Here is a 57318-nt window from a genome sequence, read left to right on the forward strand (position 1 = left end):
TCGTACTGGGACAGTCCCGTCACCTCGGTCACCGTCACCGAACTCGACCTCAGGCCGACGACCCTCCCCGAGGACACCGCCCCCTGCTCCGTGCTCACCTACACGGCCCTCGGCTATGCGGGCGGCATGTACATCGAGTGCGCCGACTCGGTGGCCACGGAGGCCGCCGGCATCAACGTGTACCGCTGGGACCGCGCGACAAGCACCTACGTCCGGGTGACGGACATCCCGCTGGCACCCACCGCCACCAGCTACACGGACCGCACCATGCCCGCCGGCACAACCGTGTACTACCTGCTCTCGGTCGTCGCTCCCGACGGCTCGGAGACCTTCAGCAACGTGGACTCCAGCGTGTCCCTGCCGAGCGGAGCGTGACCTCCCGATGAAGACCACTCTGGAGGCAGTGACCGTGGTGCTGGCCATCACGGCCGGTGTCCTCACCACCGTCGCCGCTCCCGCCGCCTCGGCTGCGGGGACCTGCAACTCTCCTTCCTTCAAGCGCCAGTTCTTCGCCAACACCGCCTTCTCCGGCACCCCGAAGAGGACGGACTGCGATGCCGCCGTCGCCGAGAACTGGGGAGCCAAGTCCCCCGCCCCCGGCCTCCCGAAGGACAACTTCTCCGTCCGCTGGACCGTGACCCGGGATTTCGGCTCCGGCGGGCCGTTCGCCCTCCCCGTCGCCGCGCAGGACGGGGTACGCGTCTACCTCGACGGCAAGCGCAAGGTCGACGTGTGGAAGAACGTCTCGGCAACCGTGCGGAAGACCGTCAACCTCACCATCCCGTCCGGCAAGCACACCCTGCGCATCGACTACGTGGCCTGGACGGGCAACGCGAACGTCAACTTCGCGTACGCGCCCAGGACTTCGGCGAGCGTCGACAAGGTCAAGCCGCTCATCCCCGCGGCGCCCTCCGTCGCGTACGACAAGACGACGGGCAAGGCGAAGCTCACCTGGGCGAAGAACAAGGAGATGGACCTCGCGGGGTACAAGGTCTACCGCCGCCTGAACGGCGCGTCGTTCGGCAGCACGCCCCTCACGACGACCACCGCCACCACCTACACGGACTCCTCGATCCCGAACACCGGTGAGACGTACGCCTACGAGGTCCGCGCCCACGACAAGACCGGCAACCAGTCCGCCGGCACCGCCGATCTGACCGTGGCGACGGTCGACAAGACCCCCTTGGCCACGCCCAAGGGCCTGATCGTCACCTCGATGTACAAGGGGCTACAGCTCGACTGGAACGGGGTCCCGGGAGCGACGTCCTACCACGTGTACCGGGCGGCGAGCGAGAACGGCACGTACACCCAGGTGGGCAGCACGGACCAGCTCCTCTACCTGGACACCTCGGCCGCCGACCGCGTCACCTACTACTACCGGGTGACGAGTCTCGACGCGGCGGGCAACGAGTCCGCCCGTTCCACAGCCACCTCCGGCGAGCGCGAGGACCTCACCCCGCCGCCCGCTGTCACCGGCCTCAAGGCCACCCCGACCGAGTACGGCTTCCACTTGAGCTGGGACGCGAACCCGGCCCCCGACCTCTACCGGTACGTCGTCTACGCCGGGGAACTCCTGGGCGACGAGGAGGAGCAGGTCTGCTACGTCCACGAGGTGGAGTGGCTGGGCCCCGACACCACATCGTACGCGTACACCACCGGCCCGGACGGCGAGGAGCGGTGCCTCTTCGTCGATGCCGTCGATACGAGCTGGAACTCCCACTACAAGTGGACGCGTTCGCCCAACATCGTGATCGCCACCGAGCTGGACACCACACCGAACGTGCCGACCCCCGAGGGCTCGCCGCTGAGCCTCTCGGTACGGAAGGAGGCGGGTGTCGAGGGAATCGAGCTGACGTGGGGCGGCCTGGACGGTAACTCCCCGCTGCATGCGGGCGGTTACCGCATCTACCGCTGGAACCCGGCCACGGCCGCGTACGAGAAGATCTCCGACCTGCAAGCTGAAGCCCGCCAGTACCTCGACACGAGCACCAAGCCCGGCACCGCGTCCTACTACTGGGTGACCGCCGTGGCAGCGGACGGCACCGAGTCCCTCCCGGCGGGCGACTGGACGGTCACCGCACCCGTGAACTGACGGCGCACGAGACACCGAAAGAGCAGACGAAGAAGCGTATGAAGATCGCCAGACGCACGACCACGTCGGCCGCGACGGCCGTTGTCCTCGCCACCGCCGGAGGCCTCCTCACCGCGGTCGCAGCCACGCCCGCCTCAGCGGCAACGGTGACGTGCAACTCCCCTACCTACAAGCGCCAGTTCTTCACGAACACGGCCTTCTCGGGCACCCCGAAGAAGACCGACTGTGACGGGACGATCAGCGAGAGCTGGGGAGCGAAGGCCCCCGCCCCCGGCCTTCCGAAGGACAACTTCGGCGTCCGCTGGACGGTGACCCGCGACTTCGGCTCGGGCGGCCCCTTCGCCCTGACCGCCGCCGCCCAGGACGGCATCCGCGTCTACGTCGACGGCAAGGCCAAGGTCAACCTCTGGAAGAACGTCACGGCGACCCGCACCAAGACGGTCAACGTGACGATCCCGTCCGGCAGACACACCGTGCGCGTGGACTATGCCAACTTCGCGGGCAACGCGAACGTCAACTTCGCCTACACGCCCCGCACTTCGGCAACGGTCGACAAGGTCAAGCCGCTGGTCCCGACGGGCACCGCGGTGGCGTACGACAAGTCGTCCGGCGAGGCCAAGCTCACCTGGGCGAAGAACAAGGAGCTGGACCTCGCCGGCTACCGCATCTACCGCCGCCTGAACGGGAGTTCGTTCGGCGGCACCCCACTGGCGACGACCGCCTCCACCTCGTACACGGACACCACCCTCCCGGTCACGGGCGCGGGTTACTTCTACGAGGTCCGCGCGTACGACAAGGCGGGCAACGAGTCGGCCGGTACGGCGGACAAGGGCGTCGTCACCGTCGACCGCGTCGCTCCGGCCGCGCCCCAGGCGCCGACGATCGTCAACGAGTCGGCGGCGAACGGGCTGCGGGTCAGCTGGAGCGCGGTCGAGGGCGCGGCGTCGTACCGCGTGTACCGGGCGATCGGGGCGCAGGGCCGGTTCTTCGAGATGGGCCGTACGGACAAGGTCTCCTACCTGGACACCTCGGTCATCGAGGACATCGCCTACCGCTACCGCGTCTCGGCGGTCGACGCGGCGGGCAACGAGTCCGGGGCTTCGCCCGTCGTCAACAGCACGTACGACGACGACACCGCACCGCCCGCCGTGACCGGCCTGAAGGTCACTCCGACCGAGTACGGCTTCCAGCTGAACTGGGACGCGAACCCGGCCGCGGACCTCGCGCGATACGCGGTCTACGTGGGCGAGTCGGTCGAGGACAAGGCGACCGGCGAGAAGGTGTGCTCGGCGGCCGGCCCGGTGAAGTACGTGAAGGCCGACACCACCTCGTACTCCTACCTGACCCGCCCGAACGGCGAGCAGGCGTGCCTCTTCGTCGACGCCCTCGACGGCGCCTGGAACTCCGTGTACACGGAGACCGGCACCGCCCCGACGGTCGTGGCCACGGAGCTGAACACCACTCCGGGCGTGGCGACTCCGCCGGGCTCCCCCCTCCACCTGACGGCGGACTCGACCGAGGGCGCCGGTGCCAACCAGCTCTTCTGGAGCGGCCTGGACACCAACTCCCCGCAGGCGGCGGGCGGTTACCGCGTCTACCGCTGGAACGCGGCGGCTTCGGCGTACGAGAGCATCGCCACCGTGGCCAACACGGCTTCCGCGTACGTCGACGCGGGCGCGAAGCCCGGCACGACGTCCTACTACTGGGTGACGGCGGTGGCGGCGGACGGCACGGAGTCGGTTCCGGCGGGCGACTGGGCGGTCAACGCTCCCGTGAACTGACGGCACGCGTAACGCAGAAGCAGAAAGAGCAGCGCAGAACCGTATGAGCATCACCAGACGCACGACGGCCGCGAGCGCGGTGGCGCTCGCCACCGCCGGTGGCCTCCTCACCGTGGTCCCAGCCCCGACCGCCTCGGCGGCCACGGTGACGTGCAACTCCCCCGTCTACAAGCGCCAGTTCTTCGCGAACACCACCTTCTCCGGCACGCCGAAGAAGACCGACTGCGACGCGGCCATCGCCGAGAACTGGGGCGCGAAGGCCCCGGCCACCGGCCTCCCGAAGGACAACTTCGGCATCCGCTGGACCGTCACCCGCGACTTCGGCTCGGGCGGGCCCTTCGCGCTCACCGTCGCCGTGCAGGACGGCATCCGCGTGAACCTGGACGGCAGGGTCAAGGTCAACGTCTGGAAGAACGTCCCGACGACCCAGAAGAAGACCGTCAACCTCACCATCCCGTCCGGCAAGCACACCCTGCGCATCGACTACGTCAACTGGACCGGTTCCGCCGACGTCAAGTTCGGTTACACACCCCGGACTTCGGCCACCGTCGACAAGGTGAAGCCCCTCACTCCGACGGCGCCCTCCGTCGCGTACGACAAGACGACGGGCAAGGCCAGGCTCACCTGGGCGAAGAACAAGGAGATGGACCTCGCGAGTTACCGCGTCTACCGGCGTCTGAAAGACACTTCCTTCGGCAGCACACCCCTCGCGACGGCCACCTCCACGACGTACACCGACACCACGCTCCCGAAGACGGGCGCGACGTACTACTACGAGGTCCGTGCCCGCGACAAGGCCGGCAATGAGTCGACCGGTACCACCGACCTGCCCGTCACCACTGTGGACAAGACTCCGCCCGCCGCACCGTCCGTGTACTGGGACGGGTGCCCGGACAGCCAGCCCTATGCGGCCCCCCAACTCGTCACCACCGAAGCGAACAGGGCCGACATCGCCTGGTACGAGTTGCAGCGGCTCGACACCGGCACCTGGAACACCGTCTACTCCGGTCCCAAGGGCGCGATCTGCGACACCGGGTACCCCGCCGACGGCAGCGAGGTCACCTACCGGGGCCGGGCCCGTGACAAGGACGGGAACTGGTCCGTCTACTCGGCCGCCACCACATTGACCACCCCCGACCTGACGCCCCCGGCGCCGGTCACGGACGCCCGTGTCGAGTACCGGTCGGGGGTTCCGCACCTGGTCTGGTCACCCGTCGATGGGGCCTCCTCGTATCAGGTCGTCCAGTACGACCCGGCCACCGGCGGCTGGCTCAACGCGTCGCCCGGCGGTGGCTCCGTCAAGGAATCCGACGTCGTGCCACGCCAGTTGGCCGCGACCGCCGACACGTACCGGTACGCGGTCCGCTCGATGGACGCCAGGGGCAACGCCGCCACTTCGGCGGAGATCACGCTGACGATGGCCGACCGGCCCGAGGCGATCCCCCCGTACGAGACCACCGCGAACCGGTCCGGCCCCGGGGTGTCCGTCTCGTGGAGCAGCGCCGACCCGTGGACCTACGACGATGGCCCCCTGCTGACCTACCGGATCGTGCGGACCGACCCGGCGACCGGCGAGAGCGTCGTCGTGGACAAGTGCAAGCCGAACAGCGCGTTCGACGAGCCGCTGACGGACCCCTCTGTCGACTGGTGGTGGGCCGGTGACGACGCCCCGGCGTACGCCGGCCGCAAGGTGATCCGCGGCCGCTGCTGGGATGTCTCCGGGGCCTCCAGGACGACGTACGAGTACCGGGTCGTCACCGTCGACCGGTACGGACACGCCTCGCAGCCCGGCCCGGCGGCCATGGAGACCACGCCGGACACCGAACGCCCGGCCCCGGTACGGAACCTGACCGCCGAGGAGATTCCGCTCGGCGTACGCCTGACCTGGACGCCGCCCGCCGACGACGACGTCGCCGCGTACTACGTGTGGCAGGGCATCACCGACCCGGGCACCGGCGACACCGTCTGGAAGAAGAACTGCTGGACGGGGGACTCGCTCGCCGAGACCGAGATCCTCTGCCCGACCGTGCCGGACGGCGCCACCCACGTCTACCGGGTGGCCGCCACGGACGACTGGGCCTACCTCGACGAGGGCCCGGACTTCTTCCACACGGCCGACATCTCGGTCGCCCTGTCCGACACCCGGCCCCCGGGCTGGACCGGTACCGGGGTCCGCGAGGGCCAGCTCCCGACGCTGGAGGTCGGCTGCGAGGAGACAGACGGTCTGGGTGACTGCTCCCTGCTGACCGACTATCGCGTGGACCGCTGGGACCCGGTCTCGGGCTCCTACACCACCCTCACCACCGCCAAGGTCGGCCGCCCGACCCTCTACGTGGACCGCACCGTGCACGAGGACCTGCTGAACCTGTACTACTACCGAGTGGTGTTCACCGATGCCTCAGGCATCGAACTCGCCACGCGGCAGACGGCGTACGGCATCTGGAACAACTGGCTGTGACCACGTGGAAAGGGGCCCGGAGAAATCCTCCGGGCCCCTTTTCACATGCCTGTGCGGCCAAGTCAGTCCTGCTGCCGCTTGGGCCGCCAGACCACCAACGCACTGGTCTGCTGAACCTCCTGATAAGGCACCAGATCCCGCCGATAAGAAGCATGCACCGCCGCCTCCCGCTGCTGCATAGCCGCAGCGGCGCCATCCAGCGCAGCCTCCATCTCCGCCACCCGTGACTGCAACGCGGCCACCTGGTTCTCCAGTTCGATGATCCGCTTGATGCCGGCCAGGTTGATGCCCTCGTCCTGCGACAACGCCTGCACCGCGCGGAGCAGTTCGATGTCGCGGGCCGAGTAGCGGCGGCCCCGGCCGGCGGTGCGGTCGGGGGAGACCAGGCCCAGGCGGTCGTACTGGCGCAGGGTCTGGGGGTGCAGGCCCGAGAGCTGGGCCGCCACCGAGATGACGTAGACCGGGGTTTCCTCGGTCAGTTCATACGGGTTGCGTCGACGGCCGTCCATCTCCGATCAAGCTCCCTTCGCTGCCTCGAACAGCTCTGCCCGCGGATCCTCGTCCGCGGTCGCCTCGCGATACGCCTCCAGTGCGTCACGAGCCTTCCCCGTCAGCTCCGTCGGGACACTCACCTCGACGGTGACCAGCAGATCGCCCCGGGTGCCGTCCTTGCGGACCGCGCCCTTGCCCCGCGCGCGCATAGTGCGCCCGTTGGGCGTGCCCGGCGGCAGCTTCAGGGTGACCGGCGGGCCGCCCAGGGTCGGAACCCTGACCTCGCCGCCGAGTGCCGCCTCGACGAACGTCACCGGCACCGTCACCGTCAGGTTGTCTTCCTTGCGGCCGAACACCGGGTGGGCGTCGACATGGACGGTGACGTACAGGTCGCCCGCCGGGCCACCGCGCTCGCCCGGTGCTCCCTTGCCGCGCAGGCGGATGCGCTGGCCGTCGGCCACGCCCGCCGGGATGCGCACCTGCATCGTCCGGGACGACTTCGCCCGGCCGCTGCCGTTGCACACCAGGCACGCGTGTTCCGCGATCAGGCCCCGGCCCTTGCAGTCCGGGCAGGGGTCCGTCAGCGAGAAACCGCCGCCCGAGCCTCGGGCTACCTGGCCCGTCCCCACGCATGTCGGGCATACGCGCGGTGTGCCGTTCTTGTCGCCCGTCCCGGAACACGCCTTGCACGGGGACTGGGACGTCATGCGCAGCGGGACCGTCGCGCCGTCCACCGCCTCCGTGAAGCTCAGCGTGACCTCGGTGTCGATGTCCTGGCCGCGCCTGGGCTGCGTACGGGTGGTCCCGCCGCCGCCCCGGTTGAACAGGCCGCCGAAGACGTCCCCGATGCCACCGCCGAAGCCGCCCGGACCGGAGCCCGAGCCGGCCCCGCCCTGGGGGCCGCCCCCGAAGAGGTCGCCCAGGTCGAAGTTGAAGGAGCCGCCGCCCGCGCCCGGCCCCGGGCGGAAGCCGCCGTTGCCGAAGAGGGCGCGGGCCTCGTCGTACTCCTTGCGCTTCTTGGGGTCGCCGAGGACGTCGTTCGCCTCGGAGATCTCCTTGAAGCGCTCCTCGGCCTTGGCGTTGCCCTTGTTGGCGTCCGGGTGGAACTCGCGGGCGAGTTTCCGGTACGCCTTCTTGATCTCGGCCTCGGTGGCGTCCTTGGGGACGCCGAGGACCTTGTAGAAGTCCTTCTCGATGAAGTCCTTGGTGCTCATCCCCGACGTCCCTCCTCTCCGGAGTCCCCCACCTCAGTGCTCACGTCAGCCCTCTTCCGGGCCACCGTTCTCCTTGCCGTCCGCCGACTCCGTGGAGTCGCCCTTGTCGGCCTGCGTCGCCCCGGGCTGGGGCTCGGCCACCGCGACCCGCGCGGGACGCAGGTTGCGCTCCCCGAACCGGTAGCCCGGCTGAAGGATCGCCACGCAGGTCGTCTCCGTGACGTCCGGCGCGTACGAGTGCATCAGGGCCTCGTGGATCATCGGGTCGAAGGGCTCGCCCTCCTTGCCGAACTGCTGGAGGCCCATCTTGGCGGCGACGGTCTCCAGCGACTCGGCGACGGACTTGAACCCGCCGACCAGTTCGCCGTGTTCCCTCGCGCGGCCGATGTCGTCGAGCACGGGCAGGAGCTCGCTCAGGAGGCTCGCGATGGCGATCTCCTTGACCGTGATCCGGTCCCGCTCGACCCGGCGGCGGTAGTTCTGATACTCGGCCTGGAGCCGCTGGAGGTCCGCCGTGCGCTCACCGAGCGCCGTACGTACCTGGTCCAGCTGTGCCGTCAGACCGGCGACCTGTGCTGCTGCTGCGTCCCCGGCCGGGGACGCCCCCTCAGAAGAGGGGGCGGCCTTCGGCTCGGCGTCGTCGGGGGTGGCGCCGGAAGGGACGTCGGGCTTCTCGTCGAAGCCCGGAGTCTCCTCCGTCACGCGGCACCGTCCTTGCGCTCGTCGTCGACGATCTCGGCGTCGACCACGTCGTCGTCGGCCTTCGGGGCCTCGGCGCCGGGCGCCGCGTCACCGGCGCCGGCGGCCTGACCCGCCTGGGCGTCGGCGTACATCGCCTGGCCCAGCTTCTGCGAGACGGCCGCGACCTTCTCGGTGGCGGTGCGGATCTCGGCGGTGTTGTCGCCCTCGGCGGACTCGCCCTTGAGGGCGACCTTCAGCTCGTCGATCGAGGCCTCGACCTCGGTCTTGATGTCGCCGGGGACCTTGTCCTCGTTGTCCTTGAGGAACTTCTCCGTCTGGTAGACGAGCTGCTCGCCCTGGTTGCGGGTCTCGGCGGCCTCGCGGCGACGGTGGTCCTCGTCCGCGTACTGCTCGGCCTCCTGGCGCATGCGGTCGACCTCGTCCTTCGGCAGCGAGGAGCCGCCGGTGACGGTCATCTTCTGCTCCTTGCCCGTGCCGAGGTCCTTCGCGGTCACGTGCATGATGCCGTTGGCGTCGATGTCGAAGGACACCTCGATCTGCGGGACACCGCGCGGGGCCGGCGGCAGGCCCGTCAGCTCGAACATCCCGAGCTTCTTGTTGTACGCCGCGATCTCGCGCTCGCCCTGGTAGACCTGGATCTGCACGGACGGCTGGTTGTCCTCGGCGGTGGTGAAGATCTCGGACCGCTTGGTCGGGATCGTCGTGTTCCGCTCGATGAGCTTGGTCATGATGCCGCCCTTGGTCTCGATACCCAGGGACAGCGGGGTGACGTCGAGGAGCAGTACGTCCTTGACCTCGCCCTTCAGGACACCGGCCTGGAGCGAGGCGCCGATGGCGACGACCTCGTCCGGGTTGACGCCCTTGTTGGCCTCGCGACCGCCGGTCAGCTCCTTGACCAGCTCGGCGACGGCGGGCATACGGGTCGAGCCGCCGACGAGAACGACGTGGTCGATCTCGGAGAGGGCGATGCCCGCGTCCTTGATGACGTTGTGGAACGGCGTCTTGCAGCGCTCCAGGAGGTCGGCCGTCAGCTGCTGGAACTGGGCGCGCGTGAGCTTCTCGTCCAGGTGCAGCGGGCCCTCGGCGGAGGCCGTGATGTAGGGCAGGTTGATCGAGGTCTCGGTGGACGAGGACAGCTCGATCTTGGCCTTCTCGGCGGCCTCGCGGAGGCGCTGGAGGGCCATCTTGTCCTTGCCGAGGTCCACGCCGTGGCCGGTGCGGAACTGCTGCACCAGGTAGTCCATGACGCGCTGGTCCCAGTCGTCACCACCGAGGTGGTTGTCACCGTTGGTGGCCTTCACCTCGACGACGCCGTCGCCGATCTCCAGGAGGGACACGTCGAAGGTGCCGCCACCGAGGTCGAAGACGAGGATCGTCTGGTCGTCCTTGTCCAGGCCGTACGCCAGAGCGGCGGCCGTGGGCTCGTTGACGATACGCAGGACGTTCAGGCCCGCGATCTCGCCGGCCTCCTTCGTCGCCTGGCGCTCGGAGTCGTTGAAGTAGGCCGGGACGGTGATGACCGCGTCCGTGACCTTCTCGCCCAGGTAGGCCTCGGCGTCGCGCTTCAGCTTCTGGAGGATGAAGGCGCTCATCTGCTGCGGGTTGAAGTTCTTGCCGTCGAGCTCGATCTTCCAGTCGGTGCCCATGTGGCGCTTGACCGACCGGATGGTCCTGTCGACGTTGGTGACCGCCTGGCGCTTGGCTACCTCGCCGACCAGCACCTCACCGTTCTTCGCGAAGGCGACGACGGACGGCGTGGTCCTGGCACCCTCGGCGTTGGTGATGACGGTGGGCTCGCCGCCCTCCAGAACGCTGACGACGGAGTTAGTCGTGCCCAGGTCGATGCCGACCGCACGTGCCATTTCAATTCCTCCAGGGGAATGACGAAGTATGACTTGAGTGGAACGGACTCAAGTGTGCATCACTCCCGTCGCGCGGTCAACAGAGCTGAGTCGACCCCGCTCAACTCTTATCCGTTCCTTACGCGCAATGCCGCCCTGACCTGCGCCGACTGCACGGCCTGCGCCCGCCGCAGCCCGTACACGGGAACCCTCAGCAGCCCCAGTACGACCATCCCGGCCACCCCCACCACCCACCACAGCCCCGCCCCCGCGACCCACCCGCCATGCGCGAGCACCCCCACCAGCACCGCCCCGAAGGCCCCCGCCCCGAGCAGCACGGCCGCCCCGCGCGGGGTGAGCCCCAGCCGCCGCAGCCGGTGCGCGAGATGGTCGGGACCCCCGCGCGACAACGGCCGCCGGGCCACCCGCCGCGACACGACGACGAGCACCACGTCCGCGCCGGCCACGGCGGTGAGCGCGAACAACACCCCCGCACTGGGCGCCAGTTCGTGCCCGGTCCGCACGACCACAGCAGCCGAGGCCAGCACGAACCCGGTGAACAGGGACCCGCACGCGCCGAACGCGATCCGCGCGGGATGCCAGTTGTGCATGAGGAACCCGGTGAGCGCGGCGGCCAGCACGCTCAGCAGCACCGCGAGCCCGTCGAACACCTCGACGGCGGCACACGCGCTCACCCCGAAGGCGGTCAGCACCCCGACCGTCCCCACCAGCCCGTCGGCATGGTCGAGGGCCCGGAAGGCGACGGCGACGAACACGATCCACAGGAGGGCGAGCAGCCCGGCCCCGAACCCCAGCTCCCGGTACGGCACGACGAACGCGGCGGCGACGGCCGTACCGGCGACCAGGAACCGCGCCTTCACGCGCCGTACGTCGGCCACGAGCCCGAGCGCCCCGACGCCCGCCCCGGCGAGCAGCAGCGCACCGATCCCGTCCCCCAGAGGGGCGTACCCGGTCCACTCGCCCACCCCCGCGACCAGCCCGGTCGCGAGCACGACCGCGAGCCCGCCGAGCAGCGGCAGGGGCCGGGCCCGGCGCCGGTCGAGGACGCCGAGGCGCAGGGCGAGGGTCCGCAGGAGGGCGGTGAGGACGGCGGCGAGGAGGAGGGCCGAGGTGGCTGCGAGGATCCCGTAGAGCACGGGCTCACGTTAGATGGAAACGTAACAATTCTGTACGAATAACACGATTTACTCTGATGGGATTTGATCTACGACTCAGGTAAGCCTCAGCGATCCAGATCACTCCGCCGCTGACTACAGTGCGAGCGAAGATGTGGGTAGTCTCTGACAGACTGCCTAAGTTACCGCTTAGTAATACTGCTCGCAGGCCTGAGGAGCCCCGACATGCAACTCGCCGCGATCATCGTGTCGCTGGTCCTGACCGTGGTCGGCGTCGCGCTGCTCGCACGCGCCATCGGTCAGTTCGTCCGGTACTTCAAACTCGGCCAGCCGGTCCCGGCCGGCGTGCGGACGGACAACCCCTACCAGCGCAGCGTCACGCTGGTGAAGGAGTTCCTCGGCCACACCCGGATGAACCGCTGGGGCATCGTCGGCTTCGCGCACTGGTTCGTCGCGGTCGGCTTCCTGACCCTGCCGCCGACCCTCGCCCAGGCCTTCGGCCAGCTCTTCTCGGCGGACTGGACGCTCCCGGTCATCGGCGGCTTCCTGCCGTTCGAGATGTACATCGAGTTCATCGGCGTGATGACGATCATCGGCATCGCCGTACTGATCGTGATCCGCCTGCTGAACCTGCCCTCGCGCCCCGGCCGCAAGTCCCGCTTCGCGGGCTCCAAGGCGGGCCAGGCGTACTTCGTCGAGTACGTCATCCTCACCATCGGCCTCGCGATCTACGTGCTGCGCGGCCTCGAGGGCGCGATCCACCACGTCGAGCACTACGAGGCCGGGTACTTCGCCTCGTACCCCCTCGTCCTCGCCTTCAAGGGCCTGAGCGTCGGCACGCTCCAGAACCTCATCTACTTCACCGCGATGGTGAAGATCAGCACGTCGTTCGTGTGGATGATCGTCGTCTCGCTCAACACCAACATGGGTGTGGCCTGGCACCGCTTCCTCGCCTTCCCGAACATCTGGTTCAAGCGCGAGGCGACCGGCGGCACGGCCCTGGGCGCCCTCCAGCCGATGACGTCCGGCGGCAAGCCGATCGACTTCACCGACCCGGGCGACGACGACGTCTTCGGCGTCAGCCAGGTGGAGCAGTTCTCCTGGAAGGGCCTGCTCGACTTCTCCACGTGTACGGAGTGCGGTCGCTGCCAGTCGCAGTGCCCGGCCTGGAACACCGGCAAGCCCCTCTCCCCCAAGCTGCTGATCATGTCCCTGCGGGACCACGCCCACGCCAAGGCGCCGTACCTGCTGGCGGGCGGCGGCAAGACGATGGAGGGCGAGGAGAAGGCGTCCGAGGAGCAGCTGAAGGACGTACCGGCCGCCGCCCTCGCGGAGGCCGAGCGCCCCCTCATCGGCACCCTCGAAGAGAACGGCGTCATCGACCCGGACGTCCTGTGGTCCTGCACGACCTGCGGCGCCTGCGTCGAGCAGTGCCCGGTGGACATCGAGCACGTCGACCACATCGTCGACATGCGCCGCTACCAGGTGATGATCGAGAGCGCGTTCCCGTCCGAGGCGGGCACGATGCTCAAGAACCTGGAGAAGAAGGGCAACCCCTGGGGCCTGGCGAAGAAGCAGCGCCTCGAATGGCTCAAGGAGCTCGACTTCGAGGTCCCGGTCGTCGGCAAGGACATCGAGGACCTGACCGAGGTCGAGTACCTGTACTGGGTCGGCTGCGCGGGCTCCCTGGAGGACCGCGCGAAGAAGACGACGAAGGCGTTCGCCGAGCTTCTCCACATCGCGGGCGTCAAGTTCGCGATCATGGGCGGCGACGAGAAGTGCACCGGTGACTCGGCCCGGCGTCTCGGCAACGAGCCGCTGTTCCAGGAGCTGGGCATGGAGAACGTGGCCGCGCTGAACATGGCGTTCGGCGAGGACGACGACGACCCGGAGACGAAGAAGCCGCGCTCGGCGAAGAAGATCGTCGCCACCTGCCCGCACTGCCTGAACACCATCGGCAACGAGTACCCGCAGCTCGGCGGCGACTACGAGACCATCCACCACACCCAGCTGCTCCAGCACCTCATCGACGAGGGCAAGCTGCTCCCGGTGACTCCGGTCGACGGCCTCATCACCTACCACGACCCCTGCTACCTGGGCCGCCACAACAAGATCTACACGCCCCCGCGCGAGATCATGTCGGCCGTCCCGGGCCTGCGCCAGCAGGAGATGCACCGCCACAAGGAGCGCGGCTTCTGCTGCGGCGCGGGCGGCGCGCGGATGTGGATGGAGGAGCGGATCGGCAAGCGCATCAACAACGAGCGCGTCGACGAGGCCCTGTCCCTGAACCCCGACATCGTCTCGACGGCCTGCCCGTTCTGCCTGGTCATGCTGACCGACTCGGTGAACGGCAAGAAGAACGAGGGCAAGGCGAAGGAGTCCATCACGGTGGTGGACGTCGCCCAGCTGCTCCTGGAGTCCGTGAAGACCCCGGTCCCGGACGACGAGCCCCCGGCGGGCGAGGCGGAGTCGGAGAGCGCGCCCGAGCCGCAACCGGTGAAGTAGGTCCGAGAACAGGTTCGAGCGGGGCCGGCGCCGGTGGCGTCGGCCCCGCTCACGTTCGCCCTCGCATTCACCGAACTCCCGTACAACCATTGCCACTTGCTGTAAGTCTCCTCATCGCCCCGGTGATCGCCGCGACCTTGGAGACCCCTTGCGTTCCCGTGCCACTCTCCTGACAACAGCCCTCCTCGCCGCCACCCTGAGTCCGCTGGCCCTCGGCGCCCCGGCCTCGGCCGCCGCGGCGAAGCACGTGGACGACTTCAACGGCGACGGCCACCGCGACCTGCTCCTCGGCGACGACTCCGCCACCGTGGCCGGGAAGGGGGACGCGGGCGCCGTCGTCGTCATCTGGGGCTCGGCGACCGGGCTGAACCCCGCCAAGCGCTCGGTGATCACACAGAACAGCCCCGGCATCGCGGGCGTGGCCGAGACGAAGGACTACTTCGGCGCGAAGGTCACCTCGGCCGACCTGAACAAGGACGGCTACGCGGACGTCGTCGCCAGCTCCCCCGGCGAACTGCACGCCGGCCGCCACGGCACGCTCACCGTCCTGTGGGGCTCCAAGTCGGGCCTGACCAAGGGCAGCATCTACGCGTCCCCGGGCAGCAAGGCTGAGCCCTTCGGCCTGGACGCCGCCATCGGCGACTTCAACGCCGACGGCCACCTGGACATCGTCTCCGTGGACGGCGAGTTCGTCTGGTTCCTGCGCGGCCCGTTCACCAAGGCCGGCGGGCGCGGCAAGGCCACCAACCTCGACCCGTGGGACGGCGAGGACATCAAGGCCGAGATGGTGGTGGCCGGCAAGGTCACCAAGGACGGCACCGCCGACTTCGCGATCATCGGCTACGACCTGGACACCAACAGCAAGCGGCTCTGGTTCTACAAGGGCGGCAGGAACGGCCCCGCCAAGCCCTGGAAGCGCACCGTGCCCGCCGCCTTCGACTCCATCGGCTCCAGCGCCGTGATCGCCGACTTCGACCGCAACGGCTACGGCGACCTCGCGATCGGCGTCTCCCGCTCGGGCCGGGGCGGTGCGGTCCACGTCCTGCCCGGCACGGCCACCGGACCGGCCGGCAGAATGCTCACCCTCACCCAGAACACCGCGGGCGTCCCCGGCAGCGTGGAGGACGGCGACTACTTCGGGTACGACGTCTCGGCCGCCGACACCAACGGCGACGGCTACCCGGACCTGGCCGTCGGCGCCCCCTACGAGGCGATCGGCACCAGCTACTGGGCCGACGGTTCCATCACCGTCCTGCGCGGCGGCTCCACCGGCCTCACCGGCAGGAACGCCCGCCAGTACGACCGTACGACCCCCGGCCTGCCGAACGTGTCACCGGACAACGCCTGGCTCGGCGCCTCCCTCCTCCTGCGCGACTTCAACGGCGACGGCCGCGCCGAGCTGATCGCCACGGCCAACGAGGGGGGCCGTCTCCACATCCTCCCAGGCACCTCGGCCGGCCCGACGGGCATCGGCTCCCGCACGCTCACCGTCCCCCAACTGGGCTTGGGGGCAAGGGCGTTCATGGCGGCGGAACTGGCGGACTGACCGCCGTACTGATCGAGCGCCCCTGTGTCGTGTTCCGCACCGACACAGGGGTGTCTTCACATCTCGAACACGTGCATCATTACTGAGCAGTTGCCAATGGGGTCAACGGTCAGGACGAGGTGCAGGGTGCGCGTGCGAAGAGGCGGTCGGGGTACGGCGGTCACCGGCGGGTTGGCGGCCATCGCCGCCCTGGTGGCACTCACCGCCTGCGGTCCCGCGACAGGGGACGCAGGCTCCGCCGCGCAGAGCCCCGTCCAGGCCGCCAAGGCCCCCGCCCAGCGGCCGATACCGCAGGGCGACGGCAGCAAGGTCGCCGACGACTTCAACGGCGACGGTCACCGTGACCTGGTCCTCAACGAACTCGTCAAGGACCAGCTCCACACCGACGACGCCGGTATCGGCATCGTCTACGGCTCACCGACCGGACTCGTCCCCGGCGCACGGCAGTTGCTGAGCCCGGCCCGTCAAGCGGCCCGTACGAAGGGCCAGTTGCCGGCGGTCTTCGACGCGGAGGCCAGCTGCGACCTCGACGGCGACGGCTTCACCGACCTGGTCGTGTCGACCGACCCGCCCTACGACGGTCAGGGCCAGCCCCCGGTGCCGCTCCAGCTCCTCTTCGGCTCCCCTGACGGCCTCACCGGCCGCGCGGTCGCCCTCACGATCCCGGCGGGCGCCCGTGCGGGCAACGACTGGCCCGACCAGCCGGTGTGCGGCGACTTCGACGGGGACGGCGCCCAGGACCTGGTCGTCCACGCCTCCGACGAGCAACTCAGCTATCTGCGCGGCCCGTTCACCCGCAAGGGCGCCCCGAGCAAGGCCGGTGCCCCGATCACCGCCCCCGGCAACGTACCGACGGGCCCGGCGGCCGACGTGAACCACGACGGATACGACGACCTGGTCGTCCGTACGACGGAGGGCACGTCCAAGTCGGCGGTCGTGCTGGGCGGCCCGGACGGTCCGACGCGCACGGGGACGGCGCTGCCCGAGGGCATCGATGTCGCCCTCGGCCGCTTCGGCAAGGGGCGCGACCTGGACGCGGCGGTGGGCGCGATGGGCGAAACGTCCCTGCGCTACGACCTCCCCGACGCCACCTCCGGCACCCTCGCCTCCCCCGGCTCGATGCTCGACACCGGCGACTTCGACGGCGACGGCCGCGACGAACTCGTCTCCAGCGGCTCCCGGTTGAGGGTGTTCCGGGCCCCGAGCGCGGCGGCCGGGATCTCGGCGAAGGGCATGGTGACCGTCCCGCCACCGGCGAAGGGCACGACGCGGGTCCTCACGGTCGGCGACTTCGACGGCGACAAACGGGCCGACCTGGTGGTGCGGACGTACCGGGGCGAGACCTGGGACGAGGTGGCCGTGTACGCCGGGGTCAAGGGCGACATGGTGGCGGCGGAGCCGTCGGTGACGTTCTCCAGCTCGGAGTTCCTGTAGGAAGCAGGAAATGGAGTGTCGTACTCCCGTCACTCCTGTCGTGCTCCCGTAACACCTGACGTGAAGAGCCGTACTCCGCACAACCATCGGCCACAAGCGTGGGTCTTCCACGCGCTCGCGGCTGACCACCGCGCGGATCAACCGATGTAACTGATGTAGCTGATGCAACCGAAGCAGACGAAGCAAACGGGGAGATCAACCATGCGCAGACGCACCACCACCGCGGCCGTAGCCACCGCCCTGCTCGCCACCGGCCTGGCGCCGCTGGCCCTGAGCACCCCCGCCACGGCCGCCGCCGCCAAGTACGCCGACGACTTCAACGGCGACGGCTACCGCGACTACGCCGAGTACTCCTACGGCGCCGAGTTCGAGACCCCGGGCGGCGCCGTCAAGGTCACCTTCGGCACGGCCGACGGGCCGGGTACGAAGGTCCAGTACGTCAGCCAGAACAGCGCCGGTGTGCCCGGCTCCGACGAGGCCGACGACTACTTCGGGGAGGTCAGGGCCGCCGCCGACTTCAACGCCGACGGGTACGGCGACCTGGCCGTCGCCGCCACCGGCGAGGACTTGGCCGGACGGGAGAACGAGGGCACGGTCACCATCCTGTGGGGCAGCAGGACCGGCCTGTCCGGCGGTACGAACCTCCCGGCGCGCACGCACACCTCGTACGGCCGGATGGGCGCGGACCTCTCGGTCGGCGACTTCAACGGGGACGGCAAGAAGGACCTGGCGCTCGTCGCGGGCGGCAAGGCGTGGGTCTACCTGGGCACCATCTCCCGTACGGGCGTGGCCGGTTCGATCACCTCCTACGACCGGGACAACATCTACTTCGAGGTCACCTCACTCGTCGCGGGCAACGTGACCGGCGACAAGAAGACCGACCTCGTGGCCATCGGCGATGTCGTGGGCGAGAACTTCATCGGCTCGGACGCCTGGTTCCTCAAGGGCGGCAGCAAGATGGTCCCCGGCCGCACGCTCCGCCTGGAGGGCAAGAACAGCGCCGGCGGCGAGAGCGAGCGCGGCGGCGACGGCGTCATCGCCGACTTCAACAAGGACGGCAAGGGCGACATCGCCATCGGCACGCCTCTCTTCTCGTCCTACCGCGGCGAGGTCAGCGTCTGGTACGGCGCCGCGGCCGGCCCCGCCAAGTCCGCCCGCTTCACCCAGAACACGGCCGGCATCGCGGACAGCGCGGAGACGTACGACAACTTCGGCGGCAGCATCGCGGCCGGCGACATCAACGGCGACGGCTACCGCGACCTCGCGATCGGCGCGTACGGCGAGCGGATCGCAGGCAAGCCGTACGCGGGCGGGTTCCACGTCCTGTACGGCCGCGCCGGGGGCCTCACGACCGCCGGCTCGCAGTGGCTCGCCCGCAGCTCGGCGGGCATCCCGGGCGATGTCACCGACGGCGACATGTTCGGCGCGAAGCTCCGCCTGCGCGACGGCAACCGCGACGGCAAGGCCGACCTGTACGTCTCGGGCGGCACGGGTTCCGTGCGGCTGCTCGGCTCGGCGACGGGGATCAGGACGACGGGGGTGACGTCGGTGCCGGAGAGCCTGATCGACGGGATGCTCCCGTAGGGGAACCGGGCGGGAAGCCTGGCTGTGTGCCCTGGTATTCCCTAGGGGAAATGTGAAGGCCCCCTTAAGGGATGTCACAGGTCGGCAGCAAAGGGGGGCCCGGAACCCCGGGCCCCACACGCCACTCGTCAGGACCAGGTACGTTCGATGACGTGGCTGGATTCAGGATCGGACGCGGCGGCCGGGACAACCGCCCCCCGCAAGCGCGACCGCAACAAAACCCGCGGCAGCAGCCGTACGGCCAGCAGCCCCCGCAGGGCGGCCCGTCGTACGGCTACCCGTCCGCGCCTCAGCAACCGTACGGCGGCGGACAGCCGTCGTACGGCGGCCCGGGCGGCGCCGGACGGCAGTGGCCCCCGCAGGCGACGGCGGCCGGCGGCGGTTACAACGGACCCGGGGGACACGGCGAGCCGGAGTACTTCGGCGACGACGGACACGGGCAGCACGGACATGGGCAGCACGGGCACGGCCCCCAGGGCCACCCCAACGCCCCCGTGGACCCGTACGCGGCCAACAACCCTGGTCACACACAGGCGTTCACGGTCGGCGACGACGGGTACCACGAGGGCGACACCTACCGCGCCGGCGCTGCCTCGGCCCCGCCGGCCGGTCCGCGACTGCGCTGGAAGGAACTGCTGCGGGGCATCGTCACCGCCCCCGACCGCACGTTCCTCCAGATGCGCGACTACCAGGTGTGGGCGCCCGCCCTCGTCGTCACGTTCCTGTACGGCCTGATCGCCGTCTTCGGGTTCGACGACACGCGCGAGGACACGATAAACGCCACCCTCAACAACGCGATCCCGATCGTGCTGACGACGGGCGTGGCAATGGTCCTGAGCGCCTTCGTCCTGGGCGTGGTCACCCACACCCTGGCCCGCCAACTCGGCGGCGACGGCGCCTGGCAGCCGACGGTGGGCCTGTCGATGCTGATCATGTCCATCACGGACGCGCCCCGCCTGGTCGTCGCGATGTTCGCGGGCGGCGACGCACCCTTCGTGCAGATCCTGGGCTGGGCGACCTGGGTCGCGGCGGGCGTCCTGCTGACCGTGATGGTCCGCCGCTCCCACGACCTGCCGTGGCCGAAGGCACTGGGGGCGTCGGCGATCCAGCTGATCGCGTTGCTGTCGATCGTGAAGCTGGGGACGTTCTAGGGGTTCTGTGTTCTGGGATACGAGGGCGTGCATGTGCCCCCGTATCCCAGGCGGGGTCTGTGCTCAGGCGTCGAGAACCTGACCCGCACGACGGACGACCGGGGGCTCGACGGACCACGGGAAGTTGATCCACTCATCGGTGCGCTTCCACACGTACTCGCACTTCACAAGGGACTGCGTCTTCTCGTAGATGACGGCGGAACGCACCTCGGCGACGGCGTCCAGACAGAAATCCCGCACCAGCTTGAGCGTCTTGCCGGTGTCGGCGACGTCGTCGGTGATGAGGACCTTCTTGTCGGAGAAGTCGATGGCGTTGGGGACGGGCGCGAGCATGACGGGCATGGGGAGTGTGGTCCCGACGCCGGTATAGAACTCGACGTTGACAAGATGGATGTTCTTGCAGTCAAGGGCATAGGCAAGCCCCCCGGCCACGAACACACCCCCGCGCGCGATGCTGAGCACGACGTCGGGCTCGTACCCGTCGTCGGCGATGGTCTGCGCGAGCTCACGAACGGCGACGCCGAACGCCTCGTAGGTCAGGTTCTCCCGTATACCGCTCATGTGACTCATGGCGCTCAGACCTGCGTCCGGTGGAAGTTGAGGAAGGACCGGGAGGCGGTGGGCCCGCGCTGCCCCTGGTACCGGGAGCCGTAGCGCTCGCTGCCGTACGGGAACTCGGCGGGCGAGGTCAGCCGGAAGAGACACAGCTGGCCGATCTTCATACCGGGCCAGAGCTTGATGGGGAGGGTGGCGAGGTTGGAGAGCTCCAGCGTCACATGTCCGCTGAACCCCGGGTCGATGAACCCGGCGGTGGAGTGGGTGACGAGCCCGAGCCGACCGAGCGAACTCTTGCCTTCGAGACGGGAGGCGAGGTCGTCGGGGAGGGAGACAACCTCGTACGTGGAGGCGAGCACGAACTCGCCAGGGTGCAGGATGAACGGCTCGTCACCCTCGGGCTCGACGAGCCGCGTGAGATCCGCCTGTTCGATCGACGGATCGATGTGGGGGTAACGGTGGTTCTCGAACACCCGGAAGAAGCGGTCGAGGCGCACGTCCACGCTCGACGGCTGAACCATGGATTCGTCGTAGGGATCGATCCGTACTCGCCCGGCGTCGATCTCGGCCCGGATGTCCTTGTCTGAGAGAAGCACGCCCCGAGGATACGCAAGACGCGCGGACCCGCCACAATCGGACGGCTCCGCGCGCCAGCAACTGCTTCTACACGACTACGTACTGCTACTTGCTGCTACCGCTGCGATGCGCCTGCTGCTGCTCCAACGTCACCGGCACCACACTGCGCAGCCGCGCGCAGCGGGGACACCGGACCAGCCGGCCAGGGCCGAGCCGCTCGGCCTGCTGCATCGGGAACGAAGCGGTGCTGAACACGTGCCCTTCGGCACAACGGACGACGGTGCGCTCGATCAAGTCCTCAGAGTCCCTTCCCCAAGAGCCGTCGCCGGTCACTGTCGAGACCAACGAGGAAAGCCACATTACGGGACGAAAAGGGCGGCCTCCAGGCGGCACTCCGGTCCCGCCCGACCCCTCTTCCGCGCCCCCACCGTACGCCCCAACTCCGGCCGCCCGCAGCCCGGCCACCCCGCGAAAACCCACCCGGCCCGCACTTGGAACACACCCGGAATCAGCCGGAAACGGGGGCGGGCCCCACGGCTCGGCGCCGGGGGCCTGGCATGAGGTAGAGTGACTGAGCGTTCCGACACCGGCTCAGTCCGGCGTCTTACGCGGGTGTAGTTTAGTGGTAGAACATCAGCTTCCCAAGCTGAGAGTGCGAGTTCGATTCTCGTCACCCGCTCCAATTCAAACCCCCAGGCCAATGGCCCGGGGGTTGTTTGTTGTCTAGTCCAATTTGAGGGCGGCGTGCCCTCTGCGTGCCCTAAGTCGAAGCGAAATGGTCACATCTGGGGCCCCGAGCACCACACGACGCCACGCCTACCTCTGACGTCTCAATGACGAGACGCATTTCATGTGACCTGCACCACACGATGGGTCTCTTTGGGTGAAGTCGCATACGCAAAAGCCCAGTTCGCTGAGCTACCAAGCCGCTCTCGCCATTCGAAGCAGTGATCAGTCTGCTCTACGACGTCGGCCCCACCAGCAGGACAGCGGAGCGGAGTGCCGAGTGCCCATTTTGGCTGCCAGAGTTTGACCGGAGTGAGCTACGCACGGCTCCGCCCGCCGCACGTGCTGTGGAAGGAGCGGAGGCAGTTGGAGTCGCGCTGGTGAGCCGACCGAGTAGAACGTCAGCCATGGCATGCCCAGTGACCAAGCTTCGGAGGGCGTCTTCAGCGATGTAGCGGTAGCTCTGCGGCGGGTGGAAGGTGCCACCGGCCCGAAGGTGGGCCAGCGGCACCGGTTCTTCCAGCCGTTCAGGGGCCTCCAGCAAGAGCGCCGACGCCTGGGCTGCACCATCCATGTAGGTGTCGTACTCGGCGCGGCTGATCCCTGTTTCGGAACGATGCTGCTTCCACACCTCGGCGGGAGACGCAGTGTCGACGCGAGCAACGCGCGCAGTGCCGACGAGTGCCATGACCGGCGAGGTGGCGTAGAGGACGACCGGTGTGCCAGGGGGGACTGCCACTCTCTGACGACGGAGCTCCACCGACTTGCGCCCATCCAGGATCGAGGTCGCGAAGCGCGGGTGCAGAGATAGCAGGAGGGCGCGTTCTGAGTCGGTCACCGTGCGGATCGGCCTTCCTCGTAGATGGCTTGGAACAGGGCGGATGAGATCTTGAAGACCGACTGTACGTTGAGGGTGTGACTCTGGTGGCGGGCTAGCTGCTTAAGCCGCTTGAGCGGAACGAAGTTCGGAAAGATCTCCGTGTCGGAAAAGCGGATGGCTCGGGCCTGATCGTGGCCTTCGCAGTGCTTCAGGATGTCCGCGAGATTCCATACACCCAAGTGCTGGTAGCGCTGATGGAGCTCGGGGATGCCATCGACAACAGTGGCGTCGAACCGTGAACAGGCGATAACCGATGACAGGGTGAGCGTCCGGTCAGTACTGGCGTACCAGAGGATGCGGGCTGGGACCCTCTCCCCACTGGAGCGAGCAGCGCGGTAGTAGACATGCTCGCGACTGAGCCCCAGTTGGTCGCTGCGGGCCACGAGCCCTTCAGGTACGCCGAATAGGTCGTAGGCGTACTTCGGCTTGATCGGCACGAGGAAACTCGGCAACTCGGCGTCAGTGATCTTCAGCGGCCACCAGGCCCGCTCAACAGCTGACGCCGCAGCCGCTGGCAGTGGAGCTTGCAGCCGGGGTAGCTCAAGACCGAACTGACTGGCAAGGGTGGCCGCATGCTCATCGACGGTCTTCGTGTCTGCGACCTTGTCGAGAACGAAGGCGATCAGATCGTCTCCGAGAGGCTGAAACCCATCCTCCTGGGCTGCGGCACGTACCGTGGCCGGCAGATACGGATCGGTCAGCCGCAGTACCTGGGCGCCGACGGTCCGGCAGTGTTGACGCAGGAGGAAAAGGATCTGCCTGGCGATCGTCTCGCTCAGCACATGTCCATCAACGACACGTAGCAGCGGCACTTGAAGCTGCTCCTGTCCTCCCCCATGACAGTACGTGGCGAACAGCTGCCCCTGGTCGTCCACGATCTGCTGGCGCTCCCACCTCGCGGGCTGAGCCGCAAGCTCCCGTAGTCGCGATCTGAAGGCGTTCAGACGCTCGCCGCCGGGTTTGTCGAGAAAGATCAGCTGCTCCTGCTCCCGGCCTGCCGCAACGGCCCTCGTTGTGTAGGAGGTGCCGAGGAGACGACCCGGCTGATACAACTGCGCACGCCTCAACTCGTCGAGATGCAGAACGACGTCTGAGGGCCGCAGGATGCGTACGTTGCAGACCTGCTGGGCGGCCTCGGAGAGCCGCAGGAAGTTGTCGTCGCGGGTGACAACGTATGGAACGCCGGCCGCGCCGGCCTCAGCCACATACCTGAGGTCCGAGAGGTCATTCGGCTTGACGGGCAGAGTGATGCCCATCTGCTCCCGCACAGCGGCAATCAGCTGGGGCACAAACTGGTCTGCCAGCTGTCTGTCCGATCGGGGGCGTTTGTACGTGGTTGAAACGCGCAACTGACTACGCCGATCGGTCTGGTCTGGGATCTTGCCGATCTCGGCCACTAGCTCAGGCAGGACCACCAGCTCGACAAGCCCGGTCAGCCACTCCGCTCCAAGAGCCTGGGTCTCCTGCGAGCCATTCCGGTTGTTGGCCGCGTGAAGGTCGGCGAACACGTTGCAGTCCATAGCAACGGTGAGTAGGGCCGTCGGCTCCAGGTCGGTGAACAGATCCGCATGACCGTGGTCACGCCACCACACAACGAGCGGTTTGGGGTTCTTACCGCGGCCGTCAACCTCATCGCGGGGCTCGAAGCCGAGCTTCAGCCACATCTGCTCGTAGCCGTAGTCCTTGCGGCACCTCAAGATGATGCCGAGACGATCCTGGTGCCGACGAGTGATCTCGTCCACCAGGAGTCGTGCTACCCCGCCACGCCGCCGACTGGGATCGACGCAGAGGTGAGTCAGACGGATGCGCCGCCCGGGAAGCCCGTACAGGGCATAGCCAACAAGGTCTGGGCCCGCTACGGCAGCCAGCAGGCGGTTCTCTTCAGCGGCTTGTTGGTAGACCGCCGGTGGCAGAAAGCCGAGCTTGCTCCTGAACCGATCGCCCAAGGCGACAATAGAGGCCAGGAGTTCGGTGTTCTGGGGGCTGACGGGGCTGATGCGTATTGCGGCGCCGTTTGTGGCCTCAGAGATCTGCACCGCCCAAGTCTGACCCTATTTCCCTTATGGCGCCACGGAGTTGGGATCGCCCAGCAATGCCACCGATTGTCAGCGGACCACGGACAGCCTCGGCCTGCCTTCGGACGTGGGACGCCGCTGCCCCTCACCCTCCTGCGCAGTGACCACCAAACCGAAGATCAGATCGTTGAGATCAGCAGGATGTAGATGTAGCTCTCGGGCCACGTCCGCAGGGCGTGTGCCTTCGCTGCGCAGGGCAGTGAACACCTTGCCCAGCACTTGCGAGGTCTCACGGGGAACCCCACTTCGGGGCTCCGACTTGCGGTAGCCGAGGCGGCCGAGTTCCACACAGTGGGTCCGGTACTGCCACTCGGTGGTGAGGCCCAGTTCGTGCAATCGGTGGGCAAGAGCCATGGCGGCGACTTTCCAGCGCCGCTTGGCCTGAAGGATCCAGTTGGTGCTCGCCCCCCGCGGTGCGTGGGCGAGAACGTCTGCTCGCGGCATGAGGAACGCCGCCGCAAATCTGTGGGCTTCGGCTTCGGCCTGGGGCCCGTGTGGCATCTGTTCTTCGCCGTGCAGGACGAGGTGCCCGAGTTCATGGGCCGCGTCGAAGCGCCCGCGTTCCGCCGTTTTCTCCGTGCTCAGCAGCACGAAAGGGATCCCCCGGTCCCAGAAGGAGAATGCGTCGACCTCCGGGCAGGCCCGGGAGAGCGAGAAGACGCGAACACCGTGGGCCTCAAGCTGGTGCACCACATTCGGCATCGGGGCATTTCCCAGACCCCAACGGGCCCGCACCAGCGCGGCGGCTTCCTCCGCAGGCCAGTCTGTACCTGCCGCCTCTCCTGGGTGCGGGATCTGGTCCTCGTCCGGGCCGAGCCGACTGAATGAAGTCAGCGACGGAATGTCGGGAGTCGGCAGACGAAAGTGTGCAGCGATCCAGTCCTGCAGCACCCGTGCCAGCCGCCCAGAGCTGAGGGCGATGTCCCGCTGGGATGCGGTCATCTTGCTTAGGGCACGGAAGCTCACCGAGTCGACCGACAAATCGGCGACCTCTTCGGCGCTGAAGAAGGAAGGAGGGAACTCCAGCGCCGTCGCAATCGCTTCCAGCGACGGCTGGCTGGGTACAGCCCGCCCGTTCTCGTAGTCGGACAACCTGCGCGGAGTCAGGCTTACGAGCTGGGCGAGGCGGGTGACGGTGAGTCCTCGGCGCTTGCGTGCCAGGACGAGCCGAGATGCGGTGGTCATGGGAGGAGCCAATGGGGAGGTCGGGGCGGGCCGGTCAGGCCCGACGTTCGATGGGGATGTCGATGCCGCCCTGGTCGTCGGCGTCGTCGACGAAGGGAGTGAAGCCCTCGAAGTCGATCCAGGGGAGGATGATCCGCTCGTACCAGCTGCTGATCTTGCCACGGTTCCCGGGATCGTTCGGGAAGGACAGCTCCGCATAGAGCCGGGTCCCCTGGTCAGTCTTCGCGTGGTGGTAGAGCAGGAACCAGGTAGGGACACCGTCGCCGGCATCCTGCTCCTCACGCGGCGCCTCCGGCTCACCGAACAGCAACAGCTGCCGGTTGGTCTCCACTCGCTTCATGACCGCATTGCCCTTGGGGTAGCGGGTGGAGGGAGAAAGAGCGGCGTACCCGGTCTCGGGACTGCCACTGGAGGCAGTGATCGCGAAGTCGCCCGAAGGCGCGACGAGCAGCGGCACGTTACTGGGACTGGCGCTGGTCCAACCGTCCGGGATGTACGTCTCCCGCAAGAAACGGATCGTGCGCCCCCAGAAGATGTTGCCGGGCAGCGAGACCGGGTCCAGCGGGGTGCAGAAATTACGCTCGGCCTCGGCTCGCCGCAGCGCGTCTTCGATCCCTTCGACCGACAGTCCAAGCTCGGCGAGTCGGTTACGGGCCCGGAGGTCCTCCGCGTGCACGACAGTCATGTCCAGCCTCCCCAACGAGCTATATCGACTTCCGGAAATCCTCCCTCATTCGAGGTCGAAAATCAAGAAATAACGCTGGTCAGGGAGACTGCGAGCCTGGACATGGCGAGGGCAGAGGGCCCATGGTCCAAAATGGCAGCTCAGCCCCCTGCCAGCTGCACCGAACACAGTCGACACGCAAGGGGCAGCGGAGCGCTATGCCTTCTGAGCGCTCCGCTGAGCTGACGCACCTTCGCGGAGCTGGGCTCGAACCTCGGCGTCGATCCCTTGCGCCAACCTCCGCTGATGCCTCGCCGTCGAGTGCTGATAGATCAGCTGGGCCCGCTCTGACGACTGGCCGGCGCGGACCATGAGGTCCTTTAGCTTGGCGCCGGTGTCAGCGGCGAGGGTGTTGCCGGTGTGGCGGAGGTCGTAGAAGCGGAAGTTGTCCGGCATGCCGACCTTGGTGCGCGCCTTGCGCCACTTGCGGCCGAAGGTGGAGCGGCGGAAGGGGGCGCCCTTCTCGCCGACGAAGAGGAGGCCGTTCGGCTCCTTCTCCGCGAACCATTGCAGGTGGCGGCGCAGCTCAGGCTTCAGGAACTCCGGCAGGTAGACCGTACGCTTGCCCGCCCGGGTCTTGGGATCGCCGGTGACGCGCTTGCCGCTGGTCAGCTCCGGGGACGCCTGGGTGATGCGTAGGGAGCCTTCGTCAACATCGACACTGTGGCGGCGCAGTTCGGCCAGTTCCTCCGGGCGAAGGGAGGCGAAAGCGCCGAGCAGGACCATCAGGCGCCAGCGTGGGCCCATGGCGTCGGCGAGGTCAAAGACCTGCTCGATGGTGGCGGTGGGGCGTTCGTCGGCCTCCTCCTTGCCCGCGCCCTTGATGCGGCACGGGTTGGTGCGCAGGAGGTCGTCGTCGACCGCCGTCTGCAGGATCGCCTTCAGCAGGCGGTACGACTTGGCCACTGTCGTGGCACCGGTCGCCTTCAAGCGCTCGGCGCGCCAAGTGCGGACGGAGGGCGGGGTGATCTCGTCCAGGTCCTTGCCGCTGAAGGTCGGCAGGATGTGCAGACGGAGGAGACCGTCGTAGCGGTCGACGGTGGTGGGGGCCAGGCCGCGCTCCTCCATCCAACGCAGTGCGTACTTCTCGAAGTTGACCGCGCCGGCGTCCGGGTCGGACCATACGTCCCGTTCGATGTCGGCCCGGGTGAGGTTGAGCCAGTCCTGGGCGTCGGACTTGGTCTCGAACGTCTCCGGGGCGGTGTACCGCTGTCCGTCTGGGCCGACGTAGCGGGCCTGCCACCGTCCCGAGGGGAGCTGGCGGGTCGTGCCGAACTCGCGCCGCCGCTGCGGCTTGCGTCCCGCCATCAGGCGGCCTTCCCGTAGCGGGCACGGCGGGCCGGCTCGACAGTGCGTGCCTCGACGTACTCGGCGATCGCACTCTCGGGGATGCGGACCGGGCGGCCGAGCTTCACGTAGCGGATACGGCGCTCGGCGATCAGGCGGCGGACGAAGCGCTCGCCCGTGCCGAGCATTTCGCCGGCCTCGGCGACGGTCAGGAGGCGGTCAGCCATTCGCGATCACCTCCGTCGTGGAGGGGCGCTGGAGGCAGGCGGGAGCCGGAGGTATTGCGGGCAGGTGCAAGAGCGGTGGGTCCTCACTCGGGTGCGGGATGGGGCGAGCCGTGGCGTGGCCGGTGGCGGTGGTGGCTCAGACGGCAGGGCGGCCGAGCAGGAGCGCGGGTGCCGGGACGTGGAGGGCCTCGGCGATCGCGACGAGGTCGTCGACGTCACATCGGCGCTGGGCGCGCTCGATGCGGGACAGCATGGTGTTGGACATCGGGTGGCCGAGGGCCGTCACATGGTCGGCCAACTGCCTTTGTGACAGGCCGCGTTCGGCGCGGAGGATTTCGATGGCACGGGCCGCCTGCATTCCTGCCGGCCCGATTTCCAATGAGCGTGGGGGCATGGCTCCAATTGAAAGGCTCGATCGCCGGTTTTGGTAACCGGCGATCGTCGGCTATGTTGCGCTCCGCGCCGTACGCCGCGGAGGGATTCCCGGGGTCGGGACGGGGCTCGGACGGATGCGTCGATCGGTACTGTGACGTGCGGTGTTGTGTTGTAGCTTCCCCGACGACGGTGCGTCAACGACTTGCCGATGTGATGCTTCTGGCTTCGCCTGACGGTCCGTTATTTCGGCAGCGGCCGATTCGGGTTTATAATTTTGGGAATGCCTGGCTCGTAGTGAGCGTTCGCCGTCAGCTGTCTGAATTTCTCGGCGGAATGCTGGACTTGTGCGGCATGGATGTGGCTGTCTTGGCTATAACGACGCCACCAGCCCTCCCTCGCGCCTTCGGCCGGGGCGGTGGGCCAACCCCCTCCCTGTGCACCGCCCGACAAGGGCCACTGCACTCCCATGCCCTGACCTAGGAGCCGCCGCCCGATGAGCTACGACGCCCGCGAATGGGTGTGGGACCACAGCCGCAGCAAGGGCACCGCCCGCATGGTCCTCGCCCTGATCGCAGACCGGTGCCGCGACCGGCACTGCTTCGCGTACGCGTCCGTGCCCACCCTCATGAAACGCGCCAACGCCTCCCGCACCGCCGTACGCGACGCGCTCGCCAAACTGATCGCCGACGGTGAGCTGGTGCCGCTCCCCGACCGCAAGGGACCAAGGGGAGAGACGTACTACTGCCTCCCAATCGCCGCCGAATTCCTCGCCGATGAGCACCGAGAGGGGGGCCGGAATCCGGCACCTCAAAGGGGTCGGAATCCGACCCTCGGGGGGTCTGAATCCGACCCTGCCGAGCCCTTCGAGGGGGGATCGGAATCTGACCCCGGGGAACAGATTCAGACCCCCAGGGGGTACGGATTCCGACCCGAAGGGGGTGCGGATTCCGACCCCCAGAACAGAAGAGAACCGAAGGTGAACGGTAGTAAGAGCAGCAGCAGCTCTGCTCCGTTCATCTCCGCCATCGAGTGGCAGATCGACGCGAGCGCCCGTGCCTGGCTCGAGCGCGACGGGCATCTCGATCGGCTCGGCAAGCAGGGCCTGGATGCCGCCGACGCGAAGTGGCGCACCTTCCGGAGCTTGTGGGCTCCCCGCACCGCCGACGCATGGGCTGCCGATTGGCGTGCGTGGATCGCCCGGGAACACACGCCCGCCCCCGGCCGCCCGAACCTCTACGCCCTGCCTGGTGGCACACCCGCCCCCGCCTCGTCCACCGGCATGACGCGCTCCGAGGCGCACATGGCCGCCCTGCTCGCCGCCCTCGATGAACCGACCGGAACGGAGTAAGCCGCCTTTGGACCGACGCGAAGTCGCCGCCGTCCTCGCCTACATCGGGCGTCTCGATCCCCGCACCATCCCCGCCGGCACAGGCGCTGCCCGTGACCAGATCGTCCAGTGGCAGGAGCTGCTCGCCGACGTGCCCTTCGCCACCGCCCACAGCTGGGACGTCCGCGAGGCGATACGGGCCCACGTCCTGGACTCCCCCTATCCGATCCTTCCGGTGGATGTCGCCCGCAGGTGGCGCGCCTACCGCCGCGACCGTCTGGACCGGCACACCGATCCCACTCCGGACGCTGATCCGGACAACCCCGTCGCCTGGCGCGCCGAACTGCTCGGGACGCGGCACGCCGTCGCCACCGGTGTGGCCGCGCCCTCCCCGCACCGGCAGCTCGCCCAGGGCCCGCGCCGGTACGTCGAGGCCGGCCTGGCCGTCGTCGGATCATCCATCCCGCCGGCCGTCCGCGCGGCACTCGCCCCCTACCGGCCCGCGCGTGCCGCCCGCGAGGCTGCCGTCGCGGCTGGACAGCCCGACGCGCTCAGGGTCCCGTGCCGGTGGTGCCACGCCGACAAGGGCGAGCCCTGCCGCAGCCGGCGCCTCGGGCTCGACGGCCACGCCCGGGGCAACGCACCCCGCACGAGGCCGCACCCCACCCGCGTGGACCTCGCCGTGGCGGAGCTGGCCCGGCAGGGCGTCGTGTGACCGGCGGCTGCCGTATCGGCGCTGGCACCTGACCAACGGCCTCTCCGCCGCATCCCGCTCCCGCCCTCACCGCCCGTCGGCGGCGCCGATGCCATGCCCGTCGGCTTCCTTGGCCCCCCTCATGCCCACCCTGGAGATATCTGACTTGCCCTCCCCCACCCCGATAGCCTCGGCCGCCATCCCCAGCGCCGACAGCCACCGTTCCCGCATCGCCCGTCTCCGAGCTCGCTACCGCCACCGCGCAGACGTACGAGCTGGGAGTCATCGCCCGAACCGCGGTGCACGCTTCACCCTCGTCGTCGGCCTGATGGCCGTCGTCCTCATGGCCTTCCGGGTCTCCTGGAACGCCTTGTCCGACGTGGCCCGCGCCATCGGCGCCGACCCCACCGCCGCCCTGTTCTACCCGATCGTGGTCGACGGGCTGATGGCCCTCGCGCTGATCGCCACACTCGTGCTGCCCGACGCCGACCGGAAGTTCGCGCTGCGAGTCCTGGCGACCTACACGATCGCCAGCCTCCTGCTGAACTACGTACACGGCCTCACCCCGGCCCTGCACACCACGCCGACCCGGTGGGGCCGACTGACCGACTGGGACCCCGCGAACTGGACCCTCGTACTGCTGGCGACCTCGCTCCCGGTCGGGTCGATCTACTTCGGGTCGGACCTCGTCGCGAAGGTGCTGCACCACCACCCCGAGTCGGTCGGCTCTGCCGAAGCGGTTGGTCGGCAAGCCGACGCGCAGGACGCACAGTCGCACTCTGACCAGGCCCGGTCGACCTTCGAGCGGCCGACCGCATCGGCCCAAGTGAAAGCTGCCGAGACGCCCGTGACGAGGCCGACCGAGGCCGCCCGGCCGGCCCCCTCTATCCGACCGCCCCGGTCGGCCGCTGCAGTGGAGTCGACCGGATCTGCCTCGCGCCGGGCGACCGGTCGGGTCCCCACCACCGGCAAATCGGCCGCCGACCGCACGCGCACCGACACCGAAGTCCTCGCCGAGGCCCGGCGACTGACCACCGACTGGAGCGCCGACCAGCTGACCGCACAGCGCTTGCGCAACGAACTCAGGATCAGCCAGAACCGCGCCCGCGCCCTGCGCAACCAGCTGAAGGCCGAACGCACCGACCGGCCGGACCCCGTCGCCCACGACGACATCAAGGCCGAACCTCTCGACGGACCCGACGAAGCCGCCTCCGAACACCAGAGGCATCTCGACGTAGCCCCCGTCGGCGTCGCCTGACCCCCGCAAACGCGCGCACCGCACCGCCCTTCCTGCCCACCCCGTGCCCAGGGCCAGACCAGTCCGGGACACGGGGTTGCGCAGCGCGAAACACCCGGCAACAACACCCCACGGAGCACCGACCCATGCACGACACAAACCACGAACTCCCCACATCCCAACCGGAGATGACCACCGGCCTGAACAGCACAGCAAGTTGTCCCGGAAGCGATGCTTCCGGAGTTCCCGCCCCGGGGGTGGCGGGAGCAGCCCGGCGCCAGGGGGCACCGGACGGTCAGGCTGCGACCGAGGGCGGACCGCAGCAGGGAGGAAGGCGGCAGGCCGAGGCCGTGTCGATCAGACGTCAGCGTGCTCGTCTGCCAAAGTCCCGTAAGCGACTGAAGCAGCCCAGCTGCCGCATGAATGACACCGAGTTCCTGCGATTCACCGACGCCGCCGCCCACTGCCAGATGTCTAACGCCGCCTTCCTCGCCTACGCTGCCGACAAGGCCGCCCGCGACCTGAACCGCACCGCCGCCGAGATCGCCACCGAACGGGAAGTCATCAACGAACTGTTCGCCGCACGCCGGCACCTGGGCCGCATCCACGGCCTGTTCAACCAGGTCACCAAGGCCCTCAACTCCGGCGCCGACGCACCCCACCTGGACACGGCGGCCGAGGCCGTCGGCAACGCCGCCCGCCGCATGGAAGACGCCGCCGACGCCCTGCTCGCCCACCGCGACGGCGGTGCCCCTGAGTGATCCCCAGCATCCACGACCGCGGCAGCGAGACGATCGGCCTGATCCACTACCTCTACGGTCCCGGCACCAAGGAGGAGCACATCGACCCGCATCTGGTGGCCGCCTTCGACCCGCTCACCCCCGACCCCGGCCGTGATCCGAAGGCCACCTACGAACAGCTCCAGCGCCTGCTCGACCAGCCCGTCAACGCCCTGCCCGCCGCCAAGCGCCCCGAGAAGCACGTATGGCATCTGTCCGTACGGGCCGCCCCGGAGGACCCGGTCCTGTCCGACGAGGACTGGGCAGCCATCGCCCGCCGCATGGTCGCCTCTACCGGCATCGCCCCCGACGGCGACGAAGCCGCCTGCCGGTGGGCGGCCGTCCGGCACGCCGACGACCACATCCACATCATCGCCACCCTCGTACGCGACGACGGCCGCCGGCCACGGCTACACAACGAGGCCCGCCGCGCCCAGGCCGAGTGCCGCCGCGTCGAAGTCGATTACGACCTGCGCCGTGTCCCGGCCGGGGACGGGACCGCCGCCAAGCGGCCGACCAGCGCCGAACGCCACAAGGCCGAACGCGAGGGCCGGGACCGCACCGCCCGCGAGGAACTGCGCGAGACCGTGCGAAGGGCGGTGGCCGGTGCCAGCAGCGAGGAGGAGTTCATCGACCGACTCAAAAACGCCGGACTTCTCGTACGTACCAAGGTGCTGCCGTCCGGCGACTTGCAGGGGTACAAGGTCGCCCTGCCCGACGACCGCAACGGGAACAAGGAGCCGGTCTACTACGCCGGTTCCACTCTCGCCCCCGACCTGTCCCTGCCCCGCATCCGCAAGCGCTTCTCCGACGACACCCCGAGCCAGGGACCGGACGCCACGCCTTCCGCCGCGGCCCCGAGCGGCCCCGCGACCGCACGGCGCCACACGGCCACAGCCGCGTGGCAGGCGGTGCTGGTCATCGACCGCGGTGGGGACGCCGAGGTCGCCGCGCACATCGCAGCCGCCGGAGAGGTCCTGGACGCGCTCGCCAAGACCTCCGCCGCCCACACCCGCACCGAACTGCGCGAGGCAGCCTTCGCGTTCGAGCGGGCCACCCGCTCCCACGTCCAGGCAGCGCACGGGCACGACCGCGCCCTGCGCCAGGCCGCCCGAGACCTCGTCCACAGCGGCCCCGCCCTCGGCCGTGGAGAAGACGGCGCCACCACCGCCATGGTGATCGACATGGCGTTCTTCCTCGTAACCGCCACCGCCCACTGGCACGCCAAGAAGAACCACGCCCAGCAGGCCGCCGCCGCACGCCAAGCCGCCGAACACCTGCGCGCCGCCTACCAGGTCGCCGCCGACATCCCGCTGGCCGCGCTGTACCAGCGGGGCCGGCACCTGTCCCAGCCGCTGCGGAACAAGCAGATCGCCTACCTGCGCCAGGCAGTACCCGAACTGGCCGAACAGGTCCTCGCCGAGCCGGGCTGGTACGCCCTGGCAGCCACCCTCGCCGACGCCGAGAGCGCCGGCCACGACCCGGCCGCGCTGCTGGCCGAGGCCACCGGGCGGCGGGAGCTGGGCAGCGCCGACTCCATCAGCGACGTCCTGGTGTGGCGGCTGCGCCGCATGGCCGACCTCCCCGCCGACGCCACCGCGATGCCCGCGCCCACCGCGGCCGGGGGCAGCACTCGTGCCGCCCGGACCTCGCCGAGCCAAGGCGAACGGCCCCGTAGGACCCGGTGATTCAGCGCAAACGGCTGTGCCCCTCTGCCAAGGCAGAGGGGCACAGCCGTAGAGAGCGAATTCGACGTGGAACGAGCAGGTTCGGCCCGGCCGACCGTAGGGCCTGCGCACGGGCGCCGAGGCTCGGAGGTCTGAACGAGTCTTCGGAGAGAGCCTGGTTCCTTTCCCCGAAGGTGGATCAGCGCCGTAGCGGACAGGAACCCCTACCAGCGAGGATGCCCGTCGTGACCACGGACCAGAACCTCGTCCCCCTCCGCTCGACGCGCCCAGCACCGGTGGTCTTCGGCGCGGGGGCCGCCATCGGTGTTCTGGGCGGGATGATCGGGCTGGGTGGCGCGGAGTTCCGCCTGCCGCTGCTGATCAGCCTCTTCGGGTTCGCCGCGCTCTCGGCCGTGATCCTCAACAAGGCGATGAGCCTGGTCGTGGTCCTGGTCGCGCTGCCTGCACGGCTCGCGGCGGTCCCGGCCGCCGACGTGGCCACACGCTGGCCGGTCGCTGTCAACCTGCTGGCAGGCAGCCTGCTGGGGGCTTGGGCGGGAGCGTCCTGGGCCGTGCGCATGCGCAGCTCCACCCTCTACAAGGTGCTGGCAGCGTTGATGGTGCTCATGGCGGCAGCCCTGATGGTCACGCACACCACACCTCTGGGAACGCTCGCGCTGCCGCTGTGGGCTCAGGTGCCCAGCGGAGTCGTGGCCGGCTTCGGCATCAGGGTAGTCGCGGCGATCATGGGAGTGGCCGGGGGCGAGCTGCTGATCCCGACGATCGTGCTGCTGTTCGGGGAGGACATCAAGACCGCGGGAAGCCTCTCCCTGCTGGTGTCTCTGCCGACGATGCTGGTGGCCTTCGCCCGCTACAGCCGCGACGGCAGCTTCGCCGTCCTCGGCGCGAACCTCCGCTTCACCATGATCATGGCGGCGGGCTCGATCGGCGGCGCCGTGCTGGGCGGACTGCTCCTCGGCGTGTTCCCGGACCTGGTGCTCATCCCCGTACTGGCCGTGATCCTGCTGGTTTCCGCAGTCAAGCTGGCCCGTCATGACTGAGCCTGCCAAGACGACGGAGAGGCGCCCGGCACCGAAGGGCAGCCAGCTGGTTCGCCAGTTCAGCGGGACCGATCGCGCTCAGGGCCCAGAGGCTGCTGGCTCGGCGGGCCCACAGCCAGAGCAGGTCATCCACAGGGGTGTGGAAGGGCAGTACAGGAATGCTGCGGGCGTTGAAGGGATCGGCGTCGAGATAGCGCAGACCGCCGGTGCCGCACAGATAGTGGGTGCTGCCGGTGGCTGCCGCGAGGTCCGCCAGGCGCTCGGAGCGACCTTGGCGGGTCGGGATCTCGCTGCTGTCCAACACGGCCCCTGCCCAGCCAAGGGCCGTGAGCAGGGCAGTCGTCGATGTTTTCGCGACGTCGGCCAGGCGGTCCGAGGTGTCGAGCGTGTCCAAGACCGCGTCGAGGACATCGGACACGACTTTCCAATGGGGGCTTCGGCCGTAATATTGCCGCACAAGCAGCTGGGCCGTCCTGCGCGAGCGCTGCGGGTCAACGAGCCGTGCCTGGCTGATCAACGTCGAGCGCCCCTGGGGCAGATGCGTGGGGAGCGTGAGCCACTGCTGGCATGCAGGCTCGTCCAGACCGGCGAGACGGGCCCGGTGCTGGTAGTCGCGGCGCGCGAACTGGACGTCGTCCAGGACGATCCACCGGTCGGCGGCGTACAGCTTGGCCAGCGTGGACAACCTCGGGAAGAGGTTCGGCTGGTGGATCGCGCACACCCCACCCCCTGGCGCGTCAGGTGCCGATGAGACGGCTGTCGAACCCATCCCGCAGAAGGCGCTCGTAGGCGTCATGTACATCCCCCGGTACGTCCTGTTCGACGGCGAAGCCGAGTTTCGGGTACTCGATCACCCGCTGCAGGTCGCCGACGAGCATGTCGACGACGAGCTTCTCGTCGCCGATGGACTTGATGTAGTCGTCCAACTCCAGTGGCTCGGAGGCGCATACGACCTCTGCCTCGGGCCACAGCTTGCGGCAGGTCGCGTAACTGCGGCGCTCCATGTACGGCTTGGAGATCAGCAGCAGGGAGCTGACCTCGATGCTGGCCTCGGCCAGCAGCTCCCGCGAGAGCGTGATGTTCTGGCCGGTGTTGGCGGCCTTCGGCTCGACCAGGATCGCCTCGTCCGGGATGCCCAGACCGAGGGCGTGCTCCCGGTAGTGCACGGCCTCGCCGCGCGGGAAGCGGGCCCGGGTGGTGGGGCTGTTGCCGCCGCTGAACACCACGACCGGGAAGAGACCGGCGCGGTAGAGGTCGGCGGCCGCGGTGGCCACGCCCAGGTCGTGGCTGCCCAGGCCGATCGCCGCCGAGCAGGGCCGCAGCTCGTGGCCCATCTGGTGGTAGTTCCAGATCAGCGTCGCGTCGTGGAACTGCTCGTCGGTGATCTGGCGCTGCTGGTGCTGCGGCACTGGCACTCCCTGGCTCATCCTTGCTGGCCCTTTCGGATGCCCTCGATGCTGCGCAGCTGGTGGCTCAGCCCGAACTGCTGGGCCACCTGTGCCGCCTGGTCGAGGACGGACAGCCCATCATTGCGGGTCGCCGCATCCGACAGAAGGATGTGCCCGTACGCGGTGTCCAACCGCACGCGCTGCATAGGGGAGTCGACCGTGCCGGTGGTGCGCGCGATATCGATGTAATGCAGGGCCTGGTCCAGGTGGCCGGCGCCGCGGTGGGCCAGGGCCAGCTTCTGGTGGGCCACAGACCAGTCCTCCGGCTCCCCTAGGGCCTCGAACTCGCAGGTGGCGGCGGCCATGACCTCGGTGGCGTAGTCGTTGTCGCCCTCCTTGCTGAGCGCCGTGCCCACCCACAGCCGGGCGCGCGCCCGGTCACGTCTGCTGAGGCGTTCGTCCCGGGCGAGCTGCTCGTAGTGGCGGGCGGAGGCTTCCAGCTGACCGGACATCTCCTGCACCACCGCAAGGGACAGTTCGATCTGGGCCACCCGGCGCGGGATGTCGAGCTCGGAGAACATGCCGCGGGCGGTCAGATAGGACTGGCGAGCGGAGAGCGGGCCAAGGATCGCGCCCTGGTCCCGCTGCACATCTCCGAGCAGGACGAGCGAACGGCCGTACAGGTAAAGACCCTTGTCGTCGAGATCGCGTGGATCGTGTCTGCCCAGCCAGCGGTTGAGGAGCGTCGAGGCGAAGGGGAAGTTCTGGCGGCTCACGCAGACCACGGCGCGCTCGATGTCCTCGGTCCACGTCTCGTAGTCCGCCGGCCGCGCGCTCTTCCGCTCGGGGAACAGCAGCGCCTCGAAGCGGGCGTGGGCGGCGGGGTTGGCGCGGGCGAGCGCGGTGTCGAGGATGGCCTGGGTATCGGGCCGGGGGTGTGTTTCGGCGCCCAGGCTCTCCCACTTGGCCACCGTGCGCAGGGCCACGCCGAGGTGGTCGGCGAAGGCGCGAGTGCTCATGCGCAGCGCGGCGCGCAAGGCGCTCGCCTCCCGGCCACTCCACTGCTGCACGCTGACCATGGCTGACCTCCCTCCGTCACGTATGGAAGCACTCTCGGTGACCATGTGGGGCCCGAAGTACAACGGAAGTGCACTAGCGGGTCATTTCAAGGCCGTTCGCAACGGCCGACGCTCTTGGTCATGGACGACGAACCCCTCACCGAACTCCGACCGGTCACCGGCCCGCGTGTCTTCGGCTACCTGCGCCACATCGCCGGTAGCGCGGCCCGCCACACGGCACTCGCTGGCTGCCTCACCGAGTACTGCCGCAGCCACGAACTGACCCTGTGCAGCGTGTTCACCGACCGCGAGCCGACAGTCGCCATCCGTACCCCCGCCTTCATCGGTCTTCTCGACGTCCTCGAACTGCCCGACGCCTACGGCGTCCTGGTGCCCGCGCTCGGCCATCTCGGCCCCAGGCCCGTCGCCGCTGAGCGGAAGCGGCAGATAACAGCAACCGGCGTCCGTCTAACCGTTGTTCGTTCCGCGAGGCCGTCGGCAGGCAGCGAGCGCAGCTTCCGCCTCCAGCAACAGGGAGGCACCTGATGTCCGTACGCACCGCGCTGCGCCGCGCCCCGATGGTCGGCGACATTCCCGGACTGCGCATGCTGCAAGTCGGCGACGAGTGGGACCTCGTACGAACGTCCGCGGAGATCGGTTTCCTGGCCCTAGCCCACCTCCGCGCCATCGGCGCCTCGATCGGCCCGGTGCTCTACGACGGCCCCAACGAACGCCTCTACTACGCGATCCAGACCGGCACCGCCGACCGATGGGACAACCTGCCGGTCCGGCACCTCTCCAGCAACGCATGGCTCGTGGCACCCGGCCTGGAGCTGATGGACGACTGGTTCGGCGGCTGGTGCGAGCTGCCGGACGACGACACCCTCACCGACCCGGACATCCTGCGCGCCGCGCTCCAACACCCGTACGTGGCCGACGCCCACTAGGCCACGACCACGCGGCCCCGTTCCGACCCGACCGCAAGGGGACATCCGTGACGACCCACCCCCTCTCCCCGAACACCGTCCTGGCCAACGCCCTACTCCGCACCGAGGACGTGCTGACCCCGCGCATCCTGGCCACTCCGCCGGCGCGGATCGTGCTCGTCGTCGGCACTCAGATCAACGGCGCCCCGCACATCGGCACCTCCCTCGTGCAGTCCCTGGCCTTCGCCATGGCCGCCCGCCTGCGCGACCGCTTCGGCATCCGCACCGAGGTCCTGTTCAGCGCTCTCGACAACGCCCCGTACCAGCTGGCCACCGACCCGGTCAGCGGTCACCACTACCAGCGGGCGTATGCCCAGGCCGCCGACACACAGCCCGCCACCGACCTCGTCGACGCCCTCTACCAGCCCCTGTTCACCACCCTGTCCCGACGACTGGGCATCCCGTACCGCATCGAGACCTACACCCAGCAGCAGGCCGACGAGCACTTCCGCCACACCTGGCTGCGACTGCTCCCCCGCCTCGACGCCGCCCGCTGGTGGCTCTCCCCCTCCACGGGCACCCCGCACCTCCGTGTCCCCTGCCCCCAGCCCGGCTGCGGCTGGGCCGAGAAACACGCCGAGCGCACCCGCGTACACCTCACCGACCGCGGCACAGCCACCGTCGCTGCCGTCTGCCTGCACCACGGCCCCTACCGGGCCGACATCACACCCACCACCGGCGCCTACCTCGACCTGGCCACCCTGTACCGCAACCTCGTCAAGGAACTAGCTCTGACCAACCCGCGGGAGGGCGGCACCTTGCACGTCATGGTCAAGGGCGGCGACTGGATCTTCGGTTCCCTCCTCATCGACGAGGCCCTCCAAGCCGTCGGCCTCACCCGCGCCCAGCTCCCCGCCCGCCTGTTCTGCCCCCAGGTCGTCACCGACACCGGCGCCAAACTCTCCAAGTCCCTGATCCGCGAAGGACACGCCACCTTGCCGACAGGCGCGGCGGACTGGATGCTCGACACCCGGCAGTGGCCCGGCAACGTCACTGAGTACGCCGACCAACTGCTGGCCCTGACTGAAATGATGCTGTCCGACCCCCGCCACTTCTTCCGCTCGTACTCCGCAGCCGAGATCGGCCGCATGATGATCGCCCCAGCGCCCAGGAGCGTTCCCGCGCCATGACCGACACCACCGCCCGCGTCCGCGAGCTCAACCTCTACCGCCAGTACTTCGGTCTCGTTGCCGCAGGCACGAAGACCATCGAGGTACGGGTGAAATACCCGCACCTCGCCGACCTCGCCGTCGGCGACACGATCCGTTTCCGCATCAAGGGCAGCGACGAGACCTGCGAAGTCAGGGTCATCAGGGTCACTGAGTACGCCGACTTCGAGGCCCTGCTCGACGGCGAGGGGGCGGCCAACGTCAACCCGACCGCCACCCGCGACGAGCAACTGGCCAACATCCGCGCCATCTACCCACCCCAGAAGGAAGCCTTCGGCGCTCTGGCCATCGAGATCGCTCTGCTCCAGCCCTAATAGCCCAGCAGCCGCAGATCGGTCAGGCACGACCAGGTGTCAGAACGGCACGCAAGAGAGGCCCGGTCCGCTGTGTGGACCGGGCCTTTCGTGGTTCTTGGTGAATGCGTGAGTGACTTCCGCGTCCCGAAGGAAGCGGCCGTCTCTGCTGAGCGCTCAAACCCGCCTGTGCGTCGCCCTGAGCCACAACGCGGAGAGGGCGTACCGGTAGCTATTCCGGTACGCCCTGCTGTCAGCGCTTCTCTGTGGCACCGGGCGGCTGTACCGCCTTGTTGAGGGTGGGGGTGTCGCTCTTCTTCTCGGTCCCCACCAGGGCGGGGTTGAAGTGGGTGTCCGTGAAGCTCGACTGCGGTTGCGTCGGCGGGGCTGGTGCTGGTGCCGGAGGGGGAGAGGTCTGTCCCGCTCCTGCGTTCTGGTCGTCGCTCATGAGTTCAATCGTGCATCACGAGTGCGGCAGTGGACAGGACAAGCCCGACAACAAGTGACCACAGACTGATCGCCCACCATTTGGCCTTCCGCCGTTCCCGCTCCTGGTTCCTTTCAAAGATCACTACACGGGCCGCCGTCAACGCGGCCAACGCCTGCCCCTTGGGCAAACCAGCGTGGACATCCAGCAACGGCCGCGCTTCAAGATCCCTATGATCAGCCACGCGAAACGTCTGCATGCCAGCTGCCAAGGCGAGCGCGTATGCGGCGAAGGCCAAGTAGGTCAAGACAGGCTGGTGCCTATGCGTCGCCAGGAACTGAGCAGCAGTCGCAGCGAACCCGATCAAGAAGACCGCTTTCGTGTCGATCTTCGCCAAGGAATCCGACTGGCGAGTCAGCCTCGACGCCAGCTCGCTGTTCAGCAGCTCCAAGGTCGCTTCCTGGCCATGCGGATCCGCCGGTGTCGTAGTCATGACCAGAGCCTAGGGCGGCCCTCCTGACCCTTGCGCTCAGCCGCAGACCAGGCGACAGCTCCAGCGGTGTCAGCCCCGAGTGCGGACTCCCCGCAGTGAGTCGGCTGACTACGGCGGCGGCGTGACGGCCAGTGTGGGCTGCACGGCCCGGCTCATGGTCAGGACGATCTTCCCTCGCGTGTGGCGCTTGGCGAGCTTGTTGTAGGCGGAGCGTACGTCGGTGAGTGGGTAGATGGAGTCGATCGGGAAGACCAGGTTCCCTGCTACGGCCATCGCTGCGAGCTGTTCCCAGACCTCTGGGGTGTCTGCCTCGGCCTGTCCGATGGTGCGGACGCCGTAGCGGGCGACCGCAGTCCCGTCGGCGAGGGTGTTGATCCTCGACGGTGGGACGCCCAGGTCCAGTGCCGTCACGACGTTGCCGCGTCCGAAGTGGTCGAGATAGGCGGTCACGGACCCCGATACCGCTTTGCGGATGCGCTCGGTCAGGCCGTCGCCGTACTCGATCGGGATCGCGCCCAGCGATTCCAGGAACGGAAAGCTGCTGACGCTTCCCGTGGCCAGGACGGTGGCGCCCCGGAGGCGGGCGAGTTGTACGGCGATCGAGCCCACGCCGCCGGCACCCGCGGAGACGACCACGGTGTCGGCCTCGGACAGGCCGAGGGCTTCCACCTCGGCGTAGGCGGTGGCCCCGACTCCCGGAATGACTGCCGCCTGCGGCCACCCCAGCGCCGTGGGCTTGCGGGCGAGCCGGTCGGCGCCGGTGCGGACGAACTCGGCCTGTGCGGCGCGCGGTTGGAAGCCCATGACCTGATCGCCGGGCCGGAAGGCTTCCACGCCCGGCCCGACGGCGTGCACCACGCCTGCGTAGTCGTTGCCCTGCCCTTCGGGGAAGTGGGCAGGCCACATGTCGGCGAAGGCACCCTCGCGGATGCTGATCTCGCCAGGGTTGATCGCGGCCGCTTCCACGGCCACGACCACCTCTCCCGGTCCCGGGGTGGGCCGATCGACGTCCACGACCTCCAGAACGTCGGGGCCGCCGTAACGACTGAAGCGAATGGCTTTCGGCATCAGGGCCGGCTCTGAAGGACGTCGAAGGCGACGACGGGGATCACCCGGTCGATGTGCTTCTGGTACTCGGCGTACCCCGGCTGCCGCGCGACCACCTCGGCGAAGAGCCGGTCGCGTTCGTCGCCTTCGGTGATGGTGGCGCGGGCGGTGAGGGTCTCGGTGCCGATCTCCAGGGTGACGGTCGGGTTCTTGCGCACGTTGTGGTACCAGGCCGGGTGCTTGGTGCGGCCGAAGTTGGAGGCGATGAGCAGGATGCGGTCGCCGTCGCGGTAGTAGGTGATCGGGGTCGTGGCCGGGTTGCCCGACTTGGCGCCGGTGGTAGTCAGCAGAGCCATGTCGGCGCCCTTGAAGACGCCTCCGACCTTGCCGCCGTTGGCTCGGAACTCCTCTTGGATGCCCCGGTTCCAGGCCCGCAGTTCCTCCGGGTCGGCGCTGCCGCTGGGGATGGTGTCGCTGGCGCGTGGGACGCGGACTGGGGGCGGGCCGACGACCTTCAGGCCGTACTCGCCCGCGCTGCTGATCGCGGCGTCCAGGTCGAAGGGCGGGGGTAGTTCGCCGGCGCTGGCGACCGGGGTGCCGTTGCGGGTGAACCATTCCTCGATGCCGGCGGGGGCGAAGGTGACGAGCATGCGCGAGGTGGGGCTGCGGACGACGTAGCTGTGTGGGACGCCGCGTGGGCCGAAGGCGACGTCGCCCGCGCTGAGGTCGTACTGCTCATCGCCGACGAAGAAGGTGATCTCGCCTTCCAGGACGGCCCAGATCTCGTCCTCGTGGGTGTGGACGTGCAGGGGTGGCGACTGCTCTTCGGGGTCGTGGAATTCCAGCTGGGCGGCCCGGCCCTGGGCCGCGTGGCCGGGGAGTTTCACCTCGACGGTGCCGCCGAGGAACCAGAGGCTGTCGCTCACGTCAGTTCTCCTTCAGCAGGCTCAGGGTGGGCAGCGGGCCGCCGGGGAACTGCTGCAGACGGCCGCCCTCGGCCAGCGGGCCGAGGTCGACCGCGGCCCATCCGGCGCGCTCGATCAGGCGGGTGATGCGGTCGTTGGCGCCCGCGTCGTCACCGGACAGGAAGATCACCCGGCGTCCGCTTCCGGAGCGGGGGTTGGCGCCCAGGACGTGAGGCGGCAGGGTGTTGAAGGCTTTGACGAGCCTGGCGCCAGGGACGAGGTCGGCGACGACCTCGCTGGAGGTGCGCCCGCCGAGGTTCGCGACCTTGAAGTCGGGCGGGCCAAGGGGGTTGGTGGTGTCGATGACGATGCGGCCCTCCCAGTCGGTGAGACCGGCGGCGCCGACGGCGTCCTTCAGGCGCTTCCAGGGCACGGCCAGGACGACGACGTCCTGTGCGGCGGCTTCTTTGACCGTCACCGCGGTCAGGCCGGGGCCGGTCGCGCCGACCAGTCCTGCGAGGGTGTCGGGCCCGCGGCTGTTGCTGATGAGGACGTTCTCTCCGGCGGCTACGAGGCGCTCGGCGAGGGCGGTGCCGATGGCTCCGGCTCCGATGATTCCGATGGACATGACGTGCTCCCTGAGGGGGGATGAGAAGTGATGGCGAGTGGAGGGTGCCGGGCGGGGCCGGGGGAACCCCGCCCGGCTGCTGTGGGGGTGGGTCAGACGGCGAAGCCGCCGTCGACGTCCCAGCTGGTGCCGGTGATGAAGCGAGCTTCGGGGCGGGCGAGGTAGGCGACGGCGCTGGCGATGTCGGCGGGCTGGGCGTAGTGGCCGAGTGGTATGAGCTGCTTCATGGACTCGGCGAACGGGCCGGCATCAGGGTTCATGTCGGTCTCGGTGGGGCCGGGCTGCACGGTGTTGACGGTGATGCCGCGCGGACCGAGCTCGCGGGCCAGGCCCCGGGTGAGGCCGGCGACAGCGGCCTTGGTCAGGGAGTAGACGCCCACACCCGGCACCGGGATGCGGTCGGCGTTGATGCTGCCGATGGTGATGATCCGCCCGCCCTGGCCGAGGAGGGGGGCGGCGGCCTGGATGGCGGTGAACACGCCGCGCACGTTGACCGCGATCATGCGGTCGAACTCCTCCAACGGGAACTCCTCCAGCGGTGCGACGTGGGCGACGCCCGCGTTGTTCACCAGGATGTCCAGGGCTCCAAGGTGCTGGACCGTCTCGGTGATCGCGGCGCGCACGGCATCCTCGTCCGCGCTGTCGGCCTGGATCGCGAGCGCGTTGCCGCCCTCCTGGGTGATCTCTTCGGCGAGGGCTTCGGCGGTGTCCTTGGCGCTGGAGTAGGTGAAGGCGACGGCGGCGCCGTCGGCGGCCAGGCGGCGCACGATCGCGGCGCCGATCCCCCGTGAGCCGCCCGTCACCAGGGCGACCTTTCCGGTGAGAGGCGTGTGAGCGGTAGCGGTGGCCGCGTCTGCGAGCTGGGTGGTCATGACTGGTGGTCTCCGTTCCGACACCCGTAATTCCGAACCGTTCGGTTACTATGTCGTGGTGGCTGGAACACGGGCCACGACCGATCCATTCCGCGGCAGCGGACTTCTTTTCGGGAGGCTTGGATGGCCAGGACAGGGCGGCCTCGCTCCTTCGACGCCGACGTGGCCCTCGACAAGGCGATGCGCCTGTTCTGGGCCGAGGGCTACGAAGGCGCCTCGCTGAACGAGCTCACCGAGGCCATGGGCATCAACCGGCGCAGCATCTACGCCGCCTACGGCAACAAGGAGGAGCTGTTCCGCAAGGCCGTCGACCGCTACCTCGCGGGCCCCGGCGCGTTCGTCGCCGAAGCCCTCACCCAGCCCACGGCCCGTCAGGTCGCTGAGGCGCTGCTGCACGGCTGCGCGGCTGCCTACACCACGCCCGGCTGCCCGCGCGGCTGTCTGCTGGTGCAGTCGGCCCTCGCCTGCGGGCCCGAGGGTGAGCCGGCCCGCGCCGACCTCGCCGCCCGACGCGAGTCGGGAGTGGGCGCCCTGCGGGAGCGGTTCGAGCGCGCGCAGCGCGAGGGGGACCTGCCGAAGCCGGTCGATGCCGATGCCCTGGCCCGCTACCTGACCGCCGTGGGCCAGGGCATCTCGGTGCAGGCCGCGGGCGGCGCGGGCCGCGAGGACCTGCACCGGGTCGCCGACCAGGCCCTCGCCGCCTGGCCCGGCAACTGACCTGCGCCGCACGGCCGGTGGCTACTTGGCGAGGAAGGTCAGCAGGGCGGCGTTGACCTCCGCCGCGTGCGTCCACAGCAGCCCGTGCGGCGCCCCGTCGATCTCCACGTACTCCGCGGACGGCAGCAGGGCGTGGAAGGGGCGGCCGGTCGCGTCGACGGGAAGGATCCGGTCAGCGGTGCCGTGCACGATCAGCGCGGGGACGTCGATACGGGCCACATCCGCGCGGAAGTCGGTCAGCCAGGTCGGCACGCACGCCACCGACGCGATGGCCGACGAGCCGGCCGCCACCGACCAGCTCGCGCTCACCGCCTCGTTGCTGATCCGCTCGCCGAGGGTGTCGTCGAGGTTGTAGAACGCCTGGAAGAAGCCGGTGAAGTAGGCGTAGCGGTCGGTGGTGACCGCCTCCAGGATGCCGTCGAACACCGCCTGGTCGACGCCCGTGGCGTTGTCGTCGGTCTTGAGCAGGAACGGCTCCAGCGACGCCAGGAACACCGCCTTGGCAATCCGCCGCGAGCCGTAGGTGCCCAGGTAGCGGCCGACCTCACCGGTGCCCATGGAGAAGCCCACCAGCACGGCGTCGGTGAGGTCCAGGGTGGTCAGCAACCGGTCGAGGTCGGCGGCGAAGGTGTCGTAGTCGTAGCCCGTGGCGGCCTGGGAGGAGCGGCCGAAGCCGCGCCGGTCGTACGTGATGACCCGGTGCCCGGCGTCCAGCAGGGCGGGCAGCTGCTTCTCCCACGAGTGGCCGTCCAGCGGGTAGCCGTGGATGAGGACGACCGGCTGCCCGCTGCCGTGGTCCTCGTAATACAGCTCGACGGGGGCGCCGTTTTCCTCGCCGACGGTGATGTACGGCATGTCAGCTGGTCTCCTTCACTGCGCGGCGGATGAGCCGGACGACGGTCTCGGGGTGGGTGAGGTGGACGGCGTGCGGGGCGTCGGCCTCCACGGTGTGCGCACCGGCACGGGTGGCCATGAAGCGTTCGGCGGCGGGCGGGATGGTGTGGTCCGCGCGGGCGACGAGCGCGTAGGACGGTACGGCCTTCCAGGCAGCTGCCTGCGCGGGCTCGCCCAGCGCGATCGTGCTCGCCGGACGCTGTGTGGCCGCGAGCACGGCGGCGCGCTGTGTCGACAGCCGGTTGCTGAGGAAGACGTCGCGGAACTTCTCGGCCTTGAGGTACAGGTCGATGCCGCCGTCGTAGGGCACCGGCTGCAGCGCGGTCGGGATCGGCGCGGTCGGGTCGTCACTCAGGTGCGAGCCGGGGAACTTCGCCGCGAGCGCCGCCGCGCTCTCACCGGCGTCGGGGATGAAGGCGGCCACGTACACCAGCGCCCGCACACGGTCGTTGCCGGCGGCGGCCTGGGTGATGACCGCGCCGCCGTAGGAGTGGCCGACCAGCACCAGCGGACCCGGTGTCACCTCAAGCAGCTTGCCGAGGTAGGCGGCGTCCGAGGAGAGCCCTCTGAGCGGGACGGCGGGGGCGATCACCGGGTATCCGGCGTCCTGAAGGTGACCTGCCACCGTGCTCCAGCCGGACGCGTCGGCCCACGCGCCGTGGACCAGCACGATCGTCGGCCGGTTTCCGCCGCCGGTGGAGCGGGTGGCGGCGACCGCGTCGGCCGGCGGAGTGACCGCCATGGCCGCGCCGGCCGTCACCGCGGCGGCGAACGCCAGCGCCGAGCGCCGGGAAGGGGAAGAAGGGACGGACACGTGTTTCCTCCGGATCAGGTCAGCACAGTGGGTGCGAGCAAGGGCGTACGGCGGTCTCGGTCGGCGCCTTCGCGAGGTCGCCGCCGAGCCGCATCGCGGCGCGGCCGTCGCGGTGGGCCGCGCCCGGGAACGTCAGGCGGGGCGGTTCTTGTCCAGCCAGGCCACGGCCGAGTCCGCGACCTCGCGCCAGCCGTGGTCGAGGGTCAGGGAGTGGCCCCGGTCGGGGAACTCACGGATCTCCGTCACTGCCGTCGAGTGCCGGTACTGCTTCGCCGCCGACCGCACCACTGCCGGGGGCACGATGTGGTCCTTGCCCCCGGAGACGAGCAGCAGCGGGCCGCGCGCGCTGTTGGTGGTGGCGACCTTCGCGGGCGACGACGGGCTGAAGTTGGCGAACGCGGCCTCGAACAGCGGCCGGGCCGGTCCCGGGACGGCCCAGCGTGCGTACAGGTCGTCCGACTCGTCGGCGGGCAGGGCGTTGCCGAACGCGTAGCGGAACTGCTTGGCGTTCAGCGAGACGGCCTTGGACCGGTTGCCCGGATTGCCCAGCGCCACGAACGACGAGCGCAGCGTGGAGACCGGGACCGGCAGCACGCCCTTGACGGGCGCCGGGTCGATCGCGACCGCGGCCCCGACCAGCTCCCTGCCCAGCAGGTTCTGTGCGATCAGGCCGCCGAAGGAATGCCCGATCACCACGGGCTTCACCGGCAGGTCGGCGATGATGCGGGCATAGTGGTCGGCGATGTCGGTGATCCCGAAACCGGCGGTGGCCGCCGGGTGCGCCCGGGTCTCCTCCGGGGTGTCGGCCACACCTGGCCAGCCCGGCGCGATCGGGTCGTAGCCGGCCTCCTCCAGGAGTTCGATCCAGCTCTGCCAGCTCGCCGGGTGGATCCACAGCCCGTGGATGAGCACCACGGGCACCGTACTGGGGGCCATGAGAGCCCTCCTCGTCTTCAGAACAGCGGAAGGGGAACCGGTCGCGCCGACCGGCCGGCACGAGCGGACCCGTCCCGCTTCACTTCTCCGACCGGACCCTCACAGCCTGGAACGAGCGGCCCGCAGCCCGCGTCTGTCACGTGACTGTTTCTGCACGGACAGACACCGCCTGACCAGGGACGTCCCCTCGGATCGACCGCCCGGGAGGCGTACGACACGGCCGCCGCACCGACCCTGAGCAGCGCATCATCAGCCAGGGCAGCTCACACTCCGGGCCGCGTGTCGGTACGGCGCTCGCCCGCTGCCGGCCGGTACGGAGAACCGGCCGCCGGTCAGCCGGCAGGGTCCGCTTCGGGTCTGCGCGACCTGTCCCGCGGGCAGGCTGAACACACGTACCGCAACCGCGCAGCGGCCGTCGAGTCCCCCTGCGGAGGTGTCGGAACGTCAGTCGGCGGAGCTGTCGTCCCCGACGAGGTCACGGAGTTGGTGGCGGGAGGCGATGCCGAGCTTGGGGAACACCCGGTACAGGTGGTGGCTGACGGTGCGGGGTGAGAGGAAGAGGCGCTCGCCGATTTCCCGGTTGGTCATGCCCTGGGCGGCCAGGTGGACGATCTGCTGCTGTTGTGCGGACAGTTCGCCCAGCGCGTGGACTGCCGGGGTGTCGCAAGTGACGCCGGCGGCACGCAGTTCGGTGGCGGTGCGGCTGGTCCAGGGTGTGGCGCCCAGCCGCTGGAAGATCTCCAGAGCGTGGGTGAGGGGGGCGCGGGCGTCGTTGATACGGCCGTTGCGGCGCAGCCATCGACCGTGGGCGAGGTGGGTCTGGGCGCACTCGAAGGGCCAGGGCGCGAGTCGGTCGCCGGCCAGGGCCGAACGGAAGAGGTCGTCGGCGCGGCCGGTGTCGTCGAGGAGTGCCTGGGCGTGCAGAAGGCGTCCGTCGAGCCGGGCGGAGCGCGAACGGGGGAGGGTGTCCAGCAGGTTGGTGAGGATGACGCGCGCATCATCGGTGTGGCCGCTTCGTACGGCGGCCTGGGCGAGGTCGGCGACGGAGTAGGGGGAGGCGTGGAAATGCAGGGGGGTGCGGTCGGGGCGGAACAGGCGGCGTAGTGAGGTGAAGGCGGCGGCGTGGTCGTCGGTTGCGGCGAAGGCGAGGCCGACGGCCCAGTGGGTGCGTGCCCGGATCTGGTTCACCACCTCGTCGCCGGTGAGGTCGAAGACCTGTCCTGCGAGGTGGTGGGCCCGGTCGGTGTCGCCCTGCAGGGCGCACAAGGTGGCCTCCAGCGTCATCACGTACACCTCGGCGCGGCCAAGGGGCCGGGTGGCCGCGGCAGCGGTGGCTTCGTCGACGACGGCGCGGGTCTGGAGCCACCAGCCGTGTTCGAGGCTGGCCCAGCCGTAGGTGAGGGCCATCTGGCGGTTGCGGAACTCCGGCCGGTCGCGGGCCAGCGGGTTGCAGTTGCGGCCGAAGTGAAGTGCGGCGGCGGTCTCGTCGAGCAGCCAGGCCATCCCGGACAGCCAGATCCGCTCTCTCGGACTGTGCGGGGGGCTGCCCGGCGGGCGGGGGGCGAGGGCTTCGCGGACGGCGGCCAGCGCGTCGGCGCGGCTGGCCAGTGGATCGATGGCCGTGCGCACCCACAGCCGAGGTAACCCGCAGGCGTGGGGCATGCGGTCCAGTGCCGCGTCGACCTCTCGACGGAAGGTGTCGTCTCCGGCGTGGTTCGCGACGGCGGCGCCGACGGCGAGTGCTTGCAGGGCGGCTTCAGGGGCGGCCTTGGTGAGGGACCGGGCGGTGGCCATCAGGTGGGTGAAGGCTTCGCCCTGGCGCAGGCCGGCCGACAGTGCCCAGCCGCGCAGCATCTCGGCCTGCCGGCGCAGGCCCTCGTCCACGGAGGTGCCGGCGGCGCGGGCGGCGAGCCGCTCGGCACGTTCGACATGGTCGTCGACGGCCAGGACGTTGGCGGCCTTGATCAGCCGTTCCGCCTGCTGAACAGCGGTGGTGCTCAGGGCCGCGGCACGTTCCAGGGCGGCTGCGGCGGATTCCGTCGCTCCCCGGCCGACGGCCCGTTCGGCGGTCTTTTCCAGGGCCGTCGCGGCGTCGTCGTCGGGGCCGAAGGCCGCCGCCGCGAGGTGCCAGGCCCTGCGGTCGAAGTCCTGGCTGAGGGCTTCGGCCAGGGTCAGATGGGCCTGCCGGCGTTCAGGCTGGCTCGCCGCCTGGTAGACCGCCGACCGGATCAGTGGATGGCGGAAGGTGATGGTGCTGCCGCTGATGTGGATCAGGTCCGCCTGTTCGGCAGGCTGCCAGGTCACCGGATCGGCGGCGTCGGGTTCGACGCCCAGGACGATGGACAGGTCCGGGGCGTCGGCGGCTGCGGCGATCAGCAGCACGTTGCGGGTGGTGGGCGGCAGCATGGCGAGCTGGGCCGCGTACAGGCCCTCCAGGCGGCGGTTGATCGGCAACGGGGCCGCGCCGAGCTGCTCGGGATCGGTGCAGCGGGCCAGTTCGACGAGGGCGAGCGGATTTCCGTTCGCATACTCCAGGATGCGGGCGCGGTGGCGTCCCGCGGGAGGGGTGGGCTGGGCGTCGAGCAGCGTATGGGCGGCCGGTTCGTCCAGCGGGGCCAGGGCGAGGGCGCGCATGGCCTGGCCGAGGGACTCCGGCAGGACCTCGGGTCGGCACGCGGCGAGGATGCCGATGGCTTCACCGTCCAACCGGCGTGCAAGGAACGACAGGGCGTCGAGCGAGCCGGAGTCGACCCAGTGCGCGTCGTCGACCACGATCAGCAGGGGCGTCTCGGTGGCGAGGTCGGACAGCAGGGTGAGGGTGGCCAGGCCCAGCAGCAGCCTGTCGGGGGTGTGGGCCTGTTCGTCGTCCTCCAGGCCGAACGCCGCCTCCAGCGCGTGCTTCTGCCGCGGAGGCAGGGCATGGGCGCGGGAGAGGACCGGCCGCAGCAGCTGGTGCAGGCCGGCGAAGGCGAGGTCGGCCTCCCCCTGGGTGCCGCGCACCCGCAGGATTCGCATCCCGGCCCGCGCGGCGTGAGCGGTCGTCGCGTCCAGCAACGCGGTCTTGCCGATGCCCGCCTCGGCGACCAGCAGGACGGCTGTCCCTTCGTCGGCGTACTGCGCGGTGAGACACTGTCCGAGCAGGGCCAATTCACTGTCTCGGCCGACCAGTTCGACCGCTGTGTTCTTCGACGCGCCCCACGCGGACGCCTGGATCGAGTCCACCCCCACCACCGTGCCCGCCCCTTTCACCCTCAGGCCCCGTCCGGCCGCTCGTGCATCGGCGACGAGCCGCAAACCCGGCCGCAGTGCCCCGGGCCGGTGGGCCACGTCTCGCGCAGAAGTCGTGGGCGGCGCTGGCGTCGGCGGCAGCGCGCGATGCACCCTTGCAGGAAGAGAGTCCGGAACCTTGGCGGGTGCCTTCTCACCGTAAGCAGCACAACCGGACGTCTGCCCGTCCGCGGCGATACCCGTGCACGCACAGGCAATCCGCCTGCCGAACCGGTGCTGTGATGGAGACTGGGGAATCCGCAGCGCCGCCGCCGATGCCGGCGGGCGATGGCGACGCCCGCTCCCACCGGCGCCGTCACCTGCCCTGTGCGGTGAGATGCCGGAAACGCCGCCACCGTGCGGCAGGGGTCACGCTACGGTGGCGTCGGCCCAGTCGGGACAGGAGCCGGAGGCATGGAAGAGCCGACCGCCACGCTGCCGCTGTTGGACCGGCGGGAGACGAACGATCCGCTGCCACCATCGTGGCCCGAACCCCGCTTCGAACAATTCGCCCACATCCTGGTGGTCACCCAGCCGCAGGGACGCCCGTTCGTAGCCCGCCGCACCTGGCGGCACATCGCCGAAGACCCCGGCGAAAACCTGCAGTTGGCCTTCCTCGACTCCGGCCGCAGCCGACTGGAACAGAACGGCCGGGAGGTGTTCCTGGAACAGGGCGACTTCACCCTGATCGACTCCGCCCGCCCCTACGACATCGAGACCCCGACCGCGTTCGTCACCCGGGTCTTTCTGTTCCCCAAGTCCGCGCTCGGCCTGTCGGAAACGGACCTGACCCGGCTGACCGGCACCCCGCTGCGGCAGAACCACGCCCTGTCGGCGTTCCTCGTCCCGTTCCTGACCCGACTGTCCCACCAGGGCGCCCGGCTGCACCCGCAGACCCGCGACAAGCTTGTCGGCGAGGTCACCGACATCCTGACCACCCTGGTCGGCGAAGCCCTGCGCGAAATGCCCAGCGACGACGCCGCCCGCCACACCTTCGTCCTGCGCGTGAAGGCGTTCATCCTCGCCCACCTCGACCGCCCCGACCTCACGCCGGAACTGATCGCCACCGCCCACCACGTCTCACTGCGCTACCTGCACAAGGTATTCGCCGGCGAGGACACCACGGTGGCCCGCTTCATCCTGCGCGCCCGCCTGGAACGCTGCCGCCTGGAGCTGGCCAAGTACGACCCGCGCGACACCAGCGTCCGCGACCTGGCCTACACCTGGGGGTTCGTCAGCGCATCGCACTTCAGCCGCGTCTTCCGGGAGGCTTACGGCATGACACCGAGACAGTGGCAGCTGGCCGCGAAGGCATGGCGCTGATGAGCAATGCCAACCCGCTGGACCTCCCCCTCGAGCCCGAGGCCCAGGCGTTTGTGGAGGCCGGCGAGGTCATCCCCTACCTGTACACGGTGCCGCCCTCGGAGAAGCGCCGCATGCTCGACGAACTCCAGGCCCGCCCCACCCCACGCCCCGACGTGGAGGAGGAATGGCTGCTCGTCGACGACGTCCCCGTCCGTATGGTCCGCCCACCAGGGGTGACCGGCCCGCTGCCGACCCTGCTGTTCGTCCACGGCGGCGGCTGGGTCATGGGCAGCGCCGCCACCCACGACCGCCTGGTCCGCGAACTCGCCGTCGGCGCACACGTCGCCGTCGCTTTCCCCGAGTACAGCCTTGCCCCAGAGGCCAAGTTCCCCACGGCTCTGGAGGAGTGCTGGAAGGTCGCCACCTGGCTGACCAAGCAGACCCAGGCCCCCCTGGCTGTCGGAGGGGACCAGATGGGCGCCACCATCGCCTGCGGGCTCACCCTGCTCGCCGCCCGCCGGGGAGACGTCGACTTCGCCCACCAGCTGCTGTTCTACCCGGCCACCGACACGGCCTTCGAGACTGACTCCTACCAGCAGTTCGCCGTCGGCTACGCTCTGCGCGCCCAGGGATACCGCGACTTCTGGGACCAGTACTGCCCCGACCCGGACGCCCGCCTCGACCCCGTCGCCGCACCACTGCGCACCAGCCCGGACGAACTGGCCCAACTGCCACCCGCCACCGTCATCACCGCCGAAGCCGACTGCCTGCGCGACGAGGGCGAAGCGTACGCCGGCGCCCTGCGCACCGCCGGGGTCCCCGTTCTCTCCGTCCGCTACGCCGGCGTCACCAACGGCTTCGTCATGCTCGACGCCATGCGCGGCACCCACGCCGCCGACGCCGCCATCAACCAGGCCGCCTCCGTCCTGCGTACAGCCCTGCACACGGACCCCTCACGGTCGGATCTCCGCCCGCCAGCGAGCTGAGCAAAGGCTGTCCGGTCACGGAGAGTCGCTCATACGCATTCATCCCCGTCCAGCGCCGTCCGTCATCTGCCCCTAACTCCACTCCACCGCAGATCAGGACCCTCCTGATCCCTCCCGAACCCCAGACGAATATTCAGAAAGCGTGTTGGTGACCCCATCCGGGCATGTCGGGCGTCGCCCCACCAGCGGGATAAAGCGGCGAACCATCTCGCCTGAGCAACCGGACTAGGCCGGGCTCTCCATGGCCACGCGCAGGCTGGCGATCCCGCGGGATCTGTACGCCTTGACCGCTCCGAGGCTGATGCCCAGCGTCTCCGCGACCTGGGCCTCCGTCATATCGACGAAGTAGCACAGCACCAAGACCTCCCGCTGCCTGCGCTGAAGGGACTTCATCGCCCTGATGAGCGAATCTCGCTCCAACTGGTCATATGCGCCTTCCTCGGCGCTCGCCATGTCAGGCATCGGCTTGGACAGCAGCTTCAGGCCGAGGAGGCGTCGGCGCAGTACCGAGCGCGAAAGGTTCACAACCGTCTGCCGCAGTTGTGTGAGGACCTTCTCCGGGTCACGCGTCCGCCTGTTACCGGAGTGCACCCGAATGAACGCCTCTTGAACGACGTCCTCACAAGAGGTGGTGTCGTCGAGGAGGAGAGCCGCAAGCGTTACCAGAGAGCGGTAGTGGCTCCGATACAAGTTGACGAGCGCGTCCGTGGCACGCTCCGGCGAGACGTCCAGGTTCTGGTGCGTACGCACTTCACGACTGCCGACGGAGGAGCGGTCCAAGGCATCCAGAAACCGGCCCGTCCGGTGCCCAGGGCTGTCTTCCGGAAGCGCGCTCCAGTCGCCGTCGGCAGCCTGGATCTGCCGAATGCCGGTGCGGGTGAGCTGTGCGTCTTCGGCGTCCGAGCTCTGCCGGGCGCTCTCCTCTGCGCGGTCCACCAGCCCAGGGTCCAGGCGACGTCGCACTGCGGTCATGGCTGGACCTCCTCCCACAATTGGTTTCCACGCAAGGCACGGCGCAAGCGGTACAGGCGTGCTCTCACACGGTCCGCGGGCAAAGCAAGCCTCGACGCGATCTCGGCAGGTCCGTGGCCCTCGATCCGCAGCTCGACAATCCGCCTGTTCGTCTCCTCCAAGGTGCTGAGGAATTCGGCCACAATGTCTTCGCCGACGACATCCCCCTCCACGTCGGCACCGACCTCCTCTAGCGGAAGCCAGGTGTCGATGTCGGCACCGGTCCCTCCCAGTACCTCTCTCTGACGGTGTTGGTACTCACGGGCCCACCGGGCATGCGTGTCCTTGAAGACCAGGATGATCGCTCCGACGAAGTAGCTCCTCAGCGAGGCGCCGCCTTCCGGGTCCCAGCGTCCACCGTTCAGCGCGTGCCGGTGGAAGTGCTGCAAGCCGGCCGCGACAGCGTCGTGTGCCAACTGCTCCCGCGCGTCCATGTCTTCCCGGAGTAGTTCGCGCAGTTCCTCCCATCCTTTGACAGGACGGTTGCGTTCAGCGCAACGCCGGTAGATCTCGCCGGTGATGAGCCATCGGCGCATCACTGGCCGCCCGTACGCTGCCAGTTCATTGCAGAAGATCTCGTACCGCACGCCGACGAAGCCGTCGCTCTTGAGCTCGGCGAACAGTTCGCGATCGGCCAGGAGACGTGAGGTCTGGTCGGGGGAACTCCCCGTCAGACTTTCGAGGTTGAGGGTGCCTCCGGGGATGACATCGGCCAGCGCCATCGAAGCGGACGACGTCGTCGGATCCATGACCAGTTGAGGCTGGCGACGCGACACGCTGCCGGACGCCTCGCTCCTCATCCGACCTCCCTGCGCGGTGTCGCTACGCGGTCCCCTCCGCGACACCGCAGCCAGCTACTCCACTTGTAGGGCAGGCGGTTGCCCGGCTGTGACGCGAATTCCAAAAAAATCTTGGCCACCTTGAAAAACGGCGTCACACCCGCCCCACCGGAGTCCCTATAGCTCGAACAACAGGGCGTCGAGGAGCGCCCCTCGTGACCCATCTGCCCCGTCGAGACCTCAGCCGCCACCTATGGAGAACCACACCGTGAACCCAGCCGACCGCGATCCTTCCGGCACCCCACTGCTGACGCTGCGGGCCGCTGTCATCCTGCTCCTGGGAGTACTGAGCGGTGTCGGTGCAGGGATCCTCACGTTCTTCGCCGGCAACGACCTCGCCACCTGCGCCATGGCAGGGTGCGGCTCCGGCGCCATGGCCGTGCTCTTCTTCCACAGCATCATCAACTGAACCGGCACGCACCTGCCCCTCTCCATCGCGACTGCAATGCCCGGTTCCGGCCGCCCGATGAAGCAGGACGCGGCACGATGCTTCGGACTTGGCGGCGACCGCGATCGGGGCCCTGGATGCGTCCCGTGCCCAAGCCGTGCCCATAAGACCGGACAACCACGGTAAACAGCGGTGCGAAACCACTCCGTGAAGCTGCACCGAAAGCGCTGTACACCCAGGTCAGAAGCCATGTCCCCGGTCAAGCGCCGTCGCTTCCCAAGCTGAGAGTGCGAGTTCGATTCTCGTCACCCGCTCCATGCGAAACCCCCAGGTCAGAGGCCCGGGGGTTTTTTGTTGTCTAGACCGGTGGGCTAGGTGTGCACCACAACCGCACCATTACCTCTCGGCAGCCTCCTCGTTGTGCTGCGCTGGGTCGTCCTTGCGGCGCTTCGCATGCTCGGTGTGCACCAAGTCGTCAAAGCCGGCCGCGACCTCGTGTTGCCGTTCTCGTCGGAGTGCTGATAGGTCAGCGCGGCGGTCTCGGAGGACCTGCCCGCGCGAACCATCGTGTGCGTGAGGGTGGCGCCCGAGCGGGTAGAGGGTGTCACCAGCCCCGCTGCGGGACCCGGTCCGGAAGCAATGGCTCGATACGCATCCCGCCGGCCGCAACCTTCCTGCGGTGAGTCGGGAACCTCCGGGCGCCCGACGGCGTTCATGTCACTGACGGCCGGACGAGCCGAGCCGTCGGCTCACAGCGCTCAACTGCTGATTCCGTACGACGACTTGGCCGGGGGGCAAGAGGCGTGCAGCAGCACCGCGCACACCCCACGCGCCCGGCCGCCGTCGTGCTCTCCGCGCTGCTCGCGGTCCTGGCCTTTCTCCTGCCGGTGTCGGCGAAGTCGACGCCGGCGTCCCGTCCGTCCTCGACGGGCACGGTCGCGGCGGCAACAGCGCAGGCGTCCGCGACCGCCGACACGCAGCGACCCGTCACCGTGGCACGCCCCGTGCTCGGCCACGCCGACGCCGTGTCGAACCCGTTCCACCCTTTCCTAGGTCCTGGCGCCGGGGACGCAGCCCCGCACCGCGCTGTCGGCGGTCCCGCCGTGGCCGTGGCGGTCGCGGCCGCAGGAGCGAGCCGGGGCGCCCACGCGTATCGCCCACGCGGCCCGCCGTCCCGATGGAGCACCGAAGTCCGTATCGACGCCTGACCGTTCGCCTCCGCGCCCGGGGCAGACGTCGACTCCGTCTGCCTGCCCATCGTGGAGAACTCATGTCTCGCGCGCCCATGTGGCGGGCGATCGTCGCCCTAGGTGTGATCGCCGCCTCGCTCTTCTTCGCTCTCACCCAGTCCGCCCGCCTCGGCCTCGACCTGCGCGGCGGCACCCAGATCGTCCTGGAGACCAGGGACTCACCCGTGGTCAAGGCCAATGCCGAATCGACCCAGCGGGCCCTGGAGGTGCTCCGCCAGCGGGTCGACGCGCTCGGCGTGTCCGAGCCGAGCCTGTACCGGTCCGGACAGCAGCGGATCTTCGTCGAGCTGCCCGGCGTACAGGACCCGCGCGAGGCCGCCGAAGTCATCGGCCG

General features: G+C 69.3%; 55 protein-coding genes, 1 tRNA gene and 1 pseudogene (2 of these 57 cut by a window edge). 26 read left to right on the forward strand and 31 right to left on the reverse strand.

From position 1 onward, the window contains the following. The 4 genes in view from OG787_RS21670 to OG787_RS21685 are tightly spaced (at most 43 nt apart) and all read left to right on the forward strand, a layout consistent with a single transcriptional unit that may run on beyond the window. On the forward strand, positions 1–375 hold the 3' end of the coding sequence (locus tag OG787_RS21670; protein WP_405536086.1) for a PA14 domain-containing protein. The gene continues 1656 nt to the left of window position 1, outside the view; the window shows 375 of its 2031 coding nt (coding positions 1657–2031); its start codon lies off the left edge, out of view; it ends in the stop codon at positions 373–375. Positions 376–382: 7 nt separating this feature from the next. Continuing rightward, a complete protein-coding gene (locus OG787_RS21675) occupies positions 383–2092 on the forward strand; it encodes a PA14 domain-containing protein (RefSeq protein WP_405536087.1) in 1710 nt (569 codons plus the stop codon). Positions 2093–2130: 38 nt separating this feature from the next. Continuing rightward, on the forward strand, positions 2131–3873 hold the full coding sequence (locus OG787_RS21680; RefSeq protein ID WP_405536088.1) for a PA14 domain-containing protein: 1743 nt from the start codon (positions 2131–2133) through the stop codon (positions 3871–3873). 43 nt (positions 3874–3916) lie between these two features. Beyond that, on the forward strand, positions 3917–6331 hold the full coding sequence (locus OG787_RS21685; protein ID WP_405536089.1) for a PA14 domain-containing protein: 2415 nt from the start codon (positions 3917–3919) through the stop codon (positions 6329–6331). A gap of 62 nt (positions 6332–6393) precedes the next feature. Here the strand turns inward: OG787_RS21685 and OG787_RS21690 are convergent, their stop codons facing one another. The 5 genes from OG787_RS21690 to OG787_RS21710 form a co-directional block, all read right to left on the reverse strand. Then, on the reverse strand, positions 6394–6840 hold the full coding sequence (locus OG787_RS21690; RefSeq protein WP_369035329.1) for a heat shock protein transcriptional repressor HspR: 447 nt from the start codon (positions 6838–6840) through the stop codon (positions 6394–6396). A gap of 6 nt (positions 6841–6846) precedes the next feature. Beyond that, on the reverse strand, positions 6847–8037 hold the full coding sequence (gene dnaJ / locus OG787_RS21695) for a molecular chaperone DnaJ (RefSeq protein WP_369035328.1): 1191 nt from the start codon (positions 8035–8037) through the stop codon (positions 6847–6849). 45 nt (positions 8038–8082) lie between these two features. Continuing rightward, positions 8083–8739 (reverse strand): nucleotide exchange factor GrpE, encoded by a 657-nt coding sequence (grpE, locus tag OG787_RS21700; RefSeq protein WP_369035327.1) that lies wholly within the window; start codon positions 8737–8739, stop codon positions 8083–8085. Beyond that, positions 8736–10601, reverse strand: a complete 1866-nt coding sequence (gene dnaK, locus OG787_RS21705) for a molecular chaperone DnaK (RefSeq protein ID WP_405536090.1) — start codon at positions 10599–10601, stop codon at positions 8736–8738. The genes grpE and dnaK overlap by 4 nt, the downstream gene beginning before the upstream one ends. Positions 10602–10708: 107 nt before the next feature. Then, the gene (locus OG787_RS21710; RefSeq protein WP_405536091.1) at positions 10709–11737 is read right to left on the reverse strand and encodes an MraY family glycosyltransferase; all 1029 of its coding nucleotides are present in this window, start codon (positions 11735–11737) and stop codon (positions 10709–10711) included. A gap of 204 nt (positions 11738–11941) precedes the next feature. Here OG787_RS21710 and OG787_RS21715 point away from each other — a divergent pair, with 204 nt between their 5' ends. From OG787_RS21715 to OG787_RS21735, 5 genes are all read left to right on the forward strand, one after another. Continuing rightward, positions 11942–14221, forward strand: a complete 2280-nt coding sequence (locus OG787_RS21715; protein ID WP_369035324.1) for a heterodisulfide reductase-related iron-sulfur binding cluster — start codon at positions 11942–11944, stop codon at positions 14219–14221. Positions 14222–14369: 148 nt separating this feature from the next. Beyond that, the gene (locus OG787_RS21720) at positions 14370–15767 is read left to right on the forward strand and encodes an FG-GAP and VCBS repeat-containing protein (RefSeq protein ID WP_405536092.1); all 1398 of its coding nucleotides are present in this window, start codon (positions 14370–14372) and stop codon (positions 15765–15767) included. 126 nt (positions 15768–15893) lie between these two features. Continuing rightward, positions 15894–17201 (forward strand): FG-GAP repeat domain-containing protein, encoded by a 1308-nt coding sequence (locus tag OG787_RS21725; protein ID WP_405536093.1) that lies wholly within the window; start codon positions 15894–15896, stop codon positions 17199–17201. A 201-nt stretch (positions 17202–17402) separates the two neighbouring features. After that, entirely contained in the window at positions 17403–18785 is a 1383-nt protein-coding gene (locus OG787_RS21730) for an FG-GAP and VCBS repeat-containing protein (protein WP_405536094.1), read from the forward strand. 71 nt (positions 18786–18856) lie between these two features. After that, positions 18857–19936, forward strand: coding sequence for a Yip1 family protein (locus OG787_RS21735; protein WP_405536095.1), 1080 nt, complete (start codon positions 18857–18859; stop codon positions 19934–19936). A 63-nt stretch (positions 19937–19999) separates the two neighbouring features. On the opposite strand, the gene OG787_RS21740 is transcribed toward OG787_RS21735, so the two are convergent. The 3 genes from OG787_RS21740 to OG787_RS21750 all read right to left on the reverse strand — a co-directional run bounded on the left by OG787_RS21740 (position 20000) and on the right by OG787_RS21750 (position 21358). Next, the gene (locus tag OG787_RS21740) at positions 20000–20497 is read right to left on the reverse strand and encodes a phosphoribosyltransferase (RefSeq protein WP_235476263.1); all 498 of its coding nucleotides are present in this window, start codon (positions 20495–20497) and stop codon (positions 20000–20002) included. Between the two features lie 14 nt (positions 20498–20511). Continuing rightward, positions 20512–21087, reverse strand: a complete 576-nt coding sequence (dcd, locus tag OG787_RS21745) for a dCTP deaminase (RefSeq protein WP_235476264.1) — start codon at positions 21085–21087, stop codon at positions 20512–20514. Positions 21088–21172: 85 nt separating this feature from the next. Continuing rightward, positions 21173–21358, reverse strand: a complete 186-nt coding sequence (locus OG787_RS21750; RefSeq protein WP_369035357.1) for a hypothetical protein — start codon at positions 21356–21358, stop codon at positions 21173–21175. 317 nt (positions 21359–21675) lie between these two features. Here OG787_RS21750 and OG787_RS21755 point away from each other — a divergent pair. Further along, positions 21676–21749, forward strand: a tRNA-Gly gene (locus tag OG787_RS21755). Between the two features lie 279 nt (positions 21750–22028). On the opposite strand, the gene OG787_RS21760 is transcribed toward OG787_RS21755, so the two are convergent. The 7 genes from OG787_RS21760 to OG787_RS21790 form a co-directional block, all read right to left on the reverse strand. Then, positions 22029–22631, reverse strand: coding sequence for an ASCH domain-containing protein (locus tag OG787_RS21760; RefSeq protein WP_405536096.1), 603 nt, complete (start codon positions 22629–22631; stop codon positions 22029–22031). Beyond that, positions 22628–24709, reverse strand: a complete 2082-nt coding sequence (locus tag OG787_RS21765) for a GNAT family N-acetyltransferase (protein WP_405536097.1) — start codon at positions 24707–24709, stop codon at positions 22628–22630. The genes OG787_RS21760 and OG787_RS21765 overlap by 4 nt, the downstream gene beginning before the upstream one ends. Before the next feature lie 69 nt (positions 24710–24778). Beyond that, positions 24779–25933 (reverse strand): helix-turn-helix domain-containing protein, encoded by a 1155-nt coding sequence (locus OG787_RS21770; protein ID WP_405536098.1) that lies wholly within the window; start codon positions 25931–25933, stop codon positions 24779–24781. 34 nt (positions 25934–25967) lie between these two features. Then, a complete protein-coding gene (locus OG787_RS21775) occupies positions 25968–26618 on the reverse strand; it encodes a hypothetical protein (protein ID WP_405536099.1) in 651 nt (216 codons plus the stop codon). 195 nt (positions 26619–26813) lie between these two features. Beyond that, complete coding sequence (locus OG787_RS21780; protein ID WP_405536100.1) at positions 26814–27965, reverse strand: tyrosine-type recombinase/integrase; 1152 nt, start codon at positions 27963–27965, stop codon at positions 26814–26816. After that, on the reverse strand, positions 27965–28171 hold the full coding sequence (locus OG787_RS21785) for a helix-turn-helix domain-containing protein (protein WP_405536101.1): 207 nt from the start codon (positions 28169–28171) through the stop codon (positions 27965–27967). The genes OG787_RS21780 and OG787_RS21785 overlap by 1 nt, the downstream gene beginning before the upstream one ends. Before the next feature lie 136 nt (positions 28172–28307). Beyond that, entirely contained in the window at positions 28308–28565 is a 258-nt protein-coding gene (locus tag OG787_RS21790; RefSeq protein ID WP_405536102.1) for a helix-turn-helix domain-containing protein, read from the reverse strand. Between the two features lie 474 nt (positions 28566–29039). Between OG787_RS21790 and OG787_RS21795 the strand changes: the two genes are divergently transcribed. The 6 genes from OG787_RS21795 (at position 29040) to OG787_RS21820 (ending at position 35311) form a co-directional block, all read left to right on the forward strand. Continuing rightward, on the forward strand, positions 29040–29894 hold the full coding sequence (locus OG787_RS21795; RefSeq protein WP_405536103.1) for a helix-turn-helix domain-containing protein: 855 nt from the start codon (positions 29040–29042) through the stop codon (positions 29892–29894). Between the two features lie 7 nt (positions 29895–29901). Then, positions 29902–30588, forward strand: a complete 687-nt coding sequence (locus OG787_RS21800; protein WP_405536104.1) for a hypothetical protein — start codon at positions 29902–29904, stop codon at positions 30586–30588. Positions 30589–30895: 307 nt separating this feature from the next. Further along, complete coding sequence (locus OG787_RS21805; protein WP_405540544.1) at positions 30896–31825, forward strand: DUF2637 domain-containing protein; 930 nt, start codon at positions 30896–30898, stop codon at positions 31823–31825. 398 nt (positions 31826–32223) lie between these two features. Next, positions 32224–32565 carry a plasmid mobilization relaxosome protein MobC gene (locus OG787_RS21810; protein ID WP_405536105.1) on the forward strand — a complete coding sequence of 114 codons (342 nt, stop codon included), beginning with the start codon at positions 32224–32226 and terminating at the stop codon, positions 32563–32565. Continuing rightward, positions 32562–34271 carry a mobilization protein gene (locus OG787_RS21815; RefSeq protein ID WP_405536106.1) on the forward strand — a complete coding sequence of 570 codons (1710 nt, stop codon included), beginning with the start codon at positions 32562–32564 and terminating at the stop codon, positions 34269–34271. Before OG787_RS21810 ends, OG787_RS21815 begins: the two co-directional genes overlap by 4 nt. A 224-nt stretch (positions 34272–34495) precedes the next feature. Next, entirely contained in the window at positions 34496–35311 is an 816-nt protein-coding gene (locus OG787_RS21820) for a sulfite exporter TauE/SafE family protein (RefSeq protein ID WP_405536107.1), read from the forward strand. Here the strand turns inward: OG787_RS21820 and OG787_RS21825 are convergent. Genes OG787_RS21825 through OG787_RS21835 form a run of 3 tightly spaced genes read right to left on the reverse strand, consistent with a single transcriptional unit; the run spans position 35289 to position 37778 of the window. After that, the gene (locus tag OG787_RS21825; protein WP_405536108.1) at positions 35289–36032 is read right to left on the reverse strand and encodes a WbqC family protein; all 744 of its coding nucleotides are present in this window, start codon (positions 36030–36032) and stop codon (positions 35289–35291) included. The two genes, OG787_RS21820 and OG787_RS21825, sit on opposite strands and share 23 nt — an antisense overlap. A gap of 16 nt (positions 36033–36048) precedes the next feature. Next, positions 36049–36738: a YdcF family protein gene (locus tag OG787_RS21830; RefSeq protein WP_405536109.1), complete on the reverse strand. Its 690-nt coding sequence runs from the start codon at positions 36736–36738 to the stop codon at positions 36049–36051. After that, the gene (locus tag OG787_RS21835; RefSeq protein ID WP_405536110.1) at positions 36735–37778 is read right to left on the reverse strand and encodes a helix-turn-helix domain-containing protein; all 1044 of its coding nucleotides are present in this window, start codon (positions 37776–37778) and stop codon (positions 36735–36737) included. Before OG787_RS21835 ends, OG787_RS21830 begins: the two co-directional genes overlap by 4 nt. Positions 37779–37898: 120 nt before the next feature. On the opposite strand from OG787_RS21835, the gene OG787_RS21840 reads away from it, so the two are divergent. From OG787_RS21840 to OG787_RS21855, 4 genes are read left to right on the forward strand one after another with little or no spacing between them, the layout of a single operon-like run. Continuing rightward, a complete protein-coding gene (locus OG787_RS21840; RefSeq protein WP_405536111.1) occupies positions 37899–38303 on the forward strand; it encodes a hypothetical protein in 405 nt (134 codons plus the stop codon). Next, a complete protein-coding gene (locus tag OG787_RS21845; RefSeq protein WP_405536112.1) occupies positions 38303–38704 on the forward strand; it encodes a hypothetical protein in 402 nt (133 codons plus the stop codon). The genes OG787_RS21840 and OG787_RS21845 overlap by 1 nt, the downstream gene beginning before the upstream one ends. A gap of 47 nt (positions 38705–38751) precedes the next feature. After that, the gene (locus OG787_RS21850; protein ID WP_405536113.1) at positions 38752–39873 is read left to right on the forward strand and encodes a hypothetical protein; all 1122 of its coding nucleotides are present in this window, start codon (positions 38752–38754) and stop codon (positions 39871–39873) included. Beyond that, the gene (locus OG787_RS21855; RefSeq protein ID WP_405536114.1) at positions 39870–40226 is read left to right on the forward strand and encodes an ASCH domain-containing protein; all 357 of its coding nucleotides are present in this window, start codon (positions 39870–39872) and stop codon (positions 40224–40226) included. The genes OG787_RS21850 and OG787_RS21855 overlap by 4 nt, the downstream gene beginning before the upstream one ends. A gap of 232 nt (positions 40227–40458) precedes the next feature. On the opposite strand, the gene OG787_RS21860 is transcribed toward OG787_RS21855, so the two are convergent. The 6 genes from OG787_RS21860 to OG787_RS21885 form a co-directional block, all read right to left on the reverse strand. Next, the gene (locus OG787_RS21860; protein ID WP_405536115.1) at positions 40459–40653 is read right to left on the reverse strand and encodes a hypothetical protein; all 195 of its coding nucleotides are present in this window, start codon (positions 40651–40653) and stop codon (positions 40459–40461) included. Positions 40654–40657: 4 nt separating this feature from the next. Further along, the gene (locus tag OG787_RS21865) at positions 40658–41125 is read right to left on the reverse strand and encodes a hypothetical protein (protein ID WP_405536116.1); all 468 of its coding nucleotides are present in this window, start codon (positions 41123–41125) and stop codon (positions 40658–40660) included. Positions 41126–41233: 108 nt separating this feature from the next. Then, entirely contained in the window at positions 41234–42193 is a 960-nt protein-coding gene (locus OG787_RS21870) for an NADP-dependent oxidoreductase (protein ID WP_405536117.1), read from the reverse strand. Further along, the gene (locus tag OG787_RS21875) at positions 42193–43098 is read right to left on the reverse strand and encodes a nitroreductase/quinone reductase family protein (RefSeq protein ID WP_405536118.1); all 906 of its coding nucleotides are present in this window, start codon (positions 43096–43098) and stop codon (positions 42193–42195) included. Before OG787_RS21875 ends, OG787_RS21870 begins: the two co-directional genes overlap by 1 nt. Position 43099: 1 nt before the next feature. Further along, positions 43100–43828 (reverse strand): NADPH-dependent F420 reductase, encoded by a 729-nt coding sequence (locus OG787_RS21880; protein WP_405540546.1) that lies wholly within the window; start codon positions 43826–43828, stop codon positions 43100–43102. Further along, positions 43798–44577: a 3-oxoacyl-ACP reductase family protein gene (locus OG787_RS21885; protein ID WP_405536119.1), complete on the reverse strand. Its 780-nt coding sequence runs from the start codon at positions 44575–44577 to the stop codon at positions 43798–43800. Before OG787_RS21885 ends, OG787_RS21880 begins: the two co-directional genes overlap by 31 nt. Before the next feature lie 123 nt (positions 44578–44700). On the opposite strand from OG787_RS21885, the gene OG787_RS21890 reads away from it, so the two are divergent. After that, a complete protein-coding gene (locus OG787_RS21890; RefSeq protein ID WP_405536120.1) occupies positions 44701–45294 on the forward strand; it encodes a TetR/AcrR family transcriptional regulator in 594 nt (197 codons plus the stop codon). Between the two features lie 21 nt (positions 45295–45315). Here the strand turns inward: OG787_RS21890 and OG787_RS21895 are convergent, their stop codons facing one another. The 4 genes from OG787_RS21895 to OG787_RS21910 all read right to left on the reverse strand — a co-directional run bounded on the left by OG787_RS21895 (position 45316) and on the right by OG787_RS21910 (position 51160). Continuing rightward, positions 45316–46149 (reverse strand): alpha/beta fold hydrolase, encoded by an 834-nt coding sequence (locus tag OG787_RS21895; protein WP_405536121.1) that lies wholly within the window; start codon positions 46147–46149, stop codon positions 45316–45318. Position 46150: 1 nt separating this feature from the next. Further along, a complete protein-coding gene (locus OG787_RS21900; RefSeq protein ID WP_405536122.1) occupies positions 46151–47002 on the reverse strand; it encodes an alpha/beta fold hydrolase in 852 nt (283 codons plus the stop codon). Between the two features lie 132 nt (positions 47003–47134). Continuing rightward, positions 47135–47938 carry an alpha/beta hydrolase gene (locus OG787_RS21905; RefSeq protein ID WP_405536123.1) on the reverse strand — a complete coding sequence of 268 codons (804 nt, stop codon included), beginning with the start codon at positions 47936–47938 and terminating at the stop codon, positions 47135–47137. Positions 47939–48382: 444 nt separating this feature from the next. Continuing rightward, on the reverse strand, positions 48383–51160 hold the full coding sequence (locus OG787_RS21910) for an AAA family ATPase (protein ID WP_405536124.1): 2778 nt from the start codon (positions 51158–51160) through the stop codon (positions 48383–48385). Positions 51161–51619: 459 nt separating this feature from the next. Between OG787_RS21910 and OG787_RS21915 the strand changes: the two genes are divergently transcribed. Together OG787_RS21915 and OG787_RS21920 are read left to right on the forward strand one after the other, a co-directional pair. After that, positions 51620–52528, forward strand: a complete 909-nt coding sequence (locus OG787_RS21915; protein ID WP_405536125.1) for a helix-turn-helix domain-containing protein — start codon at positions 51620–51622, stop codon at positions 52526–52528. Continuing rightward, positions 52528–53496, forward strand: a complete 969-nt coding sequence (locus tag OG787_RS21920) for an alpha/beta hydrolase (protein WP_405536126.1) — start codon at positions 52528–52530, stop codon at positions 53494–53496. Before OG787_RS21915 ends, OG787_RS21920 begins: the two co-directional genes overlap by 1 nt. Positions 53497–53721: 225 nt before the next feature. On the opposite strand, the gene OG787_RS21925 is transcribed toward OG787_RS21920, so the two are convergent. Both OG787_RS21925 and OG787_RS21930 read right to left on the reverse strand, forming a co-directional pair. Beyond that, entirely contained in the window at positions 53722–54468 is a 747-nt protein-coding gene (locus OG787_RS21925; protein WP_405536127.1) for a SigE family RNA polymerase sigma factor, read from the reverse strand. Further along, positions 54465–55307, reverse strand: coding sequence for a sigma factor-like helix-turn-helix DNA-binding protein (locus OG787_RS21930; RefSeq protein WP_405536128.1), 843 nt, complete (start codon positions 55305–55307; stop codon positions 54465–54467). Before OG787_RS21930 ends, OG787_RS21925 begins: the two co-directional genes overlap by 4 nt. A 247-nt stretch (positions 55308–55554) precedes the next feature. Here OG787_RS21930 and OG787_RS21935 point away from each other — a divergent pair, with 247 nt between their 5' ends. Further along, positions 55555–55755 carry a hypothetical protein gene (locus OG787_RS21935; protein WP_405536129.1) on the forward strand — a complete coding sequence of 67 codons (201 nt, stop codon included), beginning with the start codon at positions 55555–55557 and terminating at the stop codon, positions 55753–55755. Between the two features lie 375 nt (positions 55756–56130). Here the strand turns inward: OG787_RS21935 and OG787_RS21940 are convergent. Then, positions 56131–56339 (reverse strand): annotated as a pseudogene (locus OG787_RS21940) (site-specific integrase); the annotation flags it as partial. A gap of 198 nt (positions 56340–56537) precedes the next feature. Here OG787_RS21940 and OG787_RS21945 point away from each other — a divergent pair. After that, positions 56538–56942 (forward strand): hypothetical protein, encoded by a 405-nt coding sequence (locus OG787_RS21945; RefSeq protein ID WP_369036852.1) that lies wholly within the window; start codon positions 56538–56540, stop codon positions 56940–56942. Between the two features lie 62 nt (positions 56943–57004). Continuing rightward, a protein-coding gene (secD, locus tag OG787_RS21950; protein ID WP_405536130.1) for a protein translocase subunit SecD crosses the window boundary here: on the forward strand, positions 57005–57318 show its 5' end (the start). It continues 2029 nt past the right edge of the window; 314 of the gene's 2343 nt are visible here — the first part of the coding sequence; it begins with the start codon at positions 57005–57007; its stop codon lies off the right edge, out of view.

It is taken from the genome of Streptomyces sp. NBC_00075 (genome assembly GCF_045041225.1).
In the GTDB taxonomy this organism is placed as follows: domain Bacteria; phylum Actinomycetota; class Actinomycetes; order Streptomycetales; family Streptomycetaceae; genus Streptomyces; species Streptomyces adonidis.

Bases quoted from the DNA above. Each gene is read 5' to 3' on its own strand.
- OG787_RS21675 (WP_405536087.1), top strand. From the start codon at position 383: ATGAAGACCACTCTGGAGGCAGTGACCGTGGTGCTGGCCATCACGGCC.
- OG787_RS21795 (WP_405536103.1), top strand. From the start codon at position 29,040: ATGAGCTACGACGCCCGCGAATGGGTGTGGGACCACAGCCGCAGCAAG.
- OG787_RS21790 (WP_405536102.1), bottom strand. From the start codon at position 28,565: ATGCCCCCACGCTCATTGGAAATCGGGCCGGCAGGAATGCAGGCGGCC.
- OG787_RS21685 (WP_405536089.1), top strand. From the start codon at position 3,917: ATGAGCATCACCAGACGCACGACGGCCGCGAGCGCGGTGGCGCTCGCC.
- OG787_RS21680 (WP_405536088.1), top strand. From the start codon at position 2,131: ATGAAGATCGCCAGACGCACGACCACGTCGGCCGCGACGGCCGTTGTC.
- OG787_RS21920 (WP_405536126.1), top strand. From the start codon at position 52,528: ATGAGCAATGCCAACCCGCTGGACCTCCCCCTCGAGCCCGAGGCCCAG.
- OG787_RS21735 (WP_405536095.1), top strand. From the start codon at position 18,857: ATGTCACAGGTCGGCAGCAAAGGGGGGCCCGGAACCCCGGGCCCCACA.
- OG787_RS21715 (WP_369035324.1), top strand. From the start codon at position 11,942: ATGCAACTCGCCGCGATCATCGTGTCGCTGGTCCTGACCGTGGTCGGC.
- OG787_RS21805 (WP_405540544.1), top strand. From the start codon at position 30,896: ATGGCCGTCGTCCTCATGGCCTTCCGGGTCTCCTGGAACGCCTTGTCC.
- OG787_RS21810 (WP_405536105.1), top strand. From the start codon at position 32,224: ATGAATGACACCGAGTTCCTGCGATTCACCGACGCCGCCGCCCACTGC.
- OG787_RS21865 (WP_405536116.1), bottom strand. From the start codon at position 41,125: ATGACTACGACACCGGCGGATCCGCATGGCCAGGAAGCGACCTTGGAG.
- OG787_RS21740 (WP_235476263.1), bottom strand. From the start codon at position 20,497: ATGAGCGGTATACGGGAGAACCTGACCTACGAGGCGTTCGGCGTCGCC.
- OG787_RS21890 (WP_405536120.1), top strand. From the start codon at position 44,701: ATGGCCAGGACAGGGCGGCCTCGCTCCTTCGACGCCGACGTGGCCCTC.
- OG787_RS21870 (WP_405536117.1), bottom strand. From the start codon at position 42,193: ATGCCGAAAGCCATTCGCTTCAGTCGTTACGGCGGCCCCGACGTTCTG.
- OG787_RS21905 (WP_405536123.1), bottom strand. From the start codon at position 47,938: ATGGCCCCCAGTACGGTGCCCGTGGTGCTCATCCACGGGCTGTGGATC.
- OG787_RS21860 (WP_405536115.1), bottom strand. From the start codon at position 40,653: ATGAGCGACGACCAGAACGCAGGAGCGGGACAGACCTCTCCCCCTCCG.
- dnaJ (WP_369035328.1), bottom strand. From the start codon at position 8,037: ATGAGCACCAAGGACTTCATCGAGAAGGACTTCTACAAGGTCCTCGGC.
- OG787_RS21885 (WP_405536119.1), bottom strand. From the start codon at position 44,577: ATGACCACCCAGCTCGCAGACGCGGCCACCGCTACCGCTCACACGCCT.
- OG787_RS21690 (WP_369035329.1), bottom strand. From the start codon at position 6,840: ATGGACGGCCGTCGACGCAACCCGTATGAACTGACCGAGGAAACCCCG.
- OG787_RS21780 (WP_405536100.1), bottom strand. From the start codon at position 27,965: ATGGCGGGACGCAAGCCGCAGCGGCGGCGCGAGTTCGGCACGACCCGC.
- dnaK (WP_405536090.1), bottom strand. From the start codon at position 10,601: ATGGCACGTGCGGTCGGCATCGACCTGGGCACGACTAACTCCGTCGTC.
- OG787_RS21730 (WP_405536094.1), top strand. From the start codon at position 17,403: ATGCGCAGACGCACCACCACCGCGGCCGTAGCCACCGCCCTGCTCGCC.
- OG787_RS21845 (WP_405536112.1), top strand. From the start codon at position 38,303: ATGTCCGTACGCACCGCGCTGCGCCGCGCCCCGATGGTCGGCGACATT.
- OG787_RS21925 (WP_405536127.1), bottom strand. From the start codon at position 54,468: ATGACCGCAGTGCGACGTCGCCTGGACCCTGGGCTGGTGGACCGCGCA.
- OG787_RS21895 (WP_405536121.1), bottom strand. From the start codon at position 46,149: ATGCCGTACATCACCGTCGGCGAGGAAAACGGCGCCCCCGTCGAGCTG.
- OG787_RS21770 (WP_405536098.1), bottom strand. From the start codon at position 25,933: ATGACCACCGCATCTCGGCTCGTCCTGGCACGCAAGCGCCGAGGACTC.
- OG787_RS21775 (WP_405536099.1), bottom strand. From the start codon at position 26,618: ATGACTGTCGTGCACGCGGAGGACCTCCGGGCCCGTAACCGACTCGCC.
- OG787_RS21830 (WP_405536109.1), bottom strand. From the start codon at position 36,738: ATGAGCCAGGGAGTGCCAGTGCCGCAGCACCAGCAGCGCCAGATCACC.
- OG787_RS21855 (WP_405536114.1), top strand. From the start codon at position 39,870: ATGACCGACACCACCGCCCGCGTCCGCGAGCTCAACCTCTACCGCCAG.
- OG787_RS21930 (WP_405536128.1), bottom strand. From the start codon at position 55,307: ATGAGGAGCGAGGCGTCCGGCAGCGTGTCGCGTCGCCAGCCTCAACTG.
- OG787_RS21840 (WP_405536111.1), top strand. From the start codon at position 37,899: ATGGACGACGAACCCCTCACCGAACTCCGACCGGTCACCGGCCCGCGT.
- OG787_RS21835 (WP_405536110.1), bottom strand. From the start codon at position 37,778: ATGGTCAGCGTGCAGCAGTGGAGTGGCCGGGAGGCGAGCGCCTTGCGC.
- OG787_RS21785 (WP_405536101.1), bottom strand. From the start codon at position 28,171: ATGGCTGACCGCCTCCTGACCGTCGCCGAGGCCGGCGAAATGCTCGGC.
- OG787_RS21915 (WP_405536125.1), top strand. From the start codon at position 51,620: ATGGAAGAGCCGACCGCCACGCTGCCGCTGTTGGACCGGCGGGAGACG.